This window comes from Dyadobacter sp. CY343, from assembly GCF_021390335.1.
GTDB lineage: Bacteria > Bacteroidota > Bacteroidia > Cytophagales > Spirosomataceae > Dyadobacter.
In genome coordinates this window covers 461,372-519,042 of record NZ_JAJUXK010000005.1, presented here as the reverse complement: position 1 = coordinate 519,042, position 57,671 = coordinate 461,372, and the positions used below count along the sequence as shown (strand labels likewise).

Below are 57,671 nucleotides of genomic sequence, written 5' to 3'. Positions count from 1 at the left end.
GTTTCAGATACAATGGCAGGTTTAATGAGCGTACATGCTTGTGATGTTGATACTGCTTGGGAAATAAGTAAGGATGAAAAGACCTGGAATTACATAATCTCGGGCAATCTTAAATACACGTGTCTTGGCCCTAACCCCGAGTTACGGCTTCCACCTCTGGGAGGAAAGATCCAGCTGACAAACGTCAAAAAGATGTAAGTATTGGTCGCAAATAACGTCCAAATTCTAGCCTTTCCAATTCACTCGGTACACTGACGCGTTAACAAAGCATATCTATCTCAAATCGACATCTCACCAATCGAAATTTCGGCGAGAAGCTTGTTTACCCATTCCTAGGCATTTGAAGTCTGATTTAACAGTATATACTTTCTTCGCAATGGCCACTATCAGGAGCAGCAAGTAGCGGCTTCACCGATAAACACCCACTCACGCGAACAGTGCGCAACACAATCGCCTACGCGGGTCGCCCTACGCGGGTCGGCCGGTAACATACATTGCAATGCATATAAGATATCCGGCCACTTCCCGGGAGATTTATATAAAGTGCTTTTTTTAACCAAACACCCTTTCCACATGGCACATACTACCTCCAATCCAAAGATCTACGAAGGCCGTAACTTGAAGCGTTTCAGGGAAATGCTAGCGATCAAACAAGATCATCTCGCATTCGAGCTCGGCGAAGACTGGAACCAGCAAAAAATTTCGCTACTTGAACAAAGGGAAAAAATTGACTCCGATATTTTAGAGCAGGTTGCTGCGATTTTGAAGATACCGGCGGAGGCTATTCGGAATTTTGACGAGAATCAAGCCATTAATATCATTTCCAACACCTTTGACAATGGGTCCGCTATCTACCAGACTAATAATAACCCAATAGATAAATTAATGCAGCTTCATGAGGAGAAGATTGCTTTGTATGAGCAGATGTTGAAGGAGAAGGATGAGATGATGGGGCGGTTGGAGCGATTGATTGGGGGGAGGTAAACAATTACAGCTTAAAGCTCCGGAGGAGCTACCTGTTTATAGAAAAATCAATGAATCACAAGTATTAGGCCCCGGCGGGGCCTCCTGTGAATTGGCAATAAATTAGGAGGCCCCGCTGGGGCCTTTGCTCTTTATTTGTTTTTACCTTTCTATAAACAGGGAGCCGCTCTGCGGCTACACGAATTTTAATGACGTTAACCGGCGAATATTATATTATTTTCATGCTTTAAAGGCTATTTAAAAGGTTTTTATTCCGTCATAGTATCAGGAAATTGGGGTATTATCTTTCGTTTCGAGGTAGAGAATGCCGCAGGCATTGACAATATAGATTATCATTAAACAAGAGGAGTAACATGATTTTATTTGATCCCACCCATCCAGGCGAACTTATTCGCGAAACGCTTGACGGAATTTATGAGGAAACAGGAAAAAAAAACTTACAGTTGAACAGGTTGCCGCAGTATTGGGAACAACCCGTAAAAACCTGTCTGCGATTATCAACGGGAAATCGGCTGTGTCGCCTGAAATGGCCATACGTTTAGGTGCAGCGTTTCCTAATACGACGGCAGAATTTTGGTTAGGTGTGCAGGAAGATTACAATCTAGCGCAGGCTAGAAAGAGGGTGGATGCGTCTAAAATTCATGCGATATGGCAGCCAAAGGCGTTACAGCCAGCCTAAAAATATTATTAACAAGTTTCTTTATAGGTTAATTTAAGTTCAATTTGCTATCAACTATTACTTTCTGGAAAATAATGATATTTTACAGACTCGCCATCGAGATCTAGATATTCAAACTCTACGATAGTCGAGATAATATTGTTCTCGTCATCTTTGTATTCATATTTTGTTGGATTATCGACGACGGTTTCAGCTTGAATGTGGTCGAAATTCACACCAAATCTCTCCATATATAAGATACCGGAAGGAGTTCTAATGTACACTTCCTTCGGAGGTATAGCAATTTCAATTGATACATGTTCAAAGGCCGGGCTCTTTTGCAAACTTGGGTAGCCCTTTTCCAAAAAGATTTCGTAAAATGAGCGTAGTGTGTGAGGACCATTGTAATACTTGAAATTAAAAATACGTTCTTCTAACTTAGTTCCCTGCAGCTGTAACTTCCGTTGGAAATATTCTAATTGGCTTGATGTTGCATTAGAAAATTTGAATTTTGCCACACCAGAATGTAGTCGGCTAGCTTTCACATTCAAAATATATTGATCCATAAACGTTTCAGGATCAATCTTATCTATTTTTTGCAAGACAATGCCAGATATTCTTGCTCGTTCTAAAGCATAATCACTAAAACCGGTTGAAGAAACTCCTACGATTTGAGTCGCACCAATGAAACTTTTCTTGGCGTATAATTGCTCAATCCATGTAATATCTTCTCTTTGGCCTCTCTTACGACATTCAATTGCTATTAGAATTTTTTCTCCTTTTACAATTTGCCTTATTGTAGCATCAACTTGTCGAAGATGTCCTGTTATCAAATCAGGGACTTTATCATCTAGTGTGACATTAGCACCCTTTGGGTTTAAATGCCTTTCAAATTCGGCAACTAACTTTTCGAACTGTTTCCACGGCTTTCCCTGTGATTTTCCAGCCATATTGTTGAACGGTTGATATGCAAACAGATCTTGAAACAATTTATCATTCTCCATCATTCAAATAAATTATTGGAGCACTTATCTAAAAAGAATTACAAAGAAAGCTTAGATAAGTCTACCCGCAGGGGAACTATCACAAGTTAGTTTCATTATTCCCTGATGCATGCAAAAGTTTAAATTAAATAATATTAAAATATCGCCAACTTCCAACCACCCACAAATCCCCGGCGAATTAAAAGTTACCATCCGTCAAAGTCGCCTTAAAGAATCTCTTTCGGCCAATGCAGAAATGCTGACGCTCTACTGGCAGATTGGGAAAACGATCGTTGAGCAGCAGAAATAGGCAAGCTGGGAACGAAAATTATCGATTAATTGGCATCGGATCTTCGAATAGAGTTTTCTGATATGCAGGGACTTTCGTTCAGGAATCTTAAATGCATGCGACAATTTGCTACCACATACCTTGACCGCACAATTGTGCAAGCGGCACTTGCACAAATTACGTGGTACCATCATTATCATGAGCATTCAGTTTTTCCTTCATGCTAATTTTCGCATAAATACAAAATCTCCCTATCTTCGTGTACACAAAACCGTACACCCATAAGAATTATAACAGCCAGGGAATTTCGGGGAAGCAGAATGATTATCTGGATCTTGCCGAGAATGAGCGGGTGATTATTTACCGGGGAAAGAATAAGAAGTTAGTTTTACTCACGCCAATTGATGAAAGTACTGAAACTGATGTATTTTTTTTCGGACCCGCAAGTATTAAATGCCATTAAAGAAGGCATTGAGGACGTGAAGGCTGGAAGAGTGACTTCCATTCGCGATCTTAAAAATATATGGGCAGATATTCTGTAAACTGAGATTTAATCACCCACCCTAACTCCAATCAATTCAACTCCCAAAACCTCCTCAATCCGCACAATCGTCCCAATTGTAAAATTGCTATTCCCTTTCACCCAGGAATTCACGGTCTGAGGCGTTACCTGCAATTTCTCCGCTAAATCCTTTTGGCTCATTCCAAGTTTTCGCAATTGGGCTAAAATATTAATCGCGATAATCCTCGACTTTTCTAGTGCTTTCGGATTTTCGGCTTTGCGGGCTGCGCGTTCTTTCCATGTGCTGGATTCAGCAGCGGTGATCGATTCTAATTTTTGTAAAATATCTTCTCTCGTTTGCATAGTCATTCAAAATCAATGTATCCCCAATCTTCTACGGTCTCAATATTCAGTTCTTTTAAAAATCTTACGAGCACATTCAGCTTTTCGAGTTCTTCTTTCAAATGCTCGCGCTCATTCATTGTCTTTGTCAATTTGATGGCGCTGCCGGAGATTACAAAAAAGTCGTAGTTTAGTCTGACAGCGTAAATCCGGAGCCACGATTTTGCGCCTGTCCCGTAGGCTTTGCTTTTTTCATTTACGATTTTGATTCTCGCAGCTTTTTCTAGTGGCTTGAAAATATCTCCCAATCTCTTTTCCAGATCCTGCCCTTTTGCTACGCTCAATAATTGTTTTTCAAATGCATCAGCTTCTGACATTGTAATCGAAACAGCTTGGCTTACTGAGCAATAGCCGTAAAAATCTTTTACAAGATCCTGTTCGTGCGTGGTAAAAAATGCATCCAAATATTCCGGATTGTCCCAGCAATTGAATGTCCGGTCAAATTCGTTTTCTTCATTTCCTTTAAACCGAGCCGCCCAAAGCGTCTCGGGAACAATGCGTGTAAGCTCAACAATCTTCATGGATACTACTGCACGTTTGCAGCTAGATAATGTGTGTACAGACTAACAAGAACTAATTTTTAAAGCTAGCAAAAATTTGTTAAAATCAGGTTAAAACCTTATTTTAATGTATATATCAGCATTTCCCAATCACATTGGCTTTCAAAGCAGCTGCGAAAACGATCCTTACATCAGCACTCGCACCCGAAATTCCACAGGGTATGACTTAGTTTCTGGCACTTCGTCTAATTTCATGCTGAGTCACGACGTACGCTGTGAACAGGATCAGAAGGATTATCGTCAGTTTGAATACAATTACAAAGTTTTCTGGCGATGTCAGGTCGGGAAAGAAAAAGATCGGCAAACCAGCATTGACAGAAGCATGGGTTAGAATTGCGATAAGGACACTTCCATTTGTTATAGTCGATATATAAGTAAATAGATAGGATAAACAAATCGTCGCGACCAGGTAAGTGGAGACATTCAGAAATGTGATGTCTCCATTTGAAATAAGCGCCCCAGTAGGCCCGAAGAAAAGAGGTATATGCCAGGTACACCAGATCAAACCAATTATTGTGCTGGCTTTTACATTAGAATGCCTTTCCAGTAGTTTGGGAAGTAAAAAACCTCTCCATCCAAGTTCTTCCCCCATAGGTCCAGCTAGTATGCCATAGCCGATCATAGATGGGATTAATGCTATTTTGCTGAGACCAATATCTCCAACTGGCCCGACAAATAAATGGTAGATATAGATTCCCAAAAGCACAAAGAAAATTGGCAAGGCAAAAATTGCAAGATACACCTTGGGCGATGCCCGCCAAAGAAAAAGCCTTCTAAGTAAAGCTCGCAGGCCAATGCTTCCTTCGAAATAGACAGTTGTAATAATTGCTGCCAGGGTCGGCCCGTATGTTCCAATAAAAAAGAAACTAATGAAGTAAGTCACGCTATCTTGCTCCGAACCACTTTTTAAATAAAAGAGGGCAATGCCCCAGTTCAGCCAACTCCAGACGAAAGTAAAAAGCAGAAATACAATAATCTTGATTTTCATAGAGGCCTATTTCGCTCGCATAATAAGATCACAGGAACTTTGTCAGTGTGGTTTTAGATGCTTTTGTTCAAAGCATGTGGCCTAACACCAAAGGCTTGGCTGTTCAATTAATACTAGACTGTACGATGAGCATCTATCGGTTAGGGAGAGTAGGCTGATGAAGTGAACGTTAGTAATACACACCAGCTGAGAAATACCACCGCTTTCGCAAACACTCATAAATAAGCAAATGGGGGGAGAACGAAATAATCCTGCGGGCTTTACCTGCTGCCGTTTATGGAAAATCTCTGGGGGGAAAAAATCAAGTTTTAGGTGATTAAATTCTAAGTAATGAGGGAACGATTACAGCGTACAGCCAGTTAGTAATACATAAACGAATGCGCATGTATTAAAAATTGTAGATATGGACACGAAATCACTTACTAAAATGGCAAAGTCACTTAGTGACCCGCATCGTCTGCTCCTGCTCAAAGAAATAGCAAAAGGGACAAACAGAGGGTGTGCGGATCTATTTGAATTTGTTCCCATAAGTCAACCGTCTATGTCGCAACACTTAAAATCACTTGCCGAGTCCGGCTTAATCGAGTCGCATAAGGAAGGGCGTAATATGCGTCTTGCCATTAATGATGAAAAATTGGAGGAGTTGACGAGTTTTCTGCAATCCCTGAAAACAGCTTAGGAAGTTCCCCCCGCTGATGATCATGTCGCGGGATTTATTTTGCTTATATACATAAACGTTTGCTTATATATTTATTTAATTATTAATCTTAAAATCGTTTTCTCATGAAAATCGGAATTCTCGGCGTAGGGCATATCGGAAAAACATTGGCGTTAAAGCTGGCCCAGGCAGGACATGATGTAGTTGTGGCTAATTCCAGTAGGCCCGAAAATATAGATCCGGCGGTGCTTGCTACGGGCGCTGTTGCAGTTACAGCTCTGCAAGCTGTCCAGAATAAAGAAGTAATTATATTGTCTGTTCCCTTAAACCGTATTCCGGAGCTTGCGCCGCTTTTTGAAGCAGTTTCACAGGAATCAACTGTGATAGACACTTCTAATTATTACCCGGGACGCGATAGCCGCATTGAGAGTATTGAGGCTGGAATGGTTGAAAGTCTATGGGTTGTGCAGCAATTGGGACGTCCGATTGCGAAAGCATGGAATGCGATTGGCTCCCATTCTTTGGTTGTAAATGGCAAACCTGCCGGGAGCCCGGACCGTATTGCAATTCCCATTGCTGCCGATCGGGACATTGACCGGGAAGTTACCACCAGGTTAGTTAATGATACAGGATTTGATGCCTTTGATACAGGTTCCCTGGCAGACTCCTGGCGGCAGCAACCGGGAGCACCGGTTTACTGCACAGACCTTACGCTTGACGAAATGCAGGCTGTGATCGATACAGCAGAAAAGCACCGGTTGCCAAAACGTAGAGATCTGGCTGTTGCAGCCATTATGGAACGCGTTGATAATCCAACTACAAACCCAGATGCAGAATACGGTGTTCGTCTAAGTCGCGCACTGTACATGTAATACTTATAGAATTATGGATTCTTTAAAAGAAGGAGCAGATTTGCCTTCCGGTACCGGCAAACAGATGCTTATAGGTCTTCATCTAGGGAACGGATATGGCTCTCAGCCCGGGGCGTGGCGTATGCCCGGAGTTGATCCGGAAAGTTACACCAGTTTTGATGCGCGTGTAAAGCAGGCGCAGGCAGCTGAGCGCGGCAAGTTTCAATTTATATTTCTGCCGGATGGACCAGGTGCTGTTATGTCGGATATAGATAGCGAATCACCGGCCTTCAACCTGGATGTAATGATGACCCTGGCTGCAGTGGCGCGAGAAACCGAGTATATAGGACTGGTTGCAACAGGATCGACCACATTCAATGAGCCTTTCAATCTGGCAAGACAATTCAAAGCGCTTGACGTCATGAGCCATGGCAGAGCAGGCTGGAATGCGATCACATCAAGCGGCGATGATGTTGCTGCCAACTACGGCCGGAAAATTCCGTCCAGTGAAGATCGTTATGGCCGTGCCCACGAGGCAGTCCAATTGATACAGGCACTTTGGGGCAGCTGGGGAAAGGCTGCCTGGGTGCATAACCAGCAGACAGGCCAGTTTGCTAAGAAAGAGCAGATCCTTCCTATCAATTTACAGGGCCAGTACGTCGGCTCGCGCGGACCGCTTTACATTCCGCCATCCGAGCAAGGCCAGCCCATTATTTTTCACGCCGGAGGCAGTTCTAATGCACATGAACTGGCGGGGCGTTTTGCCAATGCGGTTATCGGTGCAGCGTTTACTATTGAAGATGCGCGCGCCCAGCGGAATGCATTCAGAGAGGCTGCCAAACATTACGGGCGTGATCCTGACGAGATTAAATACATTCCAGGGCTGATGACTACCATTGCCAAAGACAGACGTGCGGCACTTGACCGCAGGATTCAACTGACAGGGCATTCATTTCGTCAAAGGGCAAGTTATCTGCAACAAATGCTGGGCATTCCAATTGATGCAAACCAGCTAGATAAACCAATTTCAAAAGGGCTGCTGGATGATGCCCGCCCTTCCCGCTACGACCCTCGTTCATCCCATGCTTTAAAGATTGCAAGACAAGGATGGAGCCTGCGTGATATCCTGGCACATGGTGTGATTGACTATCATCCTGTGATTGTTGGGCCAGGCGTTGAAGCCGCCGATCATATGCAGGCATGGTTTGAAGCTGGTGCAGCCGACGGGTTTTGGATTTCGCCGGACGTGAATGCAGACGGGATTGATGCTTTTGTAGACGAAGTCGTTCCTATTTTACAGGAGCGCGGGCTTTTTCACAAGGAATACGAAGGCAAAACACTACGCGAACATCTGGGCGCGCCGGAACAGTATGGAATTGATCCGCGCGTTTCAAACAAATAAATTAATTAGAAAACTAAATACAGAGATGATGGAAATAGGAATCATAGGATCCGGAAACATTGGCAGCACACTGGCTGGATATTTAACAGCGCTTGGACATCAGGTCCTGATTTCAAATTCGCGCGGGCCGGAATCACTTGGCGAGATTGCCGACAAAACGGGTGCAACCGCAGTGACGACAGAAGTAGCGGCAGGGGCAAAAGACCTGATTATCATTGCCATTCCTAACAAGGCCATTGTCAATCTTCCAAAAGAAATACTTTCTGCTTCGAAAGCTATAATTATTGATGCAGGAAATTATTACCCTTCCCGCGACGGGCATATTGCCGATATTGAGGGTGGATTGACAGACAGCGAGTGGGTATCGAAGGTAATTGGGCATCCGGTAATTAAGGCTTTTAACAACATCGTTGCGCCAAGTTTGGCTTCAAAGGCAGTTCCCCCGGGGAGTGCCAACCGCATTGCATTGTCTGTTGCCGGTGATGATCAGCAGCAAAAACAGGCTGTTATCAGACTTATTGATCAAATTGGCTTCGATGCCATTGACGGCGGTGCACTTTCAGAGTCGTGGAGACAGCAGCCAGGTACTCCGGCGTATTGTCAAGATCTGGATAAGGACACATTGAAATCTGCTTTGCAAAAAGCTGACATTACGAAACGTGATGAAAGTCGCTCCCAGGCTGATGAAATGGCACGTCCGTATTTATAAGCTTATTGTTATTAGAATGCATAGAACCCGTGAATCTTGGCAGTAAACTGGAACAGCTGCTGTGTTCACGTGTTCTTCATTTTTAAGACGCTTCCTTGTAAGATGCATATTCGATGCTCAGAGTGCTAGAAGCTTTTGTAGCGCTACGCCCTGAGCATGAAATGAAATTCAGTCGAACAAAGAACATTTTATCTGCGCAGAAATTTGGCACACTATTAATAAGAAATGGCGAATTAATAGTTTCATTGCGCCTAATGCTGAAAAGCTTCTATTACAGTATAGTGGACAACATTCTGTTAAATTATTTGAAGCTGCATATATAAAAACCAAAAACTATGGCGAAGGCATCTTCTAAAACGGAAAAACAAATGAGTGATATTCTCCGGCATTTACACATGCAGCGGGAAAGTATCTTAAATAAATGGCGTTCAGCCTGTGCAGAAGACCTGATTATGTTGAGCAAAACCAGTTTTTCCAGAGAAGAATTTAATGACCAGGTGCCCGCTATTTTAAATATACTGGATCAGCGCCTGGCGAAATTGCCGGAGGAATCAGAGGTGGTCATTGTGGCACAGGAGCATGGGCTTCACCGGTGGCAGCGTGGCTATTCACTTCCTGAGTTATTGGTCGAGCTAGAGCTGCTGTTCAATATCTTGATGGAGACAATTAACCAGTTTCATAAGGAGCAGGATATTTCGGCTGACGTGCTTCTGGAAGTTTATCAGCATGTGCTATGTGTATCTCAGGAAGCAAGCCGTGGCAGCGTACTTTACTACGATGAACTACGCCAGACCAACGCAGCAGAGCAGGCCAATGCTACCACAAAGGCACTGCAGCAGCTGGAAGAGCTGGGAGAAAAGCGAAATAAGCATTTGCGGGAAACCACCCACGACCTCCGATCCGGATTTAGCACATTATTTGGCGTTTCGCACCTGCTGGAGCTGCCGGCGAATGAAAAAGAAAGGACAGAGCTATTTGCAATGCTCAATAGAAATTTGGGTTCAATACGCGATATGCTTGTGCAATTGAGTGATTTTTCGCGCATTGAGGCGGGGCAGGAAACGCTGGAAATTAAAGAGTTTGATGTGGCAGATCTGCTACGCAAAAGTGTGGCGGCCGCACGTCCTTTCGCAGAACATCGCAATCTCGACTTACGCGGAGAGGGTCCTGAAAAACTTAAAGTGAAGAGTGATCCTGTTAAAATTCAACGAATCCTTCAAAACTTATTAATGAATGCTCTTAAGTATACCACCGAAGGAGGTATATACATTTCTTGGGCACAAGAAAATGACACACGCTGGATACTAAGCATTCAGGATACAGGGCCTGGCTTTCCTGCAAGCAGCCCCTCGGGCCTTTTAGCTGAACAACTAAAACCTTTGGGTCAGCTAGGCAGCAGTCATCGAATGGGTGGAAAGTCAGAATATCCGATGGACCAGCCACCTTCAACAGAATCAATAAAGGGTGACCTTTCTTCCCACATGAAGGAAAGCGAAGGCCTTGGATTGTTTATTGTCAAGAAGCTTTGTGAATTATTAAGGGCCAGTATGGACATAGAAAGTAGTCCAGAGCAAGGCACGCTTGTCCGTATCAGGTTTGTTTCTCATCAATGATTACATTGCTCACGGAAGATAACAAGAGAGCGCACAATGAATGTTTGACTATTTATATATAAGTCTGACCACGTAAATAATTATACGAAAGAAAACAGTGCTCAAGAATTCGGCCTGTATTATCGACAACTACCAGGATTGTTTCTCCACTCCATCCACCCGAGCTCAGATGTACGGCGTCCAGGGACTGTATTCATGTTTTTTCTCACCAATCCGCGTTCTGCCGTATCCCACCAATCGCTTTACCTGCGTCAATCGTCCCGTTAATTCCTGCAAGTATGCCGGTGAACCGCCACCATTGATCCTGATATCGATAATAAGCCCCTTCACGTCAGCAAACTCCTGAACCATCTCGTCCAATTACCTGCCAAATTCTTCTAGCGACATGCCGCCGAAGCCGTTAAGTTGGAGGTAGCCAAAATCCGCTGACCGGCAATAGCCACCGATGTTGTAGGGTTCACTTTTGAACTTTTTCATTTGACCAAAGCCGTTCTCAGACAAAAAATCCAGCGTTACTTGTCTAAACTGAGCTTGCAGTTCCGTTGTGGGGAATTCTTTGAAGAATGGCGAGTATTTGGCGCTGGCAGGTAAGTCTCCGGTCGGAGAAATTACTACATGTCCATCTTTAAGCGGTGATGTCATTTCGTTAAAAATGCGCAGTAACTGGTCGTGAGTAGTCCCTGGGTTGACCTTCGGCCGGTAAGTATCATACTGCTGCTTCCATTGAACCTGCCGCGTTTCAAAATGGGCATAATGCTTGTCAAAGAGTTTCCAGAACGTTTCAAAATTATATTCAGGATCATCTTTTCCGATGCCACCTGCGGCTGCTGTAAGCCAAAGGAGCATGAACAATACTAATGTCGCAGAAAACTTCATTTGTTAATCTTCTTAATGTGTTGACCACAATGAGCTGTAAACGAAAGTTTTAGTTGGTTGGAATATACTTACTGGAGCGTCTTCCCATGAACTCGTGTGGATGTAACGCCTTTTCAATTTTGGAAGTAATTGATGAAAACCTAATCAAAAAGTAAAGTTTATTTGTCTTTTAGATATATCAAGTGTACTTTTAGACAATCAAACTTATTATACTATGGGTAGGATGTTTAAGATTCTAGGTATACTATTGGCTCTTGCCGGCATTGCGGTATTTTTTATTGACAAGTCAAAAGGTTCTGAAATACCTTTGCTGGTAGGGCTGTTTATAATATTTGTAAGCAAAGAAAAAATAGAAGATGAACGTGTAAAAATTTTAAAATCTTCTTCTGCATACATTGCGCTAATTGTAGGTTACGGATTCAAGCTGATTAGTACTAATCTTTACGAACACCAGGTACTTTCGTTCCAGTTGGTCGATATAAATCTGTTCCTCATACTAATTTTTGCTTTGGCTATCTGTATTTACTATTTACGATTATATTTTTCTTGGGAATAGCTGCTTCACAATGAAAAATTCCCTCAAAGTTGAACGCGCAAAGCAGAATATAACCCAGGCCGAACTGGCGGTGAAAGTAGGTGTTTCAAGGCAAACCATCAATTCTATCGAGATTGGAAAGTTTGTTCCATCAACACTACTCGCTTTAAAAATTGCTTTCGTGTTCCAGACGACGGTCGACGAAATATTTACTCTTGTGGAGACAGATTGGATCTAAGCATACACATGGAAGGCATCAACGATATCATCTCGAAGCTAGAACTTGCTCAGATTTGCTGGGTAGTTAAGGACATTCATGCTGCTGTGGACTTCTTTTCAAAAAGTCTGGGTATTGCTGGCTTTCCTTCACCGGAAATTGTTCGTGCGCAGGACTTAGAAATGAGTTACCGAGGCGAAGTAGTGGCCGGAGAATGGCTCACTACTCAGGCATACAATGGTCTTACCTTCGTAGAACTTGTTCAGCCGCTTTCGGGCCAAAGTATGTTTCATGATTATTTGAAACAATATCTAGCAGGTGGAGCACAGCATTTTGCATACAGGCTTCCAGTCAGCAATTTTGAAGAGGTCGTCGGGAAATTTCAGGCAAATGGATATGAGATCATCAGCGAAGTGGATCATCCTATTGCCAGAATGGCGTTTTTCGATACTTATGAATCCATTGGGGCAGTTACTGAAATCATGGGAATTACGCCCGAAGGATGGAATGCTGTTGAACAAATGAAAAATGGAAATGGCCAATAAGCTTTCCAGGCGATTGCAAGAAACTGGTAACCACACATAGCAATGAAACTTTCTTCAAAGGCGGACAACATCCTGGAACAGATCAATAGTAAAACCAAACGATCACCTATCTGACCTATGATCAAAAACATATTCTCAACCGCTGTTACCGATGAGCTTATTGCCCGGATTAATACGCTGAATCAGAATACCCAGCCTCTCTGGGGAAAGATGAATGTGGCTCAGATGCTGGCTCACTGTTGTGTCAGCTACGAACTTGCATATGAGATGGAAAAGTTTAAAAAGCCGAATAAGTTCATGAAATTCATTATCAAGCTGCTTGCTAAGTCTCAGGTAGTAGGCGAAAAGCCTTATCCAAAGAACGGCAGGACAGCTCCCGTATTTTTGATCACGGATGTCAGGGAATTTGAAATTGAAAAAGACAGGCTTGTAGCATATCTGAATAAAACTCAGCAATTAGGCGAATCCTATTTTGATGGGCGGGAATCACTTTCATTTGGGAAACTCAGTATTCGTGAATGGAATAACCTGTTTTACAAACACCTAGATCATCATTTACGCCAATTCGGTGTGTGAGCTGCTCAATCCAGGTCTCGGCGTAACTTTCGTTAAGTAGCTTTTTGACTTCCCGCCCATTGTCCATTTTGCTATTTTGAAAGTACGGTACGAAATTTTGCATTAACTTTTTTGCAAAACCCCCATCCCGGTTTCGACTATCTGATAGTCTTTGCCTACTACTCCTAAAATGGCATTTACATTTCGTTAACCTTCTTTTACGTTTCGGTAACCTTCTTTTACCGACCGCTGGCAAACGACAGGACCATAACTTTTAGCTTTGCGGTCACCGCAGTGGATGAAATCCTGGCTTCACATTAAATTAAAATAAAATGAAAAAATCATTTGTGTTTATCCCGGCTATCCTGCTGGTATTATTTATACTCAATTCTTTTGCGCCGAAAGAAAAGGAACCGAAAAAGAAACCGATAAAAGAGGGTAAATCAGCGGGAATTGCAAACATCATTTTCAAGTCTATTGATGGCGGAAAAACCTGGCAGGACATTAGCGAAGGATTGCCTGAAAAACTGCAGAAAGAAGGTATACCGGGAAATGGTTTCATTGCAAATGACCATGGAATTTATTTACGTACTGGGAACGGGGTTTATCACAGTGAACCAAATGCAACAACTGCTTTCTGGACCAAAGAAATTTTCCCAGGTAACCAACGTAACATTGTCCCCGGTAAGAATGGGATACTTGCGTATAATATTCGGGGTCAATTTTTAAAAAGAATAAACGGAACGAGTGATTGGTCACCCATGTACACTAATTTCCAAGAGCAAGCAGTACGCTTAGACAGCACGAAAGATTGGATGTACAAGACTTATAAAGAGAGAGAAGTACGAACCGTTTTTGAAACTGCCCGAGGCACAGTTCTCATTGGTTCCAGCAACAGCCTTTTTAGATCCACCAACAATGGAAAGACCTGGAAACAACTGCCTATTGGAAATGGCAGAATGAAATTGATAGAGTCAAACGGTGTACTGCTTACTACCAGCAAAGATGGAATATTGAGATCGACCGATGATGGTCAAACCTGGGATCGTGTGATTAGTGAAGGGGGGCTTGGCATCGCAGTGGAACATATTGATGGAGGATTTGCTGCCATTTTAAACAACCCGATAACCAAAAGAAACAGCATACACATTTCAATGGATAGCGGAAAAACCTGGAATGCCATAGGCGAAGAACTTCAACCTTCCAGAGCTAGTTTATTAATGTAAAACATAGGCTTACTTAAATCTTTATCGGAGATTTTATCAATCAAACAAATGGGTAAATATTTAATATGTGGCCGCACAGATGGTATATTCCGGTCAGCTGATATGGGCAAAACTTGGGAAAGACTGTCGCTTCCTGCTGTGGAAAGTTATGGCTTCAATTTATCTGTCTCGGGCAATGTAATGTATGTCATGCCAAATAAAGGATGTTGAACAACTGCAAACTGATGAAACAATACATCTTTATCGCACTTGCTACCTTGTTTTTTACAAAAGTTGGGATTGCCCAATCAACCGGTACCTTCACTGACTCACGGGATGGGCAAACGTATAAAACGATCAGCTTTAAAGAAGCTTCAACAGGCAAAACCATTACCTGGATGGCACAAAACCTGAACTATAAAGTGGAAGGCAGCTATGCTTATGAGGACAATGAGAACAATCGAAAAGAGCTGGGTTTACTTTACACCTGGGAGGCCGCGAAAGAAGCCTGCCCCGGCGGTTGGCACTTAGCAACTGATAGCGAATGGGCTAAGCTGGTAAGTCAATTTGGTGGAACTGACATGGCTGGCGAAGCTTTGAAAAGCGTCAAAGGCTGGAATGAAGACGGTAATGGTACTAACAGTAGCGGGTTCGATGCGCCAGCGGGAGGTCACCGAAGACCTGATGGCACTTATTTGACCCAGGGTATTCTTGGTATCTTTTGGACCTCCTTACCTAGTACAGTTGATACAGCCTGGGCATGGAACTTTCACTATGGTGGGCCTCCAAGCAGCAATAAAAAGAACTTAAAAAAAGCCTTCCGGTGGGATGTCCCAGTTTCTGGCGCTCTCTCAGTTCGTCTGGTGCGGGATTAAGTTATTTGCAAGTGTCCAACACAATCGCCCTGCGCGGGCCGCCCTACGCGGGCCGCCCTGGATGAGATGATGGGACGGTTGGAACGGTTGATTGGGGGGAGTGAAGCGGTAAACTTTAAAGCTCCATAGGAGCTTCCGGTTTCTAGAAAAAATCAATAATAAAAAATGTTTGGCCCCGGCGGGGCCTCCTAATTGATTGCCAATTCACAGGAGGCCCCGCCGGGGCCATTTCTATAAACCCTGACCACTTTTCTATAAACAGTGAGCCCCACTGGGGCTAGACTTAGTATACGATTTGATTCTCCATTTCGGATTTTTAATTGTAGTTAATCTACGATAAAAGAATAAATGGCAAACAGCTGAAACGCTTTGAGGTTCCTGATTTGAAAACTAAAATGCGCATCCCATTCACGAAGTCTATTTTGAGCTCGAAGCAGATCAGATTGCATTCAAATTGAACGGGTACTCGTTTCACATCCCACGGCCTGTTTCTACCTTTACTTTTCTGCCAGACAACCTCACGTGTACACTTAATTGCAGAACTCAAACTTTGTCGCTCCCGATATCTTCCAATTTTCATCCAGGGGATTTGGAAGCTTGTCGACACAAATCGATTTGAGCTTTTCACAATTGAATGCGAGACACATTTCCATGGACTTATTGCGCAGGTCAAGCTTGGTGATAAAAGGCTGGTGATAGCAGAGAAGCCTTTTGAGCGCGATGTTTTGAGTGAGATTGATTTCTTTAAGGTTACTGCCACTGATATCAAGACCTTCAAGTTCGCGGTTCTTTGATACATCCAGATCTGGCAGTTCGGCATATGCCAGGTCCAGATACTTTAATTTTCTTAGACTACTCACATTGAGAATAGAAAACTTGATGCTGTTCAAAACCAGGGATCTCAAATTAGGAGTCTGATTGAAATCAAAACGATCTATTGGTAAAGATGACACATTCAGGTAATCTAAGGTCGGTTTCGTTCCAAGTCTCAGGTCCGCAATCCTGTGGCATGATTCCAGGCTTAAAGTTTTCAAATTGGATAACAAGCTGACATTAAGACTAGTTAGCTTGTAGTTTGCATGACAATACAACTCCTTGATCTTTAAGTTTTTGCTGACATCCAGACGGGCCAATTCCCAGCACCCGTCTGACCTGAAAACTTCAAGCTTGCCATTAGCTGACAAGTCAACCTCGGTTAGCTTCTTGTTTAAGCCGACTTGCAAATATTTCAAATCGCTGTTCTGGCTCACATCGACAGTCGTCAGAAGGTTATTGTAACAATTCAAATATGTAAGCTTTTTGCAGTTCCTGACATTGAGGTATTGCAGCGCTGCCGGCGAGCCTGCGATGTCTGCCCCAGTCTGACAATTCAGATATTCAAGCATTTCATTCTTACTCAGATCGAGTGAATCCTGTTGGGTCATGTATAAAGTCAGGCGCCTGAGTTTTGTAAAATATTCGATCCCCTTTAAACTTTTAATTAAATGACTACCGTAAATGAAAAGGCTGTCGACTTGGTTAACGTCTCCATATTTCACCAGGCCATCTGCGTTGCGGTTTTTGTCAATCCCCTGACGGATCAATTCCTGTTCAAAATCGCGAGAGACGCTCACTAATGTACTGTCCGCTATCCTCGCGGAAGGTTCGGGCTCAATTATGTTTTTTTTTCTACAACTCATGAATACCATGGTCGCCAACCACAATACGAGGATCATTCTACTTATTTCCATGACGCAGTCCCGTTTTGGTTTACACTCTCGTGGATAAGTACATATCTAACTTTTGCTGATAGCTGCATTGGACTTTTATTTACTACTTCGTCGATATTACAAGGCTATATTCGAGTAGTCCGCCTCCAACAGAATCCTGCTGATACTGCTGGTTTTCAGTTGATTGTCGGTCAGTGGACTTTCGAAAGGTTTCAGGTAAGCGAAGTCCAGGCCTGTCAATTCAACCAGCTCATCCAGTGTAATGCGATAGGGCCCTGGCTCAAATCTTGCCCCTAAACCAGGAAGTGTCCCGATTAATTTTGCCTGGTCCAGAACGAATGCCGCCGCTCCGGGCTCGCCAGTTCTTCTAATGAAAACCACAATTTTCCAAAATGCCAGGGGAAGCCTGACGCCTTTATATAAAGGATCGTCGCTGTCCAGAACTGGCCCCGTAAAAACTGTTAGCTTCCTATTGCTTTGATCTGCAAAATTTAAGATAAAATCCTCTATCCCTAACCAGGTCTCGCTATTCTGATTGAAACGTTCGTGCTGTGGCGAGCAGTTGGTAAAATGAAAAGTATCTTCATTTGCCCTGCTTGCGTTGACACCCCAAACCGGGTCCAATCGTCTCACAAGGTGCCCCCGGTCCAATGCATTTCGTTTATAGAGTTCCTCTCCTATTTGTTCAGATTCGGCAATACGGGCATCCAGGTACCAGTTATCTCCATCTCTGGGGAGCCTGACTGAATGCGCTCCATCTATATTCACAGCTGTGTAGTAAGCTAGTGACCGACGGCTGTTCATGACAACACTAAAATTTGTGTAAGGCAACACCGAGGGATCCTGACCTGCTGGGGCGAAGCTGTTTTTGGCTGCATTCCTCCGCTGCTCATCAGTCAAGGCAGGCAGCGGCACTTCAAAATCCAAAAAGCTGGAAGAATAGCCAGTGTATCCGTCATAATAATTAATTGGATGTGCAGCCTCAAACGCGGGAACCACCTGGACTTGTGTTGCGCCGCTCCCTGTTAAGCGTATGTCATTCATGGTCTGTAATAGTTTAATACCATCTCAATCTATGAATTGTCTTATTCATTTCAGTTTCCAAATTGTTAAGTTATTAAATACTGAAAGCAAAGCAGAACAGTGGCATACATATTGGTACTTGTTTATCGCGGTGGTGGAAAGTACAAATTGCTACCAGTGAAGATATTCAGCAAACGATAAGAACTGATATGCAGGAAAAAGATAAGGCGCCAAGTCCCGAAGAGATTGACCGTATAGTTGAAATGGCCTGGGAAGACAGGACGCCCTTTGAAGCAATTAAAGCGCAGTTTTCGCTAAGCGAACAGCAGGTGATCCTGATTATGCGGACTGAAATGAAGCCTACCAGTTTCAGAATGTGGCGCAAGCGCGTTCAGGGACGGGCCACCAAGCATTTGAAATTAACAGAGGGTCAGGATACTCGCTTCAAATCAAACATGCAAAGACCAATTAGCATGAACAAGATCAGCAAACGGTCAATTAAATGAAGCCCGGAATTCCAGTGGTGAGAAGTTGGTTTTTGTCTTGAACAACTTACTGAACGATTGCGGGTGCTCAAAGCCAAGTTCATAGGCGATCTCGCTGACAGACAGGCTGGTTACAGATAGTCTTTCTTTTGCCCTTTCGATAAGTTGATTATGGATATGCTGCTGGGTGGTTTGTCCGGTAAGCGTTTTGAGCATGCTGCTGAGGTAATTCGGGGTAATGTTCAAACTGTCGGCCACATACTGCACGGTAGGTAAGCCGCTTTGCATTAAATCTTTGTTTTTAAAATAATCCCGGATCACTTCCTCCAACCGGTCCAGCATTTTGTGGTTGGTGATCTTGCGGGTAAGGAACTGCCGATGGTAGAAGCGCTCGGAATATTTCAGCAGCAGTTCGAGCTGGGCAATGATCAGTTCCTGGCTGAACTGATCCATGTTTGCGCGGTACTCATGCCGGATATGCTGAATAATCCCATTGAGGGTCGCCTCTTCTTTTTCGGAGACAAATAATGCTTCGTTGACTGAGTACCCGAAATATTCGTATTGCTTGATGGTTCCAGCGAGCGGCGTGTTCCAGAGAAAGTCGGGATGGACAAGCAGCATCCACCCCGTCTGACGTATCTCCGTATCCACATCAACTTCCAGCCGGAGTACTTGTCCGGGAGCCATAAAAAACATAACGCCTTCGTTAAAGTCAAAATCCTGCTGGCCGTATTTCACCTTCACATTAAAATTCCGCTTCAAAGCGATCGCATAAAAGTCCTTTACTATGCCGGATTCATTTGCGGGCAGGTACGTCATATTCGACATATCTATCACACTGATAAGCGGATTTTCCGGCGCGGGCTGTCCCCGGAATTTATGAAATTCGCTGATGGTTTTGAACCGGAGCGGCTGCGCGTTTGTCATATCCCAAGTTAATTATTTCTGGTCGAAAGCTGCTGCAAATTCTTTCGCGAAATCTGCCAGTTTGACTTTCCCCATGACGGGGGGCCTGTTTTGAATATAATCTTCACTCAGCAAGCCGGTATAAAGTGCACCATACATTTCCACAAGGCCGGCAGCGATCTCCTTATTCATTCCCGCCGCCAGGAGATCGCTGAGCGACTCTTCCGGCGAAACAAGCACCCATTCCAGTCCAGGTTTTCGAATCGCCTGTCCCAAAATCCGGGCTGTTTCGTGTCCCGTCAGCTCCTCGCTGGCCACATAACGCACTTTTCTGCCGCCAAAAATTGCCTCGATCTCGTCGGCCACGGCTTCTGCAATGTCGAGCGGGGAAACCCACGGAATCATTTTTTCTGCACCATAATTAACGGAAATAGTCCCGGTCGACTGGATCATAGGCACATATCCATACAAATTGTAAAAGAAGGAGACCGGCCGTATGTGGGTGATTGAAATGTCGCCGGGCAATGCATCTAATAGCTGCTCCACCCGGTGTGCGCCTGAAAGAATGCCGTTTCCGACGGCCAGATGCGCACCGATCGAGCTCAGGTTAACTACCCGTTTCACACCCGATTGCCGCACCGCCTCCGAGTAGTTCCGGCCTAGCTGCTCGTAATATGCAAGCAGATCGAAGTCATGATCAAAGTAGCTTTTAGCCGAAACCATTGTGTACACGACATCCGCGCCGGTGAAGGTTTCGATCAAAAAACCGGTATCCTCGAACGTGCCGATCGCAGCCTCGGCTCCAAGTGCTTCAATGTCCTTTTTTCTTTCGGGGTTGCTGCTGATCACGGTCACTTCGTGTCCGTTTTGAATAAGATTTGCTGCAAGTGGCTTGCTGATATGGCCGAGCGATCCTGTTAATACAATTTTCATTTTTGCTTGCTTTTTGGTTTATGCAAAATTGCAAAGGACCCAAAATGCAAGCGTAGCCGAATCTCTGGTTGTTGTAGCCGAATGAAGGCTAAGGTTCTGACTCTGGCTAGTTCTCTTTAACAATAAGTACCGACGAAGTCACCGGCGATTTTTGCAAGTCTTTCCCATTATACTGAAAACGGGTGTACTCGTAAATAATAAAGCATTTGTTGTCGGTTTGTCTGTACCAAACATCCAGTGTATCAGAATCAAGGTTGTTCAATTGGAGTTTTAGCGATGATTTCCCGCGGATATTTCGTTGAAAATCTGCTGAGAAGACGTACCCACCGGCTGCTTCCACGTAATACTTATCCAAAACAATCGACTCCTTGGCTTCAAGATCAAAAAGCCTGATGGAGTCGACTGAATAGTAAGATTGCGCGGTATCCACGAGGTTATTGCCTTTGGTATCAACAATTGAAAACCTGACTGGCGGCGTTACACCGGCGTCGCCAGTATCCGAGCATTCATCACAGCCCATAAAAGCAAAGCTGAGCGCCAGAAGAGTCAACAATAAGCAGTTTTTTTTCATTTGTGTCCGATTTCCAATATCGACACAGCCAAATGATTTTTAGTTGTCAACGGTCAAAGTTTCCGCGGATAAAAGGCTTAGGATTACTGCTTAACAAATGTCTTCGCAGTTCCGTCGGCGAATTTCAATACGTAAATGCCACTCGCCAGCGAGCTGATATTAAGCTGTTGTTTGCTGTTACTGATCTGGATAGTCTGCAATTTCCGCCCTGAAATATCGTGCAGCGTTGCATTGGTTTTGAGCAGTGCGTTACTCACGCGAAAAGTAATCTCGACTCCTGCCGGATTTGGGAATACGGCCGCAAAATCCGCATCGCCATTTACCGAGATAATCTTGCTGTAACTGTAAGCTCCGTCCATGCGGTTCGCGGCGCGATCGTTCATTTTCAGTCTGTAATAAGTCGTGCGGTCGTCGCTGGCCTGATCGATGTAGCTGTACAGGTGATCTCCGCTGCCTTTTGCATTCACAGTCGCTATCGTCAGAAAGCTTTTGGCATTACTGCTGCGTTGGATTTCAAAATTGTCGGTATTAACCTCACTGGTGGTATTCCATTTTAGCAGATTGCTTCCGCTTTCCTTAGTTGCCGTAAAACTGATCAGGTTGAGCGGCAGGGCCGTTTCTTTTGTTTTTACAAAAAACCCGCTGAAACCGGTTACGTCAAAACTTACTTCCCAGTACTGACCAACCGGATTCCATTCCACGCTTCCATTGGCCTGTGAAGGCTTGAACGTTGAAATGCTGCCTGTGTAAGAGCCGGGTAGCCCCGAACCGTCCATGCTGATACCCGATCGTTTTTCAATGCGCAGGTTTGCTTTGAAATTCTCTGCATCTGCGGCATTCAGGGGCAGTTTGATCTCATTGACTTCATTATAATCCGTAAACTCCTGCTGGCTGAAATATAGCTTCACTCGTGCGGTGGCGTTCAATGCATTATTTTCAGGCATGATCTGATAGCGTCTCTTCAAGAACTCTGCCGGCTGATTGTCAGCTACCCAAACCCTGGCATTAACCGTTTCGGATATTGGTGCTGCCCCATTTGGCAATATATAAGCGACCAACCGGCAGGCATCATTGCTGGCAGTCAGCACCGTTTCCCTGGTAATGTTTTCAGAAACGTCGGTAAGGTTGCTGGCAAGCCCGCGAAATGCCTCACTGAATTCGTAAGCGCCCATATCGACAATATGCTCGCGCACCCTTCTCTCGCCAGCCAGGTCTGTACTGATGCCGGTAAGGTCGGGAGTCTGACCGCTTTCGAAATAATTGAAACCCGTATTAACACTCGGGCTACATGCTTGCAGCCGGTAATCCCCCGCGCCCGCGTCTCTGAAAAGCGGATTGACAGACCTGGTGGGTGTTTCCCCAGGCTGGGTTGGATTTAGCTGAACAATGCTGTACTCGACAGTTGAGGTGGAGGTACCATCAGTAAAAATACCGTAATCATTTCCATAAATGATGGTATTGCGGATTTTTGGAGAAGAACTGTTATTGTTCAGAATACCACCGCCCAGATCAAGGCCGCCCGTTGTAGCCGTTCTATTGTCGGCAATCGTGCAGTTGATAAGCACCGGGGAAGATGATGAATTGGAAACACCCGCAACTATCGTATTACTACCTGTGTTTTTTGCGATGATGCAGTTAATCATGGTTGGTGACGAGTTCAAATTCCCTACCCCGACTGCGCCGTTACCCGTAACCACCAGGTTAACCAGCATCGGAGAGGATTCGGAATTGGCGATACCAATTCTACTGCCAGAAATGGTGAAGCCGTCAAGTACCGCCGCCGAAGTCAGCTTTGAATTGCTTACTACAAAGTCACCCGTACTATTTAATGTACTTTTGTTGGCAGTAAGGGACAGGTTCCGGTCAGCTAACCTTACTTCTGCTCCGGCAAAGCCGCCATAAATTTTCACTCCTTCTTTCATGATGAAAGGCATGTTCGGTTGTGGGAGGTACGTGCCACCGGCCACCCATACCTGCTCACCACTTGCAGCAGAATTGATTGCATTTTGCAAATTCCCTGACGCACAGGCCCAGCTCGACCCAGTGCCGGTCGCACCTGCACGTACAAACCAAACCCCGGGCACACGTTCCTCGACACTATTCTGATATTCGTAGGCTCCCTTATCTACCGTTCCATTGTCAAAAAAACGGGGCTGGCCATTGATATCCTCTGTAATAGCTGATATATCGGGCGTTTGGCCAGCAGCATAATAGGTGTTGCTGCCAGTATTGATCGCCGGGCTGCAAGGCTGCAACCTGTAATCCCCATTTGCAGGATCGACAAACAGAGGATCAATGTTAAGCTGTGTCGGCATCTCCAGAAATACAGGCGGCGGAAGATCAACGATACTATTTCGAATATCAAAAGTCGCGGACGGGCCGTTTGTGCCCCCTTGTGTTCCTTTAACGATACAATTATAAATTTTTGCTGAAGATTCAAAATCATTCGCTATCCCGCCCCCTTGATTGGCGCCTGCCACTGTGCAATTGATCAATACCGTGGAAGATTTCGAACTAAAAATCCCACCAAACTGCGAAGTATTATTGATAATTGCACAATTGATAAGGCGCGTTGAAGACTCTAGATTTCCAATACCAGCGCCTGTATTGGAAGCGACAGTCACGTTCACGAATATTGAAGCGCTTTTATTATTTAGGACACCTCCGCCCTGCTGACTTCCGTTTCCAGCAACGTACAGATTTGAAAAGGTTGCGGAAGAATTGTAATTAATAATGCCGGCATTTGAGCCACCTGTAATGGTAAACCCATCCAGGACAGTGGCTGTTGTCAGGCCACCAGTTGTATTGGGATTGACATTAGCAATCGTATATTGATGCGTACCCTCACCGGTTATGACGCTTTGATTTTCACCCGATCTGAGATCCCGCTGCTGAAGTGTTTCCTCATTTCCTGCAAAACCGCCATAGATTTTTACACCTTCTTTTAATTCCAGGCCCGGTGCAAACTGCGAGATCCGGTACGTTCCACCTGCAACCCATATCTGGTCGCCGGGTGCACTTTTATAAATAATGGCCTGCAGATCGCTGCTGGCTTCTGCCCAGGAGAAACCATCGTCTTGAGGGAACCCTCCCGATTCCGTAACATACCACGTATTTCCCTGGGCAAATGTTGTGGCGGAAAAAATGATGAAAAAGAACAAAATCGACAATCTTGTAAATGTAATTAAGCGGGCAGGAAGCAAGGAGTTCGCACTGGTCGCATAAAGTAGATTTGAATGCATAATAGAAAGATAATGAGGCTTTTATGAGTACAGACAAAGGTCATTTTTTGACTCAACAAACCCTAAAAATATTTCGCGAAACCGCTAAATACCAACCTGAACTTGCAAGATCTCACCCTCATATAATGCTGCTGAACCTACCTGGCAGCAAACCGAAATAAGCAGGGTTCCCTACCCTTCTTCCCTGAGCTTTGAGATATAACTGGATGGACTCATTCCGAACTGTTTCTGAAAATCCCGTGAAAAGTTGGTAGGCACGCTGTATCCTACCATATCGGCCACTTCATTGATCTTATACTTATTCTCGGCCAGCAGTTCGGCGGCACGTTTCAGGCGTGAAAGGTTGATCAGTTCATTGGGCGTCATATCTGAGATTCCTTTGATCTTGCGATATAAGGTTGGCCGGCTCATGTTCATCATGGAAGAAAGCAGGTCCACATCCAGGTTACTATCCGAAATGCGTCGAAAAATGATTGCATTCAGCTTTTCGAGAAAATTTTTATCTGCGGTGGAAAAAGCGATTCCTTTGATGTGGGTCAGCGGGGAGCGGGCGAAATATTCTTTGATGATATTCCTGTTATTGATCAGATTGGTGATCTGTGCGGCGAGGTGTTCGAAGGAAAACGGTTTTTCAATGTAAGCATCCGCGCCCACTTCCAGCCCTTCTATTTTCGAGTTGATGGAATTTTTAGCCGTCAGCAAAATCACCGGAATGTGGCTGAACTGCACGTCGTGCTTCACCCGGCGGCAAAGCTCGATCCCGTCCATAACCGGCATCATAATATCGCTGATCACCAGTTGCACATTGTCCCGCTGCATCACCTCTATCGCCTGCTGCCCATCGAGTGCGCGCATCACATGGTACGACGAGCTCAGCTCCCGGCTCAGGTAGTTGAGGATCTCAACATTATCCTCCACCAAAAGTATCACCGGCCTATCCGGATCCGCAGCTTCATTTACCTCCTCGTCATTAACATAATCCGCCTGTTCCGTCACATGCTCGCCTTTGAGATCCATTTCATAATCCTGGTGAATAGGCAGCGAAAGCAGGAATGTATTCAGCTGAGCCTCCTGGCGCTTCATTTCCAGTTTTCCTTTGTGCAGCTCCGCCAGCGAGCGTGCAAGCGGCAGCCCAATACCTGTTCCCTGCTGCTTTTGCGTGGATTCCATGCGAAAGAAAGGTTCAAAAATTTTCTCCCGGTCTTCCTCCTTCACCAAAAATCCATCGTTGCTGAATTCGATGTGAAATAGCAGGTCGTCACTGTTAAACGGCAGCAGTTTCACGCGGATCAGGCTGTCCGCATATTTGATCGCATTACTGATCAGGTTGCTGATTATTTTCTTGCAAGCTTCATGGTCAACATAAGCCTGCAAGGCAATGCGCGGCAGCTCGATCTTATAGGTGATATTCTTTTGATCCGCCGCCAGTTTGAATGTAGCAAATACGTCGCCGAGCAGCTCATTAATATCTGTTTTGGTAAAATTCAGGCTAAAATTATTCGCCTCTGCTTTTCTGAAATCGAGCAGCTGGTTGGTTAAATCAATAAGGCGGTTGGCATTTTTATCGATCATAGTCAGGTTTTCAAATGTCTCCGTATTGGCCTGCTCGCCGGACAGCAGTTTGTCCAGCGGCATTTTGATCAGCGTCAGCGGGGTCCTTATTTCATGGGCAACGTTTGTAAAAAAATCGATCTTGGCATTATAGATCTCCCGTTCCTTGGCAATCTCCATCGCTCCAATTTCGCGCTTGCTCTTCTCGCCCATCGCCAGGTGGTAGTACCGGAAAACCACAACGGCAATCCCCGTCACAATGCACCCGTAAAGCAGGTAAGCCCACACAGTAGCCCACCAGGGAGGCAGAATGTCAATATTCAGCCGCGTTTCCCGGCTATTCCAGACCTGGTCGTTATTCGCTCCCTTTACTCTCAACACATAATGCCCGGGCGGTAGTTTTGAAAACGAGATTTTTCTGCTACCGCTTAATGTAAACCACTGCTGATCAAGTCCCTCCATTTTGTATTGATAGCTATTCATCTCAGGAATGACATAACTGAGCGCAGCCACATCGAAACTGAGGCTCGACCGGTCGTAAGGCAGCCGGATCGAACTTGTGTAAACGGGCGATTCGGCCAGCGGTGAATCCTTGCCGCCAATGCGCAGCTCCTGATTGTTGGCCTGAATGCCGGTGACGTATACAGGTGGTACGTAAGTGTTTTTGTTAAATGACCCAGGTTTGAAGCTGACCAGCCCGGCCACTGTGCCGAAGAACAAGGTACCGTCGTCATTTTTGAATGCAGAATTATAATTGAACTGCTCGCTCGGCAGCCCGTTTGCTTCATTGTAATTCCTGAAAGTGCCGGTCTTCGGATCCAGCATCGCCAGGCCGCGCGAAGTGGAGATCCAGAAATTACCCATACTATCTTCCAGAATCCGAAAGACCTGGTTATCAGGTAGTCCATCCTCAATACGATAGTTTTTAAATTTTCGCGTAACCGGATTATATCTGGAAAGTCCGTGCTCGGTACAAAACCACATATCGCCGCTTTTGCTCTGGTAGAGGCTGTTAATGTAGTTATCCGGCAGCCCGTTTTTCTTGCTGGCGTCGTACTGTATCCTTCCTTTTTTCCCGGTTTTTGGGTTAAAATAAAAAATCCCGCCACCGTAGCTCGCTACCCAGAGTGTTCCTTCCCTATCCTCGTGAATGCTCTGCACCTGCGTATTCACAAAGGTCAGCGGTGTAAAATCGTCGGTTTTACGGTTGTACTTAAATAATCCGGACCAGGTACCGACGAGAATTTCGTTTGCTCTTGTTTTATAAAGCGTCACTACAAAATTACTGCCGAATGTATTGGGCATGCTGGTGCTGTAATGCCTGATTACCTTGTTAGTTCTCAGGTCCATTACATCCAGTCCGTGCTCGTAAGTCCCGATCCAGAGTTCGTTCCCATCGGCCACGAGCCCGTGCAGATTGCGGTAGGAAATGCTGCCCTTTTTACCATCGGGCAGAAACGATTTGAATTTGCCCGTTTGCGGATCCAGCTGGTTCAGACCCGCATCCTCAGTCCCGATCCAGAGCTTGCCGTACTGGTCTTTCGTAATTTCATGGATCAGGCTGCCGCTGATGCTGTTGCCCGGCTGAGGGAAATATTTCTGAAATCGGTTAAACTCCGACGAATAGTAATTCACCCCGCCAAACTGTGTAGTAATCCAGATACCGCCCTCCCGATCCTTGAAAATCGCATTGATGATATTATCCGTGATCGAATAGGCATTATACCTTTCCTTCACGATCTGCTTCATTTTTTTCTTTTTCAGATCGAGAATAAAAAGCCCGGATTCCGAGCCGAGCCAGTATTCATTTTTACCATTTTCGAAAAAAGTATGGATGTAGATATCCTGTTTCTGTCCCCCCTGCTCCGAAATATCTGTGATCTCGTCCGTGCGGTAATTAAAAAGCAGGATCCGTTTCATATTCCCGATCAGCAGCGTAGAATCAGAAACCGAGTGCAGCCGCATATTTGAAAAAATCTCATTGACGCGGCCCGAAAGGTCGAATTTGGCTACCCGGCCCGTTTCGGGCTGGTACCGCCGAATCACGCCATTGCTGAAAGAGGCCCACGCGCTCCCGCTCGAAGAAATGTGGACAGAAACCGTATTCGCCGCGTCGGGAAGTGCTGTAACCGTATTTTTTTTAGGATCGAAACGGTATAGCTGGTTGTCCGAAATAATCCATACCCCGCCTTGCCTGTCGCCGCGTACCAGGCGTACTTCCCCCGCCGGAATCATTTTGAAAGCGGAAAATTGATCTGAAATAGGATTATACAGATAAACGCCTTTGTGAGTCCCGATCCAGAGTTTTTCATTTCCATCCTCATAAAGTGAAAAAACCGAGTTACTTCCCAGGCTGGTGGAATCCTCTTCTTTGCTCCTGAAAATCTTGAAAGAATTCCCGTCAAAACGGTTGAGCCCGTTGCGGCTGGCGACCCAGATAAAACCCTTTTTATCCTGGATAATATCGGTAGTCGCATTACCCGAAAGTCCGTCGGAAACCGTGTAGTTTTTGAAATAGTAAGGCGCATCCTGACCCAGGGAGGTCAGACCGTAAAACAGGCAGCATAAGATTACAAGCAACTTTTTCACTCGGGCAATGGAACGGATCCGGGCAATTGGCCGGCGTTTTTCAGTTGAACATTTTTATAAATATATCCCTGTTAAATCATCGGTAATTCATAAATCTCATAGTTGAGACATTTTGATCTGAAATTGAGACTCAACGATCATTTAATTAATCTGTAAAGCAGGAAATTCGCACCACTTAAAATAAGTCCAATAAATTAATCAGATAGTAACAAGTCCGGACCTCAACAATCCGCTTAAACAACAATTTTGATGAACAATAATTTGTACAAAATGGCGCAAGCTGCTAAATGGCAAATGCGGAGGAGCTGGTCTGCAAGGACAGCGATCGCAATGCTTTTCGGCGTACTTGTGGCCATGTCCGGGGTAGCTCAGGCACAGACCGGCACCTCAATTTCTGGTAAAATTTCCGATAAACAAGGCGCTTTGCCGGGTGTTTCGGTTGTCGAGAAAGGCACAGGCAATGGAACTACCACCGATGCGGAGGGTAAGTTCACATTGCAGCTTCCTGCGGGAGCCAAAACAATCACGGTTTCAAGCGTGGGCTATGTAGCTCAGGATGTAGATGTAACAAACAAGTCGAATGTGGAAATCACATTGACGGAAGATCAAAAAACCCTTAATGAAGTGGTCGTGATCGGATACGGATCTTTGAATAAAAGAGAAGTTTCGAGCGCGATCACGCACCTTTCTTCCAAAGACCTGCTGCGCGTGGGTGGTAACAACCCGATGATGGCGATTCAGGGCAAGGTAGCAGGGCTTACCGTGACCAATACCTCCACGGCCGATCCAAACTCCTCGCCTAATATCCAGCTTCGCGGTGCATCCTCACGCAGCGCGGGTCTCGGACCATTGTTTGTCGTGAACGGTATTCCGGGTGGTAACATTGACAACATCAACCAGAACGAGATCGAATCCATCGACGTGCTGAAAGGCGGCGCGGCTTCGGCTATTTATGGTACACGCGGAAGCAACGGGGTAATTGTGATCACCACCAAAAAAGGCTCTGCCGAGCCGCGTTTATTCTACGACGGTTACACTACATTTGACTATCTGGCCAATGAGCTTTCAGTGCTTTCCAAAGATGAATTCCTGGCTAATAAGCGGGGTTTTGATTTTGGAGGAAATACCAACTGGCTGAAAGAAGTAAGCCGCCAGCCTTCGTTCTCCCACAAGCATACTTTGCAATTTTCGGGCGGAAGCGGGCAGACAAACTACTTTACATCCGTGGATTACCGCGATGCAAATGGTATTGACCTGCGCTCGGGTAAAAGAGAATACGGTGGCCGGGTGAATATCAATCATACCACAGCCAATAATCTTCTGGCACTTACATTCAGTGTAGCTCCTCGGTATGCAAAGATCAGTGAGGCTGATTATAGCGCATTCAACTACGCATTGACGCTCAATCCGACAATATCTGTGTTTGATTCTACCGGCAAATACAGCTACATTAATTCTGGCTTTTTCGCTAACAACCCGGTGGAGAATGCAAAAATGGTTGTTCGGGACCGCGAGCGCAAGTCACTGGATCTGAATGGATCAATTAAGCTGAATATTCTCGAAAACCTGAACACGACACTGACTTTCGGAGAGGTAAGTTCTTCTTATCGTCTGATGGATTTTACGCCTTCCAACATCACACCGGTAATCAACGGTACCGGACGGAATTCGGCGTCGCAGCGGCTGGAAGAGAACGATCAGAAAAGTCTGGAATGGTTGGGAAATTATTTCCTTGACCGCGGCAAACATTCAGTGAAACTGCTTGCCGGTTATTCTTATCAGTATTTCGTTTCCTCCGGATTCAACGCGGGCAATGAAAATTTCCCTTCCAATGTATTGACCTATAATGGACTGGGAACAGGATTATGGAACCTGGAAAAAGGGATCAACGGCGTAGGTTCTTACAAAAACAGCTCGAAGCTAATCGCGTTTTTCGGACGTGTGAACTATGATTTTGACCAAAAATATTACCTGTCTGCCAGTCTTCGCAGAGAAGGTTCTTCCAAATTCGGTTATGACAATAAATGGGGATATTTCCCGGCAGCGTCGTTTGCATGGCGACTGACGCAGGAGAACTTCATGAAAGGTCTACCCTGGCTGAATGAGCTGAAACTGCGTGCGGATTATGGTGAAACGGGTAACCAGGATTTTGGCAACTACCTCTCCCTGGATACCTACGGAGGCTACGGATATTATCCTTACAACGGAAGCTCCTACCAGGTGTGGGGACCAAGCCAGAACACCAACTACAATCTGCGCTGGGAAAAGTCGGCCAACTTCAACGTAGGTGTTGACTTTGAGCTATTTAGCAGTAAAATCACAGGTAGCGCCAACTACTATGTGCGGACGAACAAGGATCTTTTGGGTAACTATAATGTTGCCAACCCACCAAATATCCAGGGACAAACATTTGCGAACGTCGGTACCATGCGCAATACGGGCGTGGAATTACAATTGAGTGCGGCTGTGGTCAACAAAGGCGCTTTCAGCTATAACGCTTCACTTACCGGTGCATTTAATAACAATAAATTTGTCTCGTTTTCTAATAACCTCTTCAAAGGTCAGAGCTACATCGACGTAGTGGGGATGCCTGCGCCGGGAAGTCCGGGAACATTGCAGCGTTTGCAGGAAGACAGACGGATCGGTAGCTTCTACGCATTGAAATCGGCTGGCGTAAATGATGATGGTGCATTGCTGGTGTATAACAAAAATGGTGAGATCGTACCTGCGAATGAGGCCAACAACGACGACAAGCAGTTTATCGGCAACGGGCTTCCAAAGTTTACGGCTGGTTTAACTAACAATTTCACTTACAAGAACTGGGACCTGAGCGTGTTCCTGCGCGGTGCATTTGGGTATAAACTGTTCAATACCTATGCATTCTATCTGGGTACACCTGCTGCACAGCAAAATGCGAACATGCTGACCTCAGCTATTGACGGTGGCAAATATTCGAAACTGACGAGTACTGCAACGTATTCCTCCTTGTCGGATTACTTTTTGGAACCAGGCGGATTCTTGAAAATAGACAACATCACGCTGAGCTATACGCAGCCGATCAAATCGAAATTCATGCAATCGGCGCGCATTTATGCTACTACCCGTAACCTGGCGACATTCACCAAGTTTACCGGCGGTGATCCCGACCTGATCCAGATCAACGGATTGTATCCGGGCGTAAATACCAACTCGGATAACAATGGTACGCTGAACTATTATCCGTCGACAACACAGCTGTTGCTGGGATTACAACTTACATTCTAATATTCTGATTTAGAAAAAATGAAAAGGAATCGAATTTCAAAATATATACTCAGGTTTGCTGCCTGCGCACTGCTTTCGGTGACGGCGGGCTGTACCAACCTGGACGAAGAACTATACGACCGGATCACTTCCGAAAACTTCCTGCAAACACGGCAAGACGTGATCCGCGACTTTCTAAGGGCATTCGAGCATAGCTACTGGAGCATTCAGGGCGGCAGTACATTTATGCTGCAGGAAAACAGCTCCGACGAAATGATGACCATCAACCGTCAGGGCGACTGGTTTGACGGCGGGCAGTTCCAGCGCGTGCATTACCACACCTGGACTCCGCAGGACGGTTTTACAAGCGATGCGTGGAATGCGCTTTACGGCGGTGTGACACTGGCAACCAACTCACTGGAAGATCTGGAAGGTATTACCGACCCTACCAAGTTCGAAATGACCCGCGAAGAACTTGACGGTATGATCGCGGAGCTGAAAGTACTTCGGGCCTGGCTGAACATTCGTTTGCTGGATTTTTACCGCAACATTGTGATCGTAACGAAAGTAAAAGGTCAGACAACTGGTGGGGACCAGGTTCCGCCGCAGGAAGCATTTGCATTCATCGAGCAGGAATTGAAAGATGCGCTTCCGAAACTGCCTACCAATACGACATTGGGTGATAATGTTACGGGACGCTGGACGCAGGGTGGCGCAGCATCGCTTTTGGTTCGTTTGTATCTAAATGCAAAAGTGTACACCGGCACCGATCGTTTTGCCGATTGTGCGAAAATTGCGCAGGAGATTATCGATGGAAAATATGGCAGCTACGCGCTGGAAAGCCGCTGGGACGCGCCATTTGATTACACGAACCCGACTTCGAAAGAAACGATTTTCGGCTTCCCGGGAAGTTTCGCGCAAACGCACTGGCAATATGACGGTGGTATGTATTTCTGGATGCTGCCTAACCTGGCGCCAAGCTATTTCGGGTTCACCGATTTTGGTAATGCCAACCCGAAGTATGCAATGCAGCCCGGCCGCGACGTGGATAGTGTAGAATACAACTTTACTTTGGGAAAACCATTTATTAAATTCCAGAAGTACAAGGATGATGTACGTTTGAAAAAATACAAAAACCTGGGTAACAGTCAGCGCGAGGGAATGTTCCTGTACGGGTATTTACCTTACACGAATGCGCAGGGAAAGGCGGATACTGTAAGAGGTTTCAAAGGTCCGTACCCGCTGTTTTTGCGTGATCAGGTTGGTAAGTTTCTGGATGCAAAACCAGGTACCAAAATCGCCGACAAGGTTTCGAACATGAACAATGGGGACAATAACTCAGGTTTGTATCCGGTGAAGTACCCGTACTACCCAAGCAGTGACCCTAACAAGATTTCTTCGGCTTATGCGGAGGTTCGTTTTGCGGAGATCTATTATTCTCTGGCTGAATGCAAATATAGAGCGGGCGACAAAGCAGGTGCGGCTGTATTGCTGAATGCAGTTCGCAAACGCAACTACCCTACTGGTTCCCCAAGTCTTTACAAAGCCGACGGAAGCCAGCTGACCGACCAGGAAATGCTTGACGAATGGATGCGCGAGTTTTTGGCAGAAGGAAGAAGAAGAACAGATTTGATTCGCTGGGGCGTGTTCAATACCGGCACCTGGTGGGACAAGAAACCGGATGCGGACAACCACACGGAGATTTTCCCGATCGGACAAAATGTACTGAACTCTTCGCCTCAATTGAAGCAAAATCCTGGTTACTAAAACATATCTAGATGAAATTTCAAAAGCCAAGTCTGGCCGGGCCACGTCTGGCTGTGCTGAGTACCGCAATTGTATTTGCGGTACTTGGCTCGGCCTATCGAGGCCCGGCCACTACTTTTATTACACCAAAACAGGTCGTTTCGGACGTAGAACGGCCACGCGAAGCCTGGGTACTGCGTTCCGTACTTGACGGCAGGCCGCGTATTCTCAGCATTGCATTGCACGACAATCTCTGGCTGGCTTACAATACCAAAACAGCCGCTTTGTACAAAGCCTGGGCTGGTAAGATCAACTTCGGCGGGCCGGTTTACACCTCCTCTCACGGCCCACAGCCGGTTTCTTCCGGCATTACTTACATGGAAGAACCCGATGAAAATCCCTGGCGGATTACGGTTGACGGAAAGGAAGTTACGCCCGAGATCAGCTACAAAGGCCACACGATTTTGAACAATCAGGTGAGATTGAAATACGACCTGGAATACCAGGGCAAAAGAATTTCAGTGGAAGAAAGGCCTGAATTTTTTGATGCGGGAAATGGTAAAGCAGGTTTTGAACGTGCATTTACCGTTTCCAATGCGCCGGCCGGCATAACATTGTCGCTGAATGTGCATTTGAATTCACTTACAACTACCACCGACTACAAAACGGACGGAAAGTTTACTGTGACCAATCAGCGCGATGAAAATGTAGACAATCAGTCTTTCAAAGCCATTGACGGAAAACTGGCGCTTAATACACAGGGTAAAACGACATTCTCGGTTAACCTGACCAAAAAACCGGCGCAGGCAGAAGCAACCCAGAAGGAAAGCAAAGCCGATATGGTAGCCGGACTTTTTGCAAAAAGCGACTGCAATACCTGTCACAACCAGGATGTAAAAACGGTGGGCCCTGCCTACAAAGCAATCGCGGAACGTTACGAAAACAACGATCAGAACAAAAATGCATTGGTTACCAAGGTGATCAAAGGCGGCGCGGGTAACTGGGGGCAAATCGCGATGTCGCCGCACCCGGACCTGAAAAAAGAGGATGCCGAAACAATGGTAACCTACATATTGGAATTGGATGCAGAAAAGGAAAGAGCGCAGGCAGCAAGTAAGCTAATGCCCAAACCCTCCTACCCGATCGCATTGAAAGCGGTGAATCCAACTCAGGTCGCCAGCGCAACCGAAAAACCAGGCATTGCAGTGAACATTTATCAGTTTGCCAGCGGCATTGGTAGCGTGCCTGAGATCAATGACGAAATGCTTCCTGTAAAATCAGGCTCTATCAATGCATTGCATCTGGACGAAGGAGATTTTGGCGATCTGAAAGACAATTTCGCGATTTACGCAAGTGGTTATATCAACATCAAAAAGACTACCAACATTGTTTTCCGGTTGGTTTGCGACGATGGCGGCAAGCTTTTTATTGACAACAAATTGGTAGCCGACAATGGCGTAAACCACGGTTTGCAACCTACTGACGCGGAAATCATCCTGAAACCGGGCAAACATCCATTCAAAGTTGAGTATTATCAAGGCTCATTTGGTAAAGGACTTTCATTGCAATGGAGACCTTACGGCAGCAAAGAATTTACGGTGGTACCACCTTCTGTTTTTACCTTTAAAGGAGCGGATATTAAAAGAACCGGGCAGACTGCGATCGAGGTCAAAAAGACCGATATTCCTGGCGACCAATCTCCGCTGGTAGCAGTGCACCCAAGCTTTACATTGTCTCAGGCACGGCCCGATAACTTCCAGCCAAGAGTAGGTGGAATGGATTTTCTGGCGGATGGAAGAATGGTGGTAAGTACCTGGGATTCGCTGGGCTCTGTGTACATTGTTGATGGCCGGAAAGCGGCTTCTCCAAATGACATTAAAGTAAAACGCATTGCCTACGGACTCGCTGAGCCGCTCGGCTTGAAAGTGGTCGACGATGAAATTTACGTCATGCAAAAGCAGGAGCTGACCAAGCTGGTGGATTTGAACAAAGACGAGCTGATCGACGAGTATCAAACCATCTGCAACGGCTGGAAAGTCTCTGCCAACTTCCACGAATTTGCATTTGGGCTGGTGTACAAAGACGGCTACTTCTACGGAACGTTGGCCACGGCCATTAACCCGGGCGGCGCAAGTACAAAACCGCAAATCCCTGACCGCGGGAAAGTGGTGAAGATCTCCAAAAAAGACGGTTCGTTTACATTCGCAGCATCAGGTCTGCGTACCCCAAATGGAATCGGATTGGGCGTAGACGATGAGATTTTCATTGCCGATAACCAGGGCGACTGGCTACCTGCAAACAAGATCATTCACTTGCAGGAAGGTGTGTGGTACGGCTCGCGCTCAGTGGATTTTGAAGGTACTGCCAACAAAAAAGAAGCGCCGCCGGTAGTTTGGCTGACGCAGGATGAGATAGGAAACTCGCCAAGCCAGCCTGCAAAACTGAATGTTGGTCCATACAAAAATCAGATGATCCACGGGGATGTGACGCACGGCGGTATTAAACGCGTATTTGCCGAAAAAGTGAATGGCGCCTACCAGGGAGTCGTTTTCCGGTTTACCCAAGGATTGGAAGCAGGTGTTAACCGCCTGGCCTGGGGTCCTGATGGTTCACTTTACATTGGCGGCGTAGGTTCGACAGGAAACTGGGGACATACCGGCAAGCTGGGTTATGGTTTGCAAAAGCTGACTTTCAACAACAAAGCAGCCTTCGAAATGCTGGCTGTTAGCGCCAAGTCCGACGGTTTGGAGATTGAATTTACTGAGCCTTTGAAAAAAGGTGTTGGCGAGAAAGCGTCCGATTACGGAATCCGTCAATGGTGGTTTAAACCAACCGGCGATTACGGCGGACCGAAACTTGACGAAGAAAATCTGGCTGTAAAATCAGTAAGAGTATCATCTGACCGCAAGAAAGTAACCTTGCAGCTGGCGGGAATGAAAGCCAAACACGTGGTTTACATTCATTTGAACAGAAACACAGTGGTAAGCCAGAACGGCGAAACGCTGTGGAGCACCGAAGCCTGGTACAATATGAACCAGCTACCCGGTAACATGTAGCTTCACCGGGCGGCCGTAAAATATGATGTGATTGACGAAAGCCGGACAGAAGAAATAATATATTAACGTCGACAATTGGTACCTTTGCGTGAAATTGAAATCGATCAAACCCTGCGAAAATTGATTTGCAGGGTTTTGTTTTTTCAGGAACAGACCATTTAAATCAACCAGCTATCACAAAATCAGTCCCCGGCCTGAACATGAACGAGACAGGCAAACCGGAGCAAAATACCATGGAACCAAACAAAGACAACAAGACAATTGAGAATATCGAGCTGGTATTTTTGAAGCCCGAAGACTACCAGGAGATCAAGGAAATGATGATCGAGACCTATTCCAGCATGCCCGACGCGTATTGGAAAGAACATCATATCAAAACACTGACCAACATTTTTCATGAAGGCCAGGTGGGTATCAGAGTCGATAATGAGCTGGCGGGCTGCGCATTATCAATCATAGTGGATTACGAAAAAGTCGACTCCAAACATACTTACAAGGCGATAACGGGCAATTACAGTTTTAATACCCACACCGACAAAGGCGATATTCTTTACGGGATCGATGTATTCATTCGTCCCAAATACCGCGGACTTCGGTTAGGCAGGCGCTTGTATGATTACAGGAAAGAGCTTTGCGAGAAACTTAATCTGAAAGGGATCGTATTCGGAGGCCGGATCCCGAATTACCACCAGTATTCACATTCAATTTCCCCAAAAGAATATATTGAAAAAGTGAGAAACAAGGATATTCACGATCCTGTCCTCAACTTTCAATTATCTAACGATTTCCACCCGGCGAGGATATTGCAGGGATATCTGGAAGGCGATAAAGATTCGAATGAATACGCAGTGCTGCTTGAATGGGACAACGTTTATTACGAGAAAATCTCGGATCAGGCCGCATTTAAAAAGTCGATTATCCGGTTAGGACTGATACAATGGCAGATGCGATTGTACAGCGATTTCGACGAACTGATGCAGCAGGTGGAATATTTCGTGGATGCAGTATCGGGTTACCGGTGTGATTTCGCCTTGTTCCCCGAGTTTTTCAATGCGCCGCTGATGTCGGACTATAACCATCTTGCAGAGCCGGACGCGATCCGAAAGCTGGCAGAATTTACAGAAAAGATCGTCAACCGCTTTTCTGAGCTGGCGATCTCCTACAATATCAATATCATTACCGGGAGCATGCCGGAGGTGGTTGGAAACAGTCTGTACAATGTGGGCTACCTGTGCAAAAGGGACGGCGGGGTAGAACGGTTTGAAAAGTTGCACGTTACGCCCGATGAAGCCAAAGTGTGGGGAATGCAGGGCGGCAACAGCCTGAAAACCTTCAATACCGACTGCGGGAAAATAGGAATTCTGATTTGCTACGACGTAGAATTTCCCGAACTAAGCCGCATTCTGGCCGACGAAGGAATGAATATCCTTTTTGTGCCATTTTTGACAGACACCCAAAACGGGTATTCGCGAGTAAGGAACTGTGCCCAGGCGCGGGCGATCGAAAATGAATGTTACGTGGCCATTGCAGGCAGCGTGGGCAACTTGCCAAAAGTGCATAACATGGATATTCAATACGCCCAGTCTATGGTATTTACGCCCTGCGACTTTTCGTTTCCTACCAATGGAATCAAAGCCGAAGCGACACCAAATACAGAAATGATCCTGATCGCAGACGTCGATATTGATATGCTGCGGGAACTGAATCAGTTTGGAAGTGTAAGGAACCTGAAAGACCGGCGGACCGATATTTATTCCATCATGCGTAGAATTGAGGGGCAGGATAAGTAAGGACGCTGCAAAATTAACATAAACAACCCCGGTTACGCCTTCGATCGAAAGTGCAGCCGGGGTTGTTGTTATTTACACCAATCCCTGCGCCAGCATAGCGTCAGCTACTCTTACAAAGCCACCTATATTGGCGCCTTGCAAATAGCTGATGCGGCCGTCGGGCTTGCGTCCGTAACGCAGGCAGGTTGAATGGATATTTAAAATAATCTCGTGTAATTTCCTGTCTACCTCCTCGCGGGACCAGGATAAGCGGAGCGAATTTTGTGACATTTCCAATCCTGAAACGGCCACGCCGCCTGCATTTGCGGCTTTTCCCGGCGCATACAGAATATCATTATTCTCAAATACCTCGATCGCTTCGGGCGTGCAGGGCATATTCGCGCCTTCTGCGACACAATAACAGCCGTTTTTGATCAACAGCTGCGCATCTTTTGCGTCAAGTTCGTTCTGTGTGGCATTCGGCAGGGCAATATCACATGGAACTTCCCAAGGCGTTTTTCCGGAAACAAACTCACAGCCGAACTTCTCTGCATACGAGTTGATCCGCCCGCGCTCTTCATTTTTCAAATGCATGATGTAGGCAAATTTTTCCGCATCGATCCCATTCTCGTCGTAGATATAACCCGATGAATCAGAAAGCGTTACGACTTTGGCACCCAGCTCAATGCACTTTTCGAGGGTGTACTGTGCCACGTTGCCCGATCCGGAAATGACTACCCTTTTTCCTTTGATACTGTCGCGGCGCTGTTTCAGCATTTGCTCCACAAAGTAAACAACGCCATAGCCCGTCGCTTCCGGGCGGATCAGGCTTCCGCCGTAGCTTGCACCTTTGCCGGTTAAGACGCCGGTAAACTCGTTTTTAAGTCGTTTATATTGACCAAACAAAAAGCCGATCTCCCTCGCTCCTACCCCGATATCGCCCGCAGGAACATCGTTATCTGAGCTGATATGACGGAAAAGTTCGGTCATGAAGCTTTGGCAAAAGAACATAACCTCCCGGTCCGACCGCCCTTTCGGATCAAAATCAGCGCCTCCCTTTCCGCCTCCCATTGGAAGCTGGGTCAGGCTGTTCTTGAAGATTTGCTCGAAAGCAAGGAATTTCAGTGTACCGAGATTTACGGAAGGATGGAAACGCAAACCGCCTTTGTAAGGTCCGATTGCACTATTCATCTGCACACGGTAACCCCGGTTAATCTCCACTTCGCCCAGATCGTTCATCCAGGGAACCCTGAAAATGATGACGCGCTCAGGCTCCGCAATACGTTCCAGAATTTTCGCTTTCCGGTAATGCGGTTTATCCTCAATAAATGGAATAATAGTATCGGCGACCTCCCGGACAGCCTGGTGAAACTCATTTTCACCCGGATTCCGATCGATGATCCGGGTCATAAAAGATTGTACTGAAGTCACTGTTGGTGTGGTTAGTAATACAAAAGGTCTCTCGTTAGTAGTGGTGTCAGAATATTCAAAGTTAAGAATTCGCTATTGCCACCCAAGATATAAATGCATTTGAGCACGTTTATACGCTTTGCAGCAGGTAAGCGATCAGGAGCATACTGATCAGAAAAATAACACTGGTAAGAAGGGTTGTCAGTAAAGTTGTAGGTTGATAACGTCCCGTTTTGAGCTGCACTTCAGTCCTGCGGTACTGCATGAAGGCGAACAGGATCGAGAGCGTACCGAGGGCGACCAGGATAATCCCGATAACCGACGAATATCCCTGAGAAGGCGCGGTTACCTTCGTATTTAACACAATACCAATTTGTTTCACAAACAGCGAGAACTTGACAACTACAAACCCGAATGCCATAATTCCAATCCCTGTCCTGACCCAGGCAAGGTAAGTCCGCTCATTGGCCAGGTGATCATTGGGCTTGAAAGGCGATGGATCGTTGTCTTTTTCAGAGTTCATTGTCTATTCGTCTTTTTAAATTTAATTGTTATCACTTTTGTCGTCCAACTACCCCGGGAAGATCTTGCTGATCATCCGGCCGATCTCAACGAAATCGTCGTGGTTACTCACAGATCGCTTCTCTATTTCGTCTGGATTCTGTTGTGAGAATGGATAGATCATCAGAAAATTATTATTGAGCGCGTGCTCATTCAGAAAGTCGGGCATGAGGCCCAGGCGCGGGAAGTAAGAGGCCATTCCCCGTTTGGCCATAAAAATGACGAGCCCCTCATCTTCCGAAATCCGGGTAGCCGCAACTTCCGCCTCTCCCCAGTAGTCGATCACGTGCAGGGACATTTCAATCGCCGATTTTTTAGCTATTCTTTCGATAATTCCAATGATCGGCTCGCTGGTATAAAACGCCATTTCGGCGCCCGATGATTTTCCTATATTCCACACACGGAGTAATGCCTGAAAGAAGCCCGGCTCCTTATCCGCCTTCGCGGGAATCAGTACGATGTATTTTTTAATGGTAGAAATAGGCTGCGCAGCATGGTAGATCAGCGTATTCACATTATCGTTTTGCAGGTAACCATTGGTGAGGTTGTCAACCAGCGACGGCGTAAAACCCTTTTCAGTCTGCAACCCCAGCACCAGGTCTGTTACCCGTTGTTCCTTAATCACATTGTTGATCCCGGTAGCAACGTCGCTGTCATATCTGGTCAGCGGCCTGATCTGGACGTCGGCAGCGGCGGCAGTCGTTACTGCCATGTGCAGCGTTTTTTCCGCATTTTTTACAGACGATTCATTCTTTTCGTCATTGATCACATTAAGTGCAAACAGTCTGTCCTTATTATGTGACGCTTTGATCAGCAAACTCAGATTTACCACTTTTTCGACATTCTCTTCGTAGTTGATCGCCATCAGAATACTCTCACTTTCCGGACTGATCCCCGACGCAGTCGCTTCTTTATCCGCCGCCGCAATCCTGGCCGCGCTCGACATGGACACAAACGAGGATACCGTACAGGAAACCAGGATCAGCAGAATACTACCATTCAGAACGTGCTCGCTCAGCAAGCGGACAGATTCGCCGGCAGTGGTTTCGGAAACGATAATGTTGTACCCGACCATTACAGACGCCAACGTGGCAGCCGCCGACGCCGAGCTCATTCCAAAAATCAGCATTCCTTCGTCTTTGCTTAATTTAAAGGTTTTCTGGGTCAAAATAGCCGCCACATATTTACCACCAATCGAAGCTACCAGCATCACCGCCGCCACAACGAGGGTTTCAATACTTTTGAAAAAAACACTGAAATCAATCAGCATACCCACGCTGATCAGGAAAAAAGGTATGAAGATCGCATTCCCTACAAATTCCACGCGGTTCATCAATGCAGAAGTGTGCGGGATCAGACGATTGAGTGCAAGACCTGCAAAAAAGGCACCGATAATAGCTTCAATTCCCGCTAACTCGGCCAGCACAGCAGCGAGGTAAATCATCACCAGTACGAATATGTACTGGGAAATCTTATCGTCGACTCTCTTGAAAAACCACCTGCCGATGATCGGGAATACGAGCAGGACCGTCAAACCAAATGCGAGCACAGAAAGCCCCAGGCGCAGCCAGAATGCAGTATTGACCTCTCCCTGCGTCATTCCTACGACAACCGCCAGCACCAAAAGCGAAAGGACGTCGGTGAGCATCGTACCTCCTACAGTGATATTGACAGACAAATTCTTTGAAATACCCATTTTGCTGACGATCGGATAGGATATCAGTGTGTGGGAAGAGAAAAGACTGGCAAATAATACGGAGGTCAACAACGAGAAATTCAATATGTAATAGCCGCCGATCATCCCCAATACAAATGGTACGATGAAGGTGAATGCGGTGAAAGTCACACTCTTGCCCATATTCTTTTTGAAATCGCCCATATCGATTTCAAGCCCGGCCAGGAACATAATATAAAGCAGGCCGGTGGTACCCGTCACCACTACACTGCTGTCCCGGGAAAGGAGGTTCAGCCCATTGGGCCCGACCAACGCGCCGGCAATCAGAAGTCCCAGTAAATGAGGCACTTTGATCTTGTTAAGCAAAAGCGGGGCGCCGAGAATGATGATCAATTCCAGCAAAAACTTCAATACCGGATCTTCAATAGGCAGGCTGCCGATATGAATATTTAAAAGGTGCATGGCTATCGGTTTAAGCGTGTGAGTTCCATTGAAAACTGGGCAGTACAGGCTTTATCAATGCCGGTAGTCTGCGACCCTTTTAAGAGCGTTGGATTTTCTCTCTTCAGATCGACGCTGATTTCCATGTTTTTGGTGGCCGAGGTATCGCTTTTAAATTGGAGGTAAATGCTGGTGCTGTCAAATCTGGCGGAATAGACCCTGACTATCTGGTTGTTATTGATAACCCGGGTATAAAGTCCGGTGGAGTCACTGATAAATTCCCAGGTATTGGAACGCTGGTCGCCGATCACATATTCGCTGCAATTGGACTCGCGGCAAACTGACTTGGCACTCCACGCGCCGGCGATCTCATCCGGCCACTGCTGGATAGTAATAGTAGTTGTGTCAATTTTGGTGAGAAGACTATCGCGCATTTTTAACAGTGACTGATAATCAGCCTCTTTCAAAGCAAATGCTTTTTCCCGATCCAGGATCTGCTGCTCGCGCGCAGCAAGTTCCCGCTCTTTTTCTTTATCCTGACAGCTTGCCAGAAACGTTGCAAAGAAGAAGATCAGCAGGAGGTGTTTACGGTTTATCATCATGTTTTAAAAATAAATGGGCGGCAGGAAGATTTCACTCTGATGACTACTAAGTTAAAAAAGCATTCCCTAATCCTGCTCTAAAAACATATAACTTCGTTGAAAGATGAGCAAACCTGGTGTTTCATCTTGTCACTTGTTAAAGCGCTATATCATACTTTTAGCCGATTTCTTTACTAATTCTTCTGCTATTTTGAATTCCCTGAAATCCCTGATTGCTTCGATCCGAAATCGCGGGCAGCACCTGATAGGGCAACCGGACGATCTGTCTTTACAAACCCGCATTTACCACTTTGTTTGCATAACTACGATCGCGGTGATGTTTTATGTACTGATTTTCAGTGCTATCCAGCAAATGGTATCTTATGCCGTGATCACGCTACTGCTGATTCCGCTTCAAATTTTCCTGCTTTACATTTCCAGGTTCAGAAACCGGACTGCATTGTCCATGAAGGTCTATATCCTGCTCATTCACGGATTTTTTGTGATCAGTTATCGGCTGAGTGCGGGCATTGCCGGCTCAACTTTGCTTTCTTTCAGTATTGTCTTTTTCCTGTCGCTGGCCATAGTGCCGAGGAAAGAATACGTATTGCTGACGCTTGTAAATCTGGGTACCGTAGCCGGGCTCCTGCTTTCCGAATACGACAGTCCTGCATTTGTACTCACCCACTATGCGGACAGGACCGAGCATTTCATAGACATTGCTTCTACTTATGCCGTCACGATCATTCTGATGCTCTCTGGCCTGGGATATATCATCAAAAACTACACAACTGAAAAGGAAAATGCCGAGGCACGAGCCTCTTTACTGGATGAGCTGCACGAGGAGAAAGCAAGGTTAATTTCTATCATTTCTCATGATTATCACACGCCCCTGGCCAATTTGCAACATGCGCTTTACATCATGGACACGCACGAGCTGAGCCCTTCCGAAATCAAAATTTTTACCGGTGAAATGCGTAAATCTGTTGTGAACACGCAAAGCCTTTTGACAAACCTGCTAGAAATTACCAAAACTGAAAACGGACTTTATTCCTTTGATATGGTCACCTCTTTTTCTATTTGGGAGGCGATGAGCGAAACATTGGATGTATACAGCGATATCGCCCGGTCAAACGGCCAGCGGATCGAGGTTTCAATTCCCGAAAAGCTGCATATCAATGCCAATCAGCACCTGTACACCACCGTTATCAGAAACCTTATCAATAATGCGGTGAAATATGCGGGGAGCGACGCCTTTATACGCTTTTCATACCAATATCAGGAGGGATATCACGTTTTTCAGGTGGCTGACAATGGCCCGGGGATTCCTGAAAAAGTGCAGCAGGAAATACTGCAAAGCTGGAACCAGTCCGCCAGAAATGTCTCGCGCTCCGGGGCGATCGGGCTGCCTCTTTCCAAACAATATGCAGCGGCGCTGGGAGGAGATCTGTTATTCGAAACCGGCCCCGGCGGAACAACCTTTTTTCTAAAAATCCCTGCCGTTGCTCCCGCTTGAAGTATCAGGAATGCTGATCTTGGAATTGAATAACCCTGCAAAAACTACTTCAAACCAGATCCAATTTGTCATTCTCGTAATAGGCATCCATTTTCCGGGAAAGCTCCACCATATTGGTAACATTGAGCTTCTGGAATATTTTGGCTTTCTGCGTACCAACAGTCGGCACGGCGACATTCAGTTCCTGCGCGATTTCTTTGAGCCACTTGCCTTTCAGCAACAACGCCAGGACCTGTCTTTCCCGCGGCGACAATGCGCGGATCGGGTCCACCGGAAGCGGTTCATTGTTTACCAAATTGCTGACCATCAGTTTATGTACAGCCTGACTGACATACTTTTTACCTTCCAGGACGGTCTTAATAGCGTTTTTGGTCTCAGCTTCGGTGCTGTATTTGTGGAGAAATCCTTTTGCCCCGCTCTGAATATAGATAGGCGCGTTGAACAATTCATCACGTGAGGTACAGATCAGGATATTAATGTCCGGCTGCACCGCCTTGAAACGCCTGATCATTTCAACACCAAGCCCCCCGGGCAGCCCCAGGTCGAGAATTATCAAATCCATTTGCTGCCGGCAGTGCTGGTCAATCGCTTTTTGGAAGGAATTGGCAAAAAATAAAGTAACATCATCTGCAATACTTTCAGCCATGGCCCCCATGCCAAAACAGATCATGGGATGGTCATCTACAATCAATATGTTGGGCATATCAAAGCCTTCAATTCTATAAAACTATTTCACTAAACGTTGTAAAGATATTGAAAACACCTTGCACTTGCGCAAGGTAGAACCGCCTTGCACGCTTATCATAATTTTACTATATCTTCTGATAGGTTGTTTAACGAAGTTTGCAGGAATTTGCGACAACTATCTTCTCGCCAGTTCATCTTCCCTATCCCGTTAAACAATAAATCAGAATGCTCCGCATCGCTGTTATCGATCTGCAACCGCTATCATGCATAGGTATAAAGGCATACCTTCAGGAACTGTTAAAAGATATTGAGTGCCAGACCGCCTATACTACAAAGGCTGCCAGCGCACTGCATCTTTCGTCCGGGCTTGACCTGATCATACTGGGTCTCAACCGGAAAACACAACATGAAATGGTGGATCTGATAGCGCAGTTAAATGAAGCTGGTTCACAGATCCCGGTGGTAATAATGTACGAATACTTCGATGTGGCGCACCTGAGACAATTACCCCTGCACACCGCAAGTGGTTTAATTTCCAAGCGGACCAACATCGAACAATTGGCTGAATGCATGGCGGCTGTGCTATCAGGAAGCTCCTTTATGTGCGAAAAAACACGCCAGCATATTATCGATGTATTTGCAGAAAGCGGGAGCCGCAGGCGATTGGTACAGTGATAAAGACCGGTAACAGGATGATAACCCAGGCTGAGGCTGTCGGAATAGTTCCTGATATAATCCGTAATAGATCGAAATATTATGATTTCCCCGCGTTCGATCCCGGTCTACTTTTGCCCTCGCTTGTATGTAACTAATCGTTAACCAAAACGTATGAATAAACATTTTCGAAAATCAATTCACACCGCTAAAAACAAAATCAGGGTTGCGGTCCTGGCGTCGGTCATGACATTACCGGTGTACCATGCATTTGCCCAGCAACCAGCTTTTGACTGCTCGCAGGCGAGCTTTGTCATTGGTAACCGCAGTGTTGGTGGAAGTAATGTGTCGGACGGGTACACCCTGGACCTATCCACCGGCGAGTCGGCCCTGGCGAAATCACCTCTGATCAGTTCCGGCAGCGCGTTCGTCAACGCGATCGGTTACAACTCCGTCGATAATTATATCTGGGGATATAGAACAGGTACCAACCAGGTCGTCCGCATCGGCAGCGACTGGTCTGTTGAATTTTTCGACGTCACCGGGTTCGCTTCTACCGGTTTCACGACCGGCGATGTGAGCCCGGACGGTTTAATGTATCTATACACCACCAGTGCGGCAAGCTTTACAATCGTAGACCTGAACCCAGGCTCGGCCAACTACCTTGTTGCTCAAACCGTTCCTACCAGCGGCACCCAGCTCAACGACTGGGCCTTCAATCCGGCCGATGGGCTACTTTATGGTTTTGGGACAGATAAGGTCCTTTACCAGTTTGACCCTGTTTCCGGTACACGCACTACATTAGGCGCAGTCACAGGTGGCGGCATCGAGACCTCTGCTTTCACAGGTGCGTTCGGCACTGCTTTTTTTGACACGGACGGTAATATGTTCGTCGGTAACAATAGCAGCGGTGCTATTTTCAAAATTTCCGCCCCGCTGAATACCTTGACAGCCAGCCTTTTCTCGACGGCCAATGTAACGCCCGGCGATGGAGCCCGTTGCGCGAATGCATCGGTACCTGTACCGCCTGTGGCTGTGAATGATGAGCTCAATGTGGCTTGTGAAAGTGCTTTGATAGATGTACTGGCGAACGATGTGGCCGGAGACGCGGCAATCGTCCCTTCAAGTGTGCGGCTGATTGAGCCGGGTACTTCCAATCGGGTTACTTCGCTCGCTATTCCGGGCCAGGGTAGCTACGAGGTAAATGTTGTCACAGGAGCAGTTACATTCACACCCGTGGAAGGTTTTATAAATACCCTTTCAGTAAGTTATGTGATAGCCGACAGCGACGGGCTGGAAGGTGAGGGAAGTATTATCGTTACGGGCAACTGCCCCGCACAGCCTGCATTTCCATGCTCCGAACTGAGTTATGTGATCGGAAACCGCAATGTCAATGGATCCAACGTTTCGGACGGCTATACCCTTGACCTCTCTACCGGTAACGCGGTACTGGGCAAGGCGGACCTGATCGACGGCGCGAATGCATTCATCAATGCAATTGGTTACAATGTTAAGGACAACTATATCTGGGGGTTCCGCTACAATACCCAGCAGCTGGTAAGGATCGGCAGTGACTGGTCGGTGAAGACTTTTCCGGTATCCGGGTTCCCTACTCCGCTTCCTGGTTATGCTACGGGCGATGTCAGTCCTGAGGGCATACTGTATCTCTACGCCGCCAATAGCACAGAGATCACAATGGTGGATCTGAACCCCGGCTCGGCTGGCTATCTGACCGCAGTAACCGTACCGACAACTCCCACAGAGCTCAACGATTGGTCTTTCAACCCTGCCGACGGGCTGCTGTATGCATTCGGTACAAACAAGGTCCTTTACCAGTTTGATCCGGTAACCGGCAGCCGGACAACGATTGGCGCAGTGACAGGCGCAGGTATCGAAACCTCTGCTTATACTGGCGCTTTTGGTACTGCATTTTTCGATTCGGACGGAGATCTTTACGTAGGGAACAATGGTAGCGGGGCGATTTTCAGGATCAGCGCGCCACTATCAAATCTGACAGCCACCCTATTTTCAACTGCGAATGTGACGCCCGGTGACGGTGCCCGTTGCGCAAATGCGACAGTTACAGATCCACCGGTTGCCGTGGATGACGCCGCAACCGGTACCTGCAGCGCAACCGTCGTGGATGTGCTTTCAAACGATCTGCCGGGAAGCGCACCGATCACTATATCGAGCGTACAGTTACTTACACCTGGTACTCTTGAGCGTGTCACAACACTGGCTATCGACGGGGAAGGACAATATTCGGTCAACCCCGAAACCGGTTCTGTTACATTTACAGCTTCAAACGGTTTCCGTGGCACCACGTCTGTAGATTATGTACTTGCTGATGGAAATGGTCTTGAATCCATTGGAACCATCACCATTGAGGTAGATTGTCCGCTGCCTGTCACCCTTGTATCTTTTGATGCGCGTAGGGAAAACAGGACCGCGCAGCTAAGCTGGTCAACCACCGAAGAAGTAAATTTCGATCGTTTTGAGATCGAGCGCAGCACGAATGCAAAGGTTTGGACAAAGATCGGGACGGTTGGCTCTATCGGCGAAAGCAATGCGACAAAGCATTACACTTTCAGTGATCTGTCGCCGGAAGCAGGCGAAAACCTGTACCGGTTAAAAATGGTCGATCACGATGGCACAATCGCTTTCAGTCGTGTCAGAAGTCTAACGTGGGAAGGCGCACTCAGCGCACACATTTACCCCAACCCAGCCACCGACCGCATTTACCTGGATCAGGCTGGCACGAAGGCGGTTGCTCATGTGCGCATTTACAATACCTCTGGCACAAAAGTATCAGCGTCAAAACTGCATGATAACTATGTCGACGTCAAAAAACTGCCCTCAGGCATTTATATCTTGAAAATCACTTATCAGGACGGTTCAATCGGAAGTTTCCGGTTTGTACGTGGAAAATAACAGGTAGCTGTAACGCTCCCGCAAAACATTGGCTATGCCAATCAACTGCTTCTTCAAGCAGTTTAACGTTGAGTAAGAATTAACACCTCTTGTTATTAATGAGAGGTGTTTTCGTATACTTTAAATTTATGAAACGCAAAATCTTCTCTGTTCGGACGGATCTTGCATTCCAAAACAACAATAATGAACCACAATATTCATAAAGCAGGCATCGTAGTTGCGGCTGCTATTCCATTATTTATTTTACCCGCCCGCATTTCCGAAGGCCAGTTGAATGACCCGGTCAATTTAATAGGATCCGAAACAGTTATTTTTCTGATGTCGCTTACCTGCTGGTATTGCATCAACTTTGTTCAGCGTAAAATGGGCGCCTGGCAGGCGCTTTTGATTTCAGTGCTTTGCTGCTGTGTCCTTTCGAATCTGTTCTACTTTACCTTCAACCCGCTTTTCAAAGACTTTCCCTTCCGGACGGAGCAGAACTCGCTGGTTATTAAAATCCTGATGTTATCCAGCAGGGGTATCCTCATGAGTGTCATTCTAATCCCGACTGCCTATTTCCTCAAAAGAGACCAGCAAGCGCGGTATCAGCGACTTGAAAATGAGCGGCTTGCGGTGGAACGGGTGAAAGTAGAGAACCGGTTGCTCGAACAGGCGGTAGTGGATCGGACGAAAGCATTGCACGAAGCCCTGGCGTCCCTTGAAACTTCCCAGCGCGACCAGGAGCATCAGTTATACATTCAATCTCGGCTGATGGCATCCATTTCCCATGATATTATCGGGCCTTTCAATCACATGGTGATCATATGCAGTATGGTCAGAGAAATGCTGAGCAGCCAGCAATATGCACAAGCAGGCAGGTACAACGCCGAGCTGCACAAATCGATGGAAACGATGTTCGTGTTCATAAGGAACCTCCTGGAATTCGCCAAGCTGCCTGTTCAGCAGAAGCTTGCGAAAATTGAGGCTATTAACCTTTCGGAGCTGATCAATAGCAAAACCGAGCTGTTTGAAGCAATTATTAAAACCAATGGAAACAGCCTGCTTGTTGAATCGGACCGGTCGCTGCATGTATCAAGCAATCCGGCACTGCTGGGGATCGTGTTGCACAATTTGATCGACAATGCAAACAAGCACACATCCGCCGGGGAAATCAGGATCAGGGCCTTCCTTCAGGAGGGGCAGCCCCACCTCATCTGCGAAAATACAAATGCGCATATTCCCTTCGAGGTTTTGGAATGGATCAATTCGGATATTCACGCCGCTCAGACCATTCTTTCGCCGGTTATGATCGAGAACCTGGGTATTGGGTTGATTCTGGTCAAAGAAATCACTTCACTCCTGAAAATTCCACTGTTGATGACTTACACGGGCAACACGATCAGCGCCAGGTTAACTTTCGAATCTGCTGAACGGCATGCCTTTTGCTATCTTATAAAAAGCCCATCATCAAAAAACAGAACTTTTATGGAGAGCAACGATCAAAAGAATACGCCCATTAAAGATGATGCAGTAAGAAAGGCGCTCGCTTCCGGCAGAAATGCGAATGACAACTTTCAGCAGGAGCCTGAGAATGAATATGGCATCGACAAGTCTGCGCCAGATGCCGATGCCGAGCGGGAAGAGCGCGACAGGATCAAAGGGGGAAAGGGCCAGAGAGGCGTGATTAGGAACCGGAATGACGATTTTGATCAGCAGGAGCAATGAAATCGTTCGACAACATGAAGCCTATCTATATTGTAGATGATAGTGCTGATCAACGTCTATTGCTCGGATATTTCATTAAAAGGATCAATCCCGATTACCAGATTACGCTTTTTGACGGCGGCCAGGCATTGCTTGATTCGTTGGCAATCGCTGCGGAGACCGGCACGGCGCTTCCACGGATCATCGTCCTGGATTTGCAAATGCCGGGAATGACCGGTTATCAGGTTCTCAAAACGATAAAGAGGCCCGATCAGAATGAGAAACTTAAAGAAATCCCGGTCGTAATCCTGAGCAGTTATATAGACCAGGATCTCATCAATCAGTGCCTGGACGCAGGGGCACTGGCATTTTTGCATAAGCCGGTCGATTTTGAACAGTTAAGAAAGCTTCTCTCCGGAGCCGACATATTAGCGACCTGACCTGCCCGATGTCCGGTCGCTTTTTAAAGATGGATATTTCAAGCCCAGCCAAAACTTGCATCATCTTAAATACTTTGGGCTTATCTAACAGCTTCATCAGGTACATAATACGCGGGGCCCGATGGCCAAATTAATTATCTGAACAAAGCGCAGGTTGATCGGACGGTCGTTACTACATTGGATATAACTACACGAAAACAGGCGGAAATAAGCTTTAAGTCTTCAAATGGCTTATTGCTTTTTTAAAAAAGAATTAAGCAGATCTATCAAAGCCTTTCCATTCATGCTAGGGGGCACATTTGATGAAGCTGCCAACGAGCTGGTAATAGGCGATACAGAAAGTGCGGATTCCGAAGATCTGCTGGACGAAGCATTGATCAAGACCATTCAGATGGGCGGTGAGGTTTACCTGTTGGATCAGGAGAGAATGCCGGCTGAAACCGCTGTGGCAGCAGTATTTCGATATTAGAATGTGCAAAGTCCAACAGCAGCAAAATTGAGCTACGAATCCCATTATGTCAACGGCTTAATGCTGCATGTGGGACACCTGGGGCCTGCGGGAGGCGAGATCATCGTTTTCCTGCACGGTTTCCCGGAGTTTAGCCTGAGCTGGATTCTAGCAGCCAGCACGGCGGCCAGGATATTTTCAATCATAAATAAAATGCAGCCCGTGAAGCAATTATGTTGCAGATGATTTTTGACTGGCGGGTAAAAAGGGCCGATGAAGTTTCTATAAATTGCAGCGCACTGCTTCCGCAGGAAGTTGAACAGCAGCTGATAAAATGATCGATCAGCCTATTAATTGAACACATGTCCGATCCCCTGTTAATTGGCTTGACGACCGGCGGAGCGTTTCTGCTGGCATTCTTACTTCTTACCAATCCCAAAAACAGCAATACGAAGGCGAATCGCTGGCTGGGTGCATTTGTATTTACATTCGGTTGTGCATTGTTCGAAGTGTTCCTGCATAATCTCAATCTGCACAGCAGGCATGCTATATTGGTCGATCTGATCGAAGCCAGCAGGTTCTTGTCAGCTCCGATGCTGTACCTGAGCGTTGTCTCCTTTACATCAGCAGCCAAAAAAAGCTCAGCCCGCACGCTCTGGCACTTTGCGCTCTTTGTGATAGTCGTTCTCTTCCGGCTGCCTCACATGCTGACCGGCCAAAATTTTCAGTTTCCAAATGCAGCGACAGCTCATGTTGTATTGATGTTTTTGAAAAATGCGTTGCCGGTGCAGACAGTCATATATTGGTTTTTCTCCTATCGCAGACTATCGGGGCACCAGCAAAATATCGAACAGGTGACCAGCTCAACAGACGAAATTGACTTGTCGTGGTTGAAGCATTTTCTCTGGGTACTCGCGGCTGTCGTGCTGATCTGGCTGAATCTTGCCATTTTCAATTTTACCCTACTCTATGATTTTACGCCGCTGCTGTATCTGGTGAGCGTCTATTTTCTGGCATTTTTCGCATTGAAGCAAAGGGAGGTTTATCCATTTGCAAAACCGGCATTACAGGAATTGGACGAAGTGATTTCTTCCAAAACCAACACTCAAACCGAAAAGCAGGAACGACTGAGTGAAAGCCAGATAGCCGTGCTTAAAGAAAAGTTGGAGAAACTGATGCGTTCTGAAAAAGTATTTCTTGACAATGAGCTCAGCCTCCCCGGTCTCTCTCAGAAAATGCATATTTCTATTCATGAACTATCCTATCTGATCAACAAGGTTTACGGACAGAACTTCTTTGCGTTCGTAAATGGATACCGCATTGAAGAAGCCAAGCGGCTGTTGCTCTCAGGGGAATCTGGAAAGTTGAATATGCTGGGAATCGCTTACGAGTCGGGGTTTAATTCCAAAACAACCTTTAATACCGCATTCAAAAAATTGACCGGCCAGTCGCCCAGCGAATTTGCTGCGTCAGGCAAAAAATGAGCCTTAAAAGCCCGAATCCTGTTCGTTTGGATACATCCGAACGTACCGATTGCCATTTTTCTCCTATTTCGGCTATTACCAACCAACTCATAACCGAAATCAAATGGCCCGTCGCATTACTCTGTTTCTTTCTGCTTTGGCAGTATTATTCATCAATACGTTTGCCGGGGTTCATGCCCAGGAACCCGCTCCCGGGACTTTGGATGAACTGAAAACAAAACTGGCAGCCGAGATGCAGCGGCAGCACATTGCTGGAATGATGCTCGCGATCGTGCAGGATGATTCGATCGTTTTCTCCGGTGGACTGGGCTATGCCGACATCCAAAAGAAAACGCCGGTAACCGACCAGCACCTGTTTCGCGGCGCGTCGATTACCAAAATGTTTGTAGCGATTGGTATCATGAATTTGTTCAAAGAAGGAAAATTGCGGCCCGAAACGAAATTGAGGGATATAGCACCGGAAATCGCATTCAAGAATAAATGGGAAACCACCCGGCCCGTTACCATCGCCGGATTAATGGAGCATACAACCGGTTTCAGCGACAAATCTCCTTTTGAAGAATACAACTTCACCGGCAAGCCGTACACAGCCAAAGAGGCGGTCGAAATTTTTCAGGATTTTATGGTATCCAGATGGGAACCTGGCCAGCGCCATGCTTATTCCAGCGTCAATTATGCGATTTTAGACTACATTATTGGAAAGGTATCGGGTGTACCGGCAAGCGAATATCTGCGGGAAAAGGTATTCAAGCCATTGCAAATGCCCCACGCTAATGTGGCGCTAACCGGTGACGGCTCCGACAAATACAGCAAAGGTTACGTCTGGAATGACGATCATTTTCAGCAAGTGCCCCACCAACCTGCGTTCAATGCGGGATACAGCTCCCTGAATATCAGCGCAGCTGATTTCGCCCATGCATTGAAAGCCTATTTAAGCGACTGGAAAATCCCTTCCGGCCAGTTTCTTTCGGAAGCCGCATTAAATGATACGGAAACACCTCATACATATCTTTCTGCTTCGGCGGGCTTACATAGTACTTATGGATACGGGAACGAATCCTATGAGCTGGGTGGACATATTTTCCGGGGCCATCGCGGCGCCATTGGAGGGTTTTTGTCAAGCTTTTTATATAACCGAGATGCAGGGTTGGGCTACGCATTCGCCATCAATACACATAACGAATCATTTTTCCGGTACGCCGACTATTTGATCAGTCAGTTCATTTTGCAAAAAGCCCCAAAACCTGCTTCCCATGTTACATATCCTGTAAATCACAAGGCGGCAAATCCCTTTCTGGGTTATTACAGGTTATGCAATCCGGGTCAGCTCTATACGGGCTTTTTTGAAACACTTACCAATACTATAAAGGTAGAAGCCTCAGGAAAGGAATTAAAAGTTCGGATCCTGGGCCGCGGCTCGATGAAGTGGCAGGCGGTGGACGAAACGGGATTGAGGTACAAAAACCAATATGCTAACAGTCCTGGAATCCTATTGTTGAAGGATAGTAAATCAAATCCGGTAATCGTAGACGGAACGCTTTATTTTAAGAAAACCACCGCATTTGCCGCCTGGGCTTCCATCCTTTGTTTTGCGGTCAGTGTACTGATACTAGTTACGACCGTCTTTTTCCTGCTGAGGAATCTGGTTCTTGTTTTAATGAAGAAAATCCCGCGTCACCAGCTTTTACAAAAATTCTCACCTGTTCTGATAACCCTTGGACTGACATTGATCCTGCTATCGATCAGCCAGCTATTTGAACACATGAAGCAAGCCGCCCCAACCGCCACCCTTTTCATCATCTGGACAGTTGGAAAATACCTTTTCGCATTTGGTACGCTGCTTATCGTAATTTTTCTGGCCCTGAAATGGAAATCGCTCAACAGCATCGGCCTAAAAGTTTACCTGGTGCTCATCGCACTCTCTTCTTGCTACTTGTTCCAGGTTTTGGCGGAAAACAGCTGGTACTGGTAATGTATCAGTAAAACATCCAGAAAATTTCACCAAAACCGTCAATACCTTTCTTTTTAAATTCAATTACTAATTTTTTCTTACGAAAAAGTTTTTCTTTTTGACAAATAACATATATTTGTTTCGATACCTTTCGATTAAATCATTTCTAGCCCCTTACTTCCATTACTCATGGGAAAACAAAATTTTACCGAGCGTCATATTCGTTTACGTAACGAACGCGGAGTGCCTCTGGGAATAGTCTTCAAAGTGCTGTTCCTATTCTTATTATGTGCATCGGTCCAGGCACAGACGCCAAACCGGGCGAATCTGGTGACTGTGAATGGCGTGGTTACAGAAAAAGCAACCAGTCAGCCGCTGGTCGGCGTATCGATCCGGGTTAAAGGCGGCACCGACGGTGTTGTTTCCGATGCAAACGGAGCCTACAAAATCCAGGTACCCGCAAATAGCACATTGCTGTTTACGTATATAGGGTACAGTGATATTGAAGAAGCTGTCGGAAACCGTTCAACTATCTCTCCACAACTCGAAACGGGGGACAAATCGTTGAATGAGGTTGTGGTGGTCGGTTACGGAAGCCAGTCGAAACGTGAGCTGACCGGCTCGATTGCCTCTGTGAGTTCGCGGCAATTACAGGACCGGGCGGTGGTTTCATTCAGTGAAGCATTGGCCGGACAAATGGCAGGTGTGCAGGTACAGCAAACCTCAGCAGCGCCGGGTGGCGGAATGTCCATTAAAATCAGAGGAACCGGCTCTATTACAGCGGGTAACCAGCCTTTGTACGTTGTTGACGGTGTGCCGCTTGACAACTCAATAAGTAATGCATCTGCCCAGGGCGGAGATATTGGAGATCAGTCTCCCGTAAACCCGCTGGCGAGCATTAACCCTGGTGATATTCAGTCCATTGACGTATTGAAAGATGCATCTGCTACCTCTATCTACGGCTCGCGGGGATCCAACGGTGTGGTATTGATCACTACCAAAACGGGAGCAGCCGGCAAGTCGCAGATCAGCCTGAATGCGAGCTACGGTTTCCAGAAAATTGCGAAAAAAGTGGGGATTATGACCAATCAGCAATATACCCAACGACTTACAGATCAGCGAAATACCGACTGGGTGCGCGCGGGCGGAAAAGCAACGGACCCTAACTCTGTAAGAAGCGGACCTCAATACAAGATTGCCGACGAATTCAAAAATGCAGCTTCCCTCCCATTCACAGACTGGCAAGACCTGCTCTATCGCCGCGCGCCAATGCAAAATTACCAGCTGTCGGCCTCCGGCGGAACGGAAAACGCGCGGTATTACCTGTCGGGCAACTACCAGAACCAGGAAGGTATCGTGATCAACTCCGGTTTCAAGAAATATGCATTTCGTTTGAATGTGGATGCAAAGGTTTCTGACAAAGTGAAAGTCGGTTTCCGCGTTGCGCCATCTTATACCAATAACCGGATCGCGACCACCGGCGGGATCCAGGATTACGGCGCGGTAGCCACTACGGTAATGTCGGTTCCCGGCTTATATCCCGCCCGGAATGCAGACGGTTCCTATGCAACTTCCTACACGCTGCATTACGACGACGGTACCACGCAGAACATCATTTATAACAACGCACTGGCTTTTGGGGAGGGAATTAAGAATACCATGAACCAGTTCAGCACCGTGGGTAGCTTGTTTACGACTATTGATATTTTGAAAAACCTTCAATTCAAAACAAGTATCAATGCGGACGTTAATACATTCAGTAACAACAAGTTCTCGCCTTCCTTTATCAGTGTAAATCCTTCAAATGGTCGCTCATACGCGGCTACCAACATTAGCTGGATCAATGAAAATACGCTGACTTACGACAATAGTTTTGCAGAGCGTCACAACTTGAATGTGCTCGTGGGTTTAACAGAACAGAAATCTTCGTTTAACTCGACTGCAGTCAATGCAAACTCATTCCCGAACGACCTCGTACCTACATTGAATGCAGGTATCGTAACGGGCGGAAGCTCGATCCGTTCGCAATGGACCTTGCTTTCATTGTTGAGCCGCGCTACGTATAATTTAGACGAAAAATACTTCCTGACAGCCACATTCCGTCGTGACGGTTCGTCCCGTTTTGGTTCTGACAATAAATGGGGGAATTTCCCTTCGGCATCGGTCGGCTGGCGGATCGGGCAGGAACAATTTATGGCTGATGTAGCTGCTGTGAGTGAGTTGAAATTGCGTGCGAGTTATGGTTTGATTGGTAACAACCAGATTCCCGACTACGCTTCGGTCGGACTGATCTACGGTAGCAATTATATTCTAGGTTCAGGCGACGGTTCCATTGCCAGCGGCTTGGCGCAAGGTTCTTTGGGCAATGCTGATCTGGGATGGGAGAAAGCCAAAGAATTTGACCTGGGACTTGATCTTGGTCTTTTTCAGAACCGCATTTTCCTGACTTTCGACTACTATAATAAGCTTACTTCTGATTTACTCCTCAATGTTCCCGTGCCACTTTCAACGGGTTACGAAACTGCATTGCGAAATCTGGGAAGTCTGCGTAATAAAGGGATTGAACTTGCATTGGAAACGAGAAATTTCAAGACGGATAAATTCACCTGGAACACCAACGCGAACATCTCTTTTAACACAAACAAAGTGGAATCGCTCGGCCTGGGCGGCACACCGATTATTGTCGCCAACCGCGCTCAGGAGAACTCTCTGACACATATTACGCAGATCGGCAGCCCGCTGGGAAGCTATTACGGCTACATTTTCGACGGGGTTTATAATACAATCGACGAAGTAAACGCTTCTGCGCATTTGCCAAATACTTTCGCAGGTGATGCCAAATTCAGGGACCTGAATAATGATGGCGTGATCAATGATTCTGACAAAACCATTATCGGAAATAACCTTCCGAAGTTTACTTACGGTCTTACGAACAGCTTTAATTACGGAAACCTGGATTTCGGCTTTTCGTTGCAAGGT

At 46.2% G+C, this 57,671-nt stretch carries 49 protein-coding genes (1 of these 49 cut by a window edge); 31 read left to right on the top strand and 18 right to left on the bottom strand.

Going from position 1 to position 57,671, the window contains the following annotated elements; translation table 11 throughout:
• Positions 1 to 573 precede the first annotated feature (573 nt).
• Both LZG94_RS19785 and LZG94_RS19780 read left to right on the top strand, forming a co-directional pair.
• Positions 574 to 984: a helix-turn-helix transcriptional regulator gene (locus tag LZG94_RS19785; RefSeq protein WP_233793521.1), complete on the top strand. Its 411-nt coding sequence runs from the start codon at positions 574 to 576 to the stop codon at positions 982 to 984.
• A 463-nt stretch (positions 985 to 1,447) separates the two neighbouring features.
• Complete coding sequence (locus tag LZG94_RS19780) at positions 1,448 to 1,663, top strand: HigA family addiction module antitoxin (RefSeq protein ID WP_233793520.1); 216 nt, start codon at positions 1,448 to 1,450, stop codon at positions 1,661 to 1,663.
• Positions 1,664 to 1,713: 50 nt separating this feature from the next.
• Here the strand turns inward: LZG94_RS19780 and LZG94_RS19775 are convergent, their stop codons facing one another.
• Positions 1,714 to 2,649: a restriction endonuclease gene (locus LZG94_RS19775; protein ID WP_233793519.1), complete on the bottom strand. Its 936-nt coding sequence runs from the start codon at positions 2,647 to 2,649 to the stop codon at positions 1,714 to 1,716.
• A 106-nt stretch (positions 2,650 to 2,755) separates the two neighbouring features.
• On the opposite strand from LZG94_RS19775, the gene LZG94_RS19770 reads away from it, so the two are divergent.
• From LZG94_RS19770 to LZG94_RS19765, 3 genes are all read left to right on the top strand, one after another.
• On the top strand, positions 2,756 to 2,935 hold the full coding sequence (locus LZG94_RS19770; RefSeq protein ID WP_233793518.1) for a hypothetical protein: 180 nt from the start codon (positions 2,756 to 2,758) through the stop codon (positions 2,933 to 2,935).
• A 29-nt stretch (positions 2,936 to 2,964) separates the two neighbouring features.
• Entirely contained in the window at positions 2,965 to 3,141 is a 177-nt protein-coding gene (locus LZG94_RS26565) for a DUF1016 N-terminal domain-containing protein (RefSeq protein WP_409013330.1), read from the top strand.
• 177 nt (positions 3,142 to 3,318) lie between these two features.
• On the top strand, positions 3,319 to 3,456 hold the full coding sequence (locus LZG94_RS19765) for a hypothetical protein (RefSeq protein WP_233793517.1): 138 nt from the start codon (positions 3,319 to 3,321) through the stop codon (positions 3,454 to 3,456).
• 8 nt (positions 3,457 to 3,464) lie between these two features.
• Here LZG94_RS19765 and LZG94_RS19760 read toward each other — a convergent pair whose 3' ends face one another.
• From LZG94_RS19760 to LZG94_RS19750, 3 genes are all read right to left on the bottom strand, one after another.
• On the bottom strand, positions 3,465 to 3,779 hold the full coding sequence (locus LZG94_RS19760) for a helix-turn-helix transcriptional regulator (protein ID WP_233793516.1): 315 nt from the start codon (positions 3,777 to 3,779) through the stop codon (positions 3,465 to 3,467).
• 2 nt (positions 3,780 to 3,781) lie between these two features.
• Complete coding sequence (locus LZG94_RS19755) at positions 3,782 to 4,339, bottom strand: hypothetical protein (RefSeq protein WP_233793515.1); 558 nt, start codon at positions 4,337 to 4,339, stop codon at positions 3,782 to 3,784.
• 205 nt (positions 4,340 to 4,544) lie between these two features.
• Entirely contained in the window at positions 4,545 to 5,366 is an 822-nt protein-coding gene (locus tag LZG94_RS19750; RefSeq protein ID WP_233793514.1) for a CPBP family intramembrane glutamic endopeptidase, read from the bottom strand.
• A gap of 403 nt (positions 5,367 to 5,769) precedes the next feature.
• Between LZG94_RS19750 and LZG94_RS19745 the strand changes: the two genes are divergently transcribed.
• The 5 genes from LZG94_RS19745 (at position 5,770) to LZG94_RS19725 (ending at position 10,599) form a co-directional block, all read left to right on the top strand.
• The gene (locus LZG94_RS19745) at positions 5,770 to 6,045 is read left to right on the top strand and encodes a helix-turn-helix transcriptional regulator (protein WP_233793513.1); all 276 of its coding nucleotides are present in this window, start codon (positions 5,770 to 5,772) and stop codon (positions 6,043 to 6,045) included.
• A gap of 104 nt (positions 6,046 to 6,149) precedes the next feature.
• Positions 6,150 to 6,896, top strand: coding sequence for an NADPH-dependent F420 reductase (locus LZG94_RS19740; RefSeq protein WP_233793512.1), 747 nt, complete (start codon positions 6,150 to 6,152; stop codon positions 6,894 to 6,896).
• A gap of 13 nt (positions 6,897 to 6,909) precedes the next feature.
• Positions 6,910 to 8,277, top strand: coding sequence for an NtaA/DmoA family FMN-dependent monooxygenase (locus LZG94_RS19735; protein WP_233793511.1), 1,368 nt, complete (start codon positions 6,910 to 6,912; stop codon positions 8,275 to 8,277).
• Positions 8,246 to 8,986, top strand: coding sequence for an NADPH-dependent F420 reductase (locus LZG94_RS19730; RefSeq protein ID WP_233793510.1), 741 nt, complete (start codon positions 8,246 to 8,248; stop codon positions 8,984 to 8,986). Before LZG94_RS19735 ends, LZG94_RS19730 begins: the two co-directional genes overlap by 32 nt.
• Before the next feature lie 335 nt (positions 8,987 to 9,321).
• A complete protein-coding gene (locus LZG94_RS19725) occupies positions 9,322 to 10,599 on the top strand; it encodes a sensor histidine kinase (protein ID WP_233793509.1) in 1,278 nt (425 codons plus the stop codon).
• 165 nt (positions 10,600 to 10,764) lie between these two features.
• Here LZG94_RS19725 and LZG94_RS19720 read toward each other — a convergent pair whose 3' ends face one another.
• Both LZG94_RS19720 and LZG94_RS19715 read right to left on the bottom strand, forming a co-directional pair.
• On the bottom strand, positions 10,765 to 10,950 hold the full coding sequence (locus tag LZG94_RS19720) for a S41 family peptidase (RefSeq protein ID WP_233793524.1): 186 nt from the start codon (positions 10,948 to 10,950) through the stop codon (positions 10,765 to 10,767).
• Between the two features lie 9 nt (positions 10,951 to 10,959).
• On the bottom strand, positions 10,960 to 11,475 hold the full coding sequence (locus tag LZG94_RS19715; RefSeq protein ID WP_233793508.1) for a hypothetical protein: 516 nt from the start codon (positions 11,473 to 11,475) through the stop codon (positions 10,960 to 10,962).
• A gap of 214 nt (positions 11,476 to 11,689) precedes the next feature.
• Here LZG94_RS19715 and LZG94_RS19710 point away from each other — a divergent pair, with 214 nt between their 5' ends.
• The 6 genes from LZG94_RS19710 (at position 11,690) to LZG94_RS19685 (ending at position 15,407) form a co-directional block, all read left to right on the top strand.
• Positions 11,690 to 12,031, top strand: coding sequence for a hypothetical protein (locus tag LZG94_RS19710; RefSeq protein ID WP_233793507.1), 342 nt, complete (start codon positions 11,690 to 11,692; stop codon positions 12,029 to 12,031).
• A gap of 10 nt (positions 12,032 to 12,041) precedes the next feature.
• Positions 12,042 to 12,248, top strand: coding sequence for a helix-turn-helix transcriptional regulator (locus tag LZG94_RS19705; protein ID WP_233793506.1), 207 nt, complete (start codon positions 12,042 to 12,044; stop codon positions 12,246 to 12,248).
• Positions 12,249 to 12,256: 8 nt separating this feature from the next.
• The gene (locus LZG94_RS19700) at positions 12,257 to 12,772 is read left to right on the top strand and encodes a VOC family protein (RefSeq protein WP_233793505.1); all 516 of its coding nucleotides are present in this window, start codon (positions 12,257 to 12,259) and stop codon (positions 12,770 to 12,772) included.
• Between the two features lie 117 nt (positions 12,773 to 12,889).
• Positions 12,890 to 13,348 (top strand): DUF1569 domain-containing protein, encoded by a 459-nt coding sequence (locus tag LZG94_RS19695; protein ID WP_233793504.1) that lies wholly within the window; start codon positions 12,890 to 12,892, stop codon positions 13,346 to 13,348.
• Between the two features lie 311 nt (positions 13,349 to 13,659).
• Positions 13,660 to 14,553 (top strand): sialidase family protein, encoded by an 894-nt coding sequence (locus LZG94_RS19690; protein WP_233793503.1) that lies wholly within the window; start codon positions 13,660 to 13,662, stop codon positions 14,551 to 14,553.
• Between the two features lie 224 nt (positions 14,554 to 14,777).
• Entirely contained in the window at positions 14,778 to 15,407 is a 630-nt protein-coding gene (locus tag LZG94_RS19685; protein ID WP_233793502.1) for an FISUMP domain-containing protein, read from the top strand.
• 530 nt (positions 15,408 to 15,937) lie between these two features.
• Here the strand turns inward: LZG94_RS19685 and LZG94_RS19680 are convergent.
• Together LZG94_RS19680 and LZG94_RS19675 are read right to left on the bottom strand one after the other, a co-directional pair.
• Complete coding sequence (locus LZG94_RS19680) at positions 15,938 to 17,137, bottom strand: hypothetical protein (RefSeq protein WP_233793501.1); 1,200 nt, start codon at positions 17,135 to 17,137, stop codon at positions 15,938 to 15,940.
• Between the two features lie 96 nt (positions 17,138 to 17,233).
• Entirely contained in the window at positions 17,234 to 18,160 is a 927-nt protein-coding gene (locus LZG94_RS19675) for a DNA/RNA non-specific endonuclease (protein WP_233793500.1), read from the bottom strand.
• A gap of 188 nt (positions 18,161 to 18,348) precedes the next feature.
• Between LZG94_RS19675 and LZG94_RS19670 the strand changes: the two genes are divergently transcribed.
• Entirely contained in the window at positions 18,349 to 18,645 is a 297-nt protein-coding gene (locus tag LZG94_RS19670; RefSeq protein ID WP_233793499.1) for a TIGR03643 family protein, read from the top strand.
• Here LZG94_RS19670 and LZG94_RS19665 read toward each other — a convergent pair.
• The 5 genes from LZG94_RS19665 to LZG94_RS19645 all read right to left on the bottom strand — a co-directional run bounded on the left by LZG94_RS19665 (position 18,634) and on the right by LZG94_RS19645 (position 28,416).
• Entirely contained in the window at positions 18,634 to 19,551 is a 918-nt protein-coding gene (locus LZG94_RS19665; protein ID WP_233793498.1) for an AraC family transcriptional regulator, read from the bottom strand. The two genes, LZG94_RS19670 and LZG94_RS19665, sit on opposite strands and share 12 nt — an antisense overlap.
• A 12-nt stretch (positions 19,552 to 19,563) precedes the next feature.
• Positions 19,564 to 20,463 (bottom strand): NAD(P)H-binding protein, encoded by a 900-nt coding sequence (locus tag LZG94_RS19660; protein WP_233793497.1) that lies wholly within the window; start codon positions 20,461 to 20,463, stop codon positions 19,564 to 19,566.
• Between the two features lie 106 nt (positions 20,464 to 20,569).
• Positions 20,570 to 21,034, bottom strand: coding sequence for a hypothetical protein (locus tag LZG94_RS19655; RefSeq protein WP_233793496.1), 465 nt, complete (start codon positions 21,032 to 21,034; stop codon positions 20,570 to 20,572).
• 83 nt (positions 21,035 to 21,117) lie between these two features.
• Positions 21,118 to 24,276: a choice-of-anchor Q domain-containing protein gene (locus tag LZG94_RS19650; protein WP_233793495.1), complete on the bottom strand. Its 3,159-nt coding sequence runs from the start codon at positions 24,274 to 24,276 to the stop codon at positions 21,118 to 21,120.
• Between the two features lie 171 nt (positions 24,277 to 24,447).
• A complete protein-coding gene (locus tag LZG94_RS19645; protein WP_233793494.1) occupies positions 24,448 to 28,416 on the bottom strand; it encodes a two-component regulator propeller domain-containing protein in 3,969 nt (1,322 codons plus the stop codon).
• A gap of 249 nt (positions 28,417 to 28,665) precedes the next feature.
• Between LZG94_RS19645 and LZG94_RS19640 the strand changes: the two genes are divergently transcribed.
• The 4 genes from LZG94_RS19640 to LZG94_RS19625 all read left to right on the top strand — a co-directional run bounded on the left by LZG94_RS19640 (position 28,666) and on the right by LZG94_RS19625 (position 38,251).
• Positions 28,666 to 31,680: a SusC/RagA family TonB-linked outer membrane protein gene (locus LZG94_RS19640; RefSeq protein ID WP_233793493.1), complete on the top strand. Its 3,015-nt coding sequence runs from the start codon at positions 28,666 to 28,668 to the stop codon at positions 31,678 to 31,680.
• An 18-nt stretch (positions 31,681 to 31,698) separates the two neighbouring features.
• Entirely contained in the window at positions 31,699 to 33,426 is a 1,728-nt protein-coding gene (locus tag LZG94_RS19635) for a RagB/SusD family nutrient uptake outer membrane protein (protein ID WP_233793492.1), read from the top strand.
• An 11-nt stretch (positions 33,427 to 33,437) separates the two neighbouring features.
• Entirely contained in the window at positions 33,438 to 36,461 is a 3,024-nt protein-coding gene (locus LZG94_RS19630; RefSeq protein ID WP_233793491.1) for a PA14 domain-containing protein, read from the top strand.
• Between the two features lie 233 nt (positions 36,462 to 36,694).
• A complete protein-coding gene (locus LZG94_RS19625; protein WP_215231594.1) occupies positions 36,695 to 38,251 on the top strand; it encodes a carbon-nitrogen hydrolase family protein in 1,557 nt (518 codons plus the stop codon).
• Between the two features lie 72 nt (positions 38,252 to 38,323).
• Here the strand turns inward: LZG94_RS19625 and gdhA are convergent, their stop codons facing one another.
• The 4 genes from gdhA to LZG94_RS19605 form a co-directional block, all read right to left on the bottom strand.
• Positions 38,324 to 39,661, bottom strand: a complete 1,338-nt coding sequence (gdhA, locus tag LZG94_RS19620) for an NADP-specific glutamate dehydrogenase (RefSeq protein WP_310589879.1) — start codon at positions 39,659 to 39,661, stop codon at positions 38,324 to 38,326.
• A gap of 109 nt (positions 39,662 to 39,770) precedes the next feature.
• The gene (locus LZG94_RS19615) at positions 39,771 to 40,163 is read right to left on the bottom strand and encodes a YidH family protein (protein ID WP_233793490.1); all 393 of its coding nucleotides are present in this window, start codon (positions 40,161 to 40,163) and stop codon (positions 39,771 to 39,773) included.
• Between the two features lie 48 nt (positions 40,164 to 40,211).
• Positions 40,212 to 42,338, bottom strand: coding sequence for a cation:proton antiporter (locus LZG94_RS19610; protein WP_233793489.1), 2,127 nt, complete (start codon positions 42,336 to 42,338; stop codon positions 40,212 to 40,214).
• 2 nt (positions 42,339 to 42,340) lie between these two features.
• Complete coding sequence (locus LZG94_RS19605; protein WP_233793488.1) at positions 42,341 to 42,919, bottom strand: hypothetical protein; 579 nt, start codon at positions 42,917 to 42,919, stop codon at positions 42,341 to 42,343.
• Between the two features lie 190 nt (positions 42,920 to 43,109).
• Here LZG94_RS19605 and LZG94_RS19600 point away from each other — a divergent pair, with 190 nt between their 5' ends.
• Positions 43,110 to 44,414: a sensor histidine kinase KdpD gene (locus LZG94_RS19600; protein ID WP_233793487.1), complete on the top strand. Its 1,305-nt coding sequence runs from the start codon at positions 43,110 to 43,112 to the stop codon at positions 44,412 to 44,414.
• Positions 44,415 to 44,463: 49 nt separating this feature from the next.
• Here LZG94_RS19600 and LZG94_RS19595 read toward each other — a convergent pair whose 3' ends face one another.
• The gene (locus LZG94_RS19595; protein WP_233793486.1) at positions 44,464 to 45,117 is read right to left on the bottom strand and encodes a response regulator transcription factor; all 654 of its coding nucleotides are present in this window, start codon (positions 45,115 to 45,117) and stop codon (positions 44,464 to 44,466) included.
• A gap of 209 nt (positions 45,118 to 45,326) precedes the next feature.
• Here LZG94_RS19595 and LZG94_RS19590 point away from each other — a divergent pair, with 209 nt between their 5' ends.
• The 9 genes from LZG94_RS19590 to LZG94_RS19550 form a co-directional block, all read left to right on the top strand.
• Positions 45,327 to 45,776, top strand: a complete 450-nt coding sequence (locus LZG94_RS19590) for a hypothetical protein (RefSeq protein WP_233793485.1) — start codon at positions 45,327 to 45,329, stop codon at positions 45,774 to 45,776.
• A 153-nt stretch (positions 45,777 to 45,929) separates the two neighbouring features.
• A complete protein-coding gene (locus LZG94_RS19585; RefSeq protein ID WP_233793484.1) occupies positions 45,930 to 48,686 on the top strand; it encodes a DUF6923 family protein in 2,757 nt (918 codons plus the stop codon).
• Between the two features lie 183 nt (positions 48,687 to 48,869).
• Entirely contained in the window at positions 48,870 to 50,390 is a 1,521-nt protein-coding gene (locus LZG94_RS19580; protein WP_233793483.1) for a HAMP domain-containing sensor histidine kinase, read from the top strand.
• Positions 50,387 to 50,809, top strand: a complete 423-nt coding sequence (locus LZG94_RS19575; protein WP_233793482.1) for a response regulator — start codon at positions 50,387 to 50,389, stop codon at positions 50,807 to 50,809. Before LZG94_RS19580 ends, LZG94_RS19575 begins: the two co-directional genes overlap by 4 nt.
• 226 nt (positions 50,810 to 51,035) lie before the next feature.
• On the top strand, positions 51,036 to 51,278 hold the full coding sequence (locus LZG94_RS19570) for a hypothetical protein (RefSeq protein ID WP_233793481.1): 243 nt from the start codon (positions 51,036 to 51,038) through the stop codon (positions 51,276 to 51,278).
• A gap of 27 nt (positions 51,279 to 51,305) precedes the next feature.
• Positions 51,306 to 51,503 (top strand): hypothetical protein, encoded by a 198-nt coding sequence (locus LZG94_RS19565; RefSeq protein WP_233793480.1) that lies wholly within the window; start codon positions 51,306 to 51,308, stop codon positions 51,501 to 51,503.
• Between the two features lie 116 nt (positions 51,504 to 51,619).
• Positions 51,620 to 52,741, top strand: coding sequence for an AraC family transcriptional regulator (locus LZG94_RS19560; protein ID WP_233793479.1), 1,122 nt, complete (start codon positions 51,620 to 51,622; stop codon positions 52,739 to 52,741).
• Positions 52,742 to 52,844: 103 nt separating this feature from the next.
• Positions 52,845 to 54,713 carry a serine hydrolase gene (locus LZG94_RS19555; RefSeq protein ID WP_233793478.1) on the top strand — a complete coding sequence of 623 codons (1,869 nt, stop codon included), beginning with the start codon at positions 52,845 to 52,847 and terminating at the stop codon, positions 54,711 to 54,713.
• A gap of 168 nt (positions 54,714 to 54,881) precedes the next feature.
• Positions 54,882 to 57,671, top strand: the 5' portion of a protein-coding gene (locus tag LZG94_RS19550; RefSeq protein ID WP_233793477.1) for a TonB-dependent receptor. It continues 429 nt past the right edge of the window; the window shows 2,790 of its 3,219 coding nt (coding positions 1-2,790); it begins with the start codon at positions 54,882 to 54,884; its stop codon lies beyond the right edge, outside the window.

Excerpts from the sequence above, each read along its gene's own strand:
- LZG94_RS19785 (WP_233793521.1), top strand. The coding sequence starts at position 574 with ATGGCACATACTACCTCCAATCCAAAGATCTACGAAGGCCGTAACTTG.
- LZG94_RS19775 (WP_233793519.1), bottom strand. The coding sequence starts at position 2,649 with ATGATGGAGAATGATAAATTGTTTCAAGATCTGTTTGCATATCAACCG.
- LZG94_RS19770 (WP_233793518.1), top strand. The coding sequence starts at position 2,756 with ATGCAAAAGTTTAAATTAAATAATATTAAAATATCGCCAACTTCCAAC.
- LZG94_RS19765 (WP_233793517.1), top strand. The coding sequence starts at position 3,319 with ATGAAAGTACTGAAACTGATGTATTTTTTTTCGGACCCGCAAGTATTA.
- LZG94_RS19760 (WP_233793516.1), bottom strand. The coding sequence starts at position 3,779 with ATGCAAACGAGAGAAGATATTTTACAAAAATTAGAATCGATCACCGCT.
- LZG94_RS19755 (WP_233793515.1), bottom strand. The coding sequence starts at position 4,339 with ATGAAGATTGTTGAGCTTACACGCATTGTTCCCGAGACGCTTTGGGCG.
- LZG94_RS19750 (WP_233793514.1), bottom strand. The coding sequence starts at position 5,366 with ATGAAAATCAAGATTATTGTATTTCTGCTTTTTACTTTCGTCTGGAGT.
- LZG94_RS19745 (WP_233793513.1), top strand. The coding sequence starts at position 5,770 with ATGGACACGAAATCACTTACTAAAATGGCAAAGTCACTTAGTGACCCG.
- LZG94_RS19740 (WP_233793512.1), top strand. The coding sequence starts at position 6,150 with ATGAAAATCGGAATTCTCGGCGTAGGGCATATCGGAAAAACATTGGCG.
- LZG94_RS19735 (WP_233793511.1), top strand. The coding sequence starts at position 6,910 with ATGGATTCTTTAAAAGAAGGAGCAGATTTGCCTTCCGGTACCGGCAAA.
- LZG94_RS19730 (WP_233793510.1), top strand. The coding sequence starts at position 8,246 with ATGGAATTGATCCGCGCGTTTCAAACAAATAAATTAATTAGAAAACTA.
- LZG94_RS19725 (WP_233793509.1), top strand. The coding sequence starts at position 9,322 with ATGGCGAAGGCATCTTCTAAAACGGAAAAACAAATGAGTGATATTCTC.
- LZG94_RS19720 (WP_233793524.1), bottom strand. The coding sequence starts at position 10,950 with ATGGTTCAGGAGTTTGCTGACGTGAAGGGGCTTATTATCGATATCAGG.
- LZG94_RS19715 (WP_233793508.1), bottom strand. The coding sequence starts at position 11,475 with ATGAAGTTTTCTGCGACATTAGTATTGTTCATGCTCCTTTGGCTTACA.
- LZG94_RS19710 (WP_233793507.1), top strand. The coding sequence starts at position 11,690 with ATGGGTAGGATGTTTAAGATTCTAGGTATACTATTGGCTCTTGCCGGC.
- LZG94_RS19705 (WP_233793506.1), top strand. The coding sequence starts at position 12,042 with ATGAAAAATTCCCTCAAAGTTGAACGCGCAAAGCAGAATATAACCCAG.
- LZG94_RS19700 (WP_233793505.1), top strand. The coding sequence starts at position 12,257 with ATGGAAGGCATCAACGATATCATCTCGAAGCTAGAACTTGCTCAGATT.
- LZG94_RS19695 (WP_233793504.1), top strand. The coding sequence starts at position 12,890 with ATGATCAAAAACATATTCTCAACCGCTGTTACCGATGAGCTTATTGCC.
- LZG94_RS19690 (WP_233793503.1), top strand. The coding sequence starts at position 13,660 with ATGAAAAAATCATTTGTGTTTATCCCGGCTATCCTGCTGGTATTATTT.
- LZG94_RS19685 (WP_233793502.1), top strand. The coding sequence starts at position 14,778 with ATGAAACAATACATCTTTATCGCACTTGCTACCTTGTTTTTTACAAAA.
- LZG94_RS19680 (WP_233793501.1), bottom strand. The coding sequence starts at position 17,137 with ATGGAAATAAGTAGAATGATCCTCGTATTGTGGTTGGCGACCATGGTA.
- LZG94_RS19675 (WP_233793500.1), bottom strand. The coding sequence starts at position 18,160 with ATGAATGACATACGCTTAACAGGGAGCGGCGCAACACAAGTCCAGGTG.
- LZG94_RS19670 (WP_233793499.1), top strand. The coding sequence starts at position 18,349 with ATGCAGGAAAAAGATAAGGCGCCAAGTCCCGAAGAGATTGACCGTATA.
- LZG94_RS19665 (WP_233793498.1), bottom strand. The coding sequence starts at position 19,551 with ATGACAAACGCGCAGCCGCTCCGGTTCAAAACCATCAGCGAATTTCAT.
- LZG94_RS19660 (WP_233793497.1), bottom strand. The coding sequence starts at position 20,463 with ATGAAAATTGTATTAACAGGATCGCTCGGCCATATCAGCAAGCCACTT.
- LZG94_RS19655 (WP_233793496.1), bottom strand. The coding sequence starts at position 21,034 with ATGAAAAAAAACTGCTTATTGTTGACTCTTCTGGCGCTCAGCTTTGCT.
- LZG94_RS19650 (WP_233793495.1), bottom strand. The coding sequence starts at position 24,276 with ATGCATTCAAATCTACTTTATGCGACCAGTGCGAACTCCTTGCTTCCT.
- LZG94_RS19640 (WP_233793493.1), top strand. The coding sequence starts at position 28,666 with ATGAACAATAATTTGTACAAAATGGCGCAAGCTGCTAAATGGCAAATG.
- LZG94_RS19635 (WP_233793492.1), top strand. The coding sequence starts at position 31,699 with ATGAAAAGGAATCGAATTTCAAAATATATACTCAGGTTTGCTGCCTGC.
- LZG94_RS19630 (WP_233793491.1), top strand. The coding sequence starts at position 33,438 with ATGAAATTTCAAAAGCCAAGTCTGGCCGGGCCACGTCTGGCTGTGCTG.
- LZG94_RS19625 (WP_215231594.1), top strand. The coding sequence starts at position 36,695 with ATGGAACCAAACAAAGACAACAAGACAATTGAGAATATCGAGCTGGTA.
- LZG94_RS19615 (WP_233793490.1), bottom strand. The coding sequence starts at position 40,163 with ATGAACTCTGAAAAAGACAACGATCCATCGCCTTTCAAGCCCAATGAT.
- LZG94_RS19610 (WP_233793489.1), bottom strand. The coding sequence starts at position 42,338 with ATGCACCTTTTAAATATTCATATCGGCAGCCTGCCTATTGAAGATCCG.
- LZG94_RS19605 (WP_233793488.1), bottom strand. The coding sequence starts at position 42,919 with ATGATGATAAACCGTAAACACCTCCTGCTGATCTTCTTCTTTGCAACG.
- LZG94_RS19595 (WP_233793486.1), bottom strand. The coding sequence starts at position 45,117 with ATGCCCAACATATTGATTGTAGATGACCATCCCATGATCTGTTTTGGC.
- LZG94_RS19590 (WP_233793485.1), top strand. The coding sequence starts at position 45,327 with ATGCTCCGCATCGCTGTTATCGATCTGCAACCGCTATCATGCATAGGT.
- LZG94_RS19585 (WP_233793484.1), top strand. The coding sequence starts at position 45,930 with ATGAATAAACATTTTCGAAAATCAATTCACACCGCTAAAAACAAAATC.
- LZG94_RS19580 (WP_233793483.1), top strand. The coding sequence starts at position 48,870 with ATGAACCACAATATTCATAAAGCAGGCATCGTAGTTGCGGCTGCTATT.
- LZG94_RS19575 (WP_233793482.1), top strand. The coding sequence starts at position 50,387 with ATGAAATCGTTCGACAACATGAAGCCTATCTATATTGTAGATGATAGT.
- LZG94_RS19570 (WP_233793481.1), top strand. The coding sequence starts at position 51,036 with ATGGCTTATTGCTTTTTTAAAAAAGAATTAAGCAGATCTATCAAAGCC.
- LZG94_RS19560 (WP_233793479.1), top strand. The coding sequence starts at position 51,620 with ATGTCCGATCCCCTGTTAATTGGCTTGACGACCGGCGGAGCGTTTCTG.
- LZG94_RS19555 (WP_233793478.1), top strand. The coding sequence starts at position 52,845 with ATGGCCCGTCGCATTACTCTGTTTCTTTCTGCTTTGGCAGTATTATTC.